Here is a 56,771-nt window from a genome sequence, read left to right on the forward strand (position 1 = left end):
AACGATCAACACACACCCACGACCGCATACGAATCAGGACACTAGCGGCTGGGGTGCACCGTGCGGAGGCGGTGCCATCGGGAGCAGGACAGGCGACGGCGGCCCCGCGGAGCGGAGCCGCCGTCACTCGGGGGCGGGGGTAATGACTCAGGCGGCCGGTTCCACCCAGATGTTGCGGTAGCGGACGTTGGCGCCGGCGTCGCCGTGGTCCTGGAGGCGGATCGGGCCCACGGCCGGGCCTTCCGCCGCGCCGCCGCCGGTGGAGCCGTTGATCTCGACGTTGTTGTGCACGACCACGCCGTTCCAGACCACCGTCACCCGCGCGTTCTCGGTCTTCGTGGTGCCGTTGTACCGGGCGGCGCGGAACGTGATGTCGTAGGTCTGCCAGGTCTCCGGCGCGGTGGCCCGGTTGCTGTCGGGCGCCCGCTTCTCGTAGAACGCACCGCACTCGTTCGTCGCCGTGGGCTTGCCGAACGAGTCCAGCACCTGCAGTTCGTACCGGTCCTGCAGGTACACGCCGCTGTTGCCGCGCGCCTGCCCGGTGACCTCCGGCGGCAGGTTCGGGATCCAGAACTCGATGTGCAGCGTGAAGTCGCCGAAGGACTGCTTCGACCGGATGTCACCGCCGAGCACCTCGGCCGAGCCACCCGACACCGGCCACGTCGCCGCGGCGCCGTTGGTGTGCTCCCACGCGTTCAGGTTGGTGCCGTCGAACAGCGTCACGCGCCCGCTGCCGCCGGTCCCCCACGCCTCGAACTCGTAGATGCGCGCGGCCGCGTCCCCGCCGGGGGCGGTGATGTTGAGCCGCACGTATCTCGCCGACACGGCGGTGAAGTCGTGCGTCGTGGTCGAGGCCGTGTTGCCGGTCACCGTCGCGACGGTGGTCCAACTGGACCCGTTGGAGCTGACCTGGAGGGTGAAGTCGCGCGTGTTCCATGCGGTGTTCTCGCCACCGGCACCGGCGTGCTTGACGACGAACCGCGAGATGGTGCGCGCGGCGCCGAGGTCGACCTGAAGCCACTTCGACGCGCCGGTCGAGCACCATTTGTCGGTGTTGCCGCCGGTCGTGCTGCCGTTGACCGCCTTCGCCGGTCCCTCGTTGGCGTTGCACGACGAGTCGGCGGTGGCTGTCGCGCCCAGCGCCAGGTTCGACAGCGCGGGACCGCTCGATCCGTACGCCTCGAGCTCGTAGATGCGCGCGGCCGCGTTGCCGTTGCTCGTCGGTGTCGTGACGTTCAGGCGGATGTATCTGGCCGAGACCGCCGTGAACGTGTGCGTGGTCGTCGAAGCCGTGTTCCCCGTGACCGTGGCGACCGTGGTCCACGCGGTCCCGTTGGAACTGACCTGGAGGGTGAAGTCGCGCGTATTCCAGGCGGCGTCCTCGCCGCCGGCACCGGCGTGCTTGACCACGAACCGGTTGAGCGTCTGCGCCGAGCCGAGGTCGACCTGGAGCCACTTGGTGGCGCCGAGCGAGCACCACTTGTCGGTGTTGCCCTGGCTGACGCTGCCGTTGACGGCCTTCGCCGGTCCCTCGGTGGTGCTGCACGACGAGTCGGCGGTGGCCGCCCTGCCCAGCGCGAGGTTGGTCTCGGCGACGGTGCCGGGGATCGCGTTGAGCGTGTACCACGCCTCGGTGCTCCACAGCGACTGACCGGTCGACGACGAGAACGGCTTCGGCGAACGGATGTGAACCACGCGGTCGGTCTGCAGCCCCGGGATCACGAGCGTCACCTTGCGGCCGTCGGCCGACAGCGACGCCGACGAGACCGACAGCGTCTGCTCGTTGAGCTTCGGGCCGCCGTAGTCGGCGGTCGGCTGGTACCGCCACTGCTTCACCGTGTACTTCGAGGCGAGCGCGGTGGCCGTCTCGGCCGACAGCGGCTGGGTGTACTCGATCTCGAACCCGTTCGGCGTCGCCCGCATCGCGAGCATGTCGAACACGGCGTTGCCGTTGGGCGTGATCTTCTGCAGGCCGAACTTCAGCTTGCCGGCCTGTCCCCAGTTGCCGTCGGCGCCGAGGCCGCCGGCGTAGATGGCGCCGTCGGGCCCCTGCGCCAGCTCGGTGACACCGGCCTCCAGGCCCTGCGTCATGCGGAACAGCGCGCCCTGGTACTCACCGTTGACCTTCTCCAGGAAGCCGCGCTGGATGCCGCCGTACGTCACGTCGGAGATCAGCATCTGTCCCGCGTACGGTCCGTTCTGGACCCACAGCGGCGTGCTCGGCGAGTTCGCGATCTCGTTCTGCGGCATCCACAGGACCGGCCTGGTCACCGGGTTGTTGTCGAACGGGCCGGCCGGGTTCATGTAGTGGTTGAAGAACCGGTTCTGCTTGACGTGCAGCAGCTTCGACGACGGCAGCCAGCCACCCTGGTTGTCGGTGACGAAGATGCCGCCCTCGGGTCCCCACCCGATCCCGTGCGGGGTCCGCAGGCCGCCGGCGATGTACTCCACCGCGCCGTTCGAGCGGTTGACGCGGATCGTGGTGCCCCGGTTGGGCGCCGGCTGCGGGTCGGTGGTGGCGCCGCCGTAGTTGATCGATACCGACAGGTTCAGGTAGAAGTAGCCGCTCTGGTAGAGCAGGCCGAACGCGAACTCGTGGAAGTTCTGGCCGAACGGCCACGTCGCGACCGTGCGGTAGACGTCGGTGACGCCGTCGCCGTTGGTGTCCTGGAGTTCGGTCAGGCGGTGCTTCTCCGAGACGTAGATGATCCCGTCGACGATCTTTATGCCCATCGGTTCCCGCAGACCCGTCGCGACGCGCGTGCGCGTCACGTTGTTCGGGTTGGTGTTCCCGGTGACGTTGCCGAGGATCCAGACCTCGCCGAGGGTGTTGAGGCTTCCGCCCCACGTGGTGATCGCGAGGCGCCCGTCGGCGAAGAAGTCCATGCCGGTCACCTGCGGCTCGAAGCCGCTGGCGCGCAGGTTGGTGAGCGTGTAGCCGGGGTGCAGGCCGGTGAGCGGCAGCCCGTCGCCGGGCGAGTCGCCGCTGGCCTCGCACTCCTTGCGACCGGGCGCGGTGACGCGCACGACGCCGGCGTCGGTGCTCAGCACCGAGTTCGGCACGGTGACGAACCCGCTGGCGCCCGGGGGCTGCCACTGCAGGGTGAGCTGCTGGCCGCCGCCGGCCTCGAAGTGGTCGACGCGCAGCGAGTGGTAGCCGGTGGTGAGGGTGACCGCGCCGTCCTTGGCCGTGACGCCGTGCAGCCCGTCGTGGTCGATCACCGTCGAGTTGTCGATGATCAGGCGGGACCCGTCGTCGCTGAGCAGCCGGAACGTGTAGTTCCCCGCCGTGGCGATGTTGATGTTCCCCAGGACCTGCGAGACGAAGTTGTCGGCGATGCCGAAGTCGGTGATGTCGACGGTCGGCACGAGCCGGTCGATGTTGGGTGTCTGTGCCGGTTTGAGGGTGCACAGCTTGCTGAGCGCCGTCTGCACGTCGAACACGCGCAGCGTGACACCGGGTTCCTGGGGTGGTGGGTCGGCGGCGAGGGCGGGCGGGGCCTGCGCCGTGACCGCGAGGAGGAAGGCAGCCGTTGCGAGCGCACGGCGATACCAGCGTCGGTGCATGGTGGCTCCTGGCGTCGTGATGGTGGGCGGTCCAACACAAACGCGACGTGCCGGGTGGGTCCCCCGAAGGTCCACACCGGCGACGACTTCGCCGATAAGCCGGTCGCTGCCGGTCAGCGTAGGGGCGCCGACACGGCGTGTCCAGGACTTCCATTGAAGTTCTACGAACTTTTGTCGATCTATATCGAAAGTTGGCCAAGCGTCACTCTTTCTTTTCCGGACGCCCCGGGATAGCGTTCGATCCCACCCACGGAAAGCACGGCAAGACACCCCATTCCTGTGTCCAGCCAGCGGAAAGGGGCGAGAAACATGCGAACGGGCATCTGGCTGATCGGGGCGCGGGGATCGGTGGCGGTCACTGCCACGGTCGGCGCGTTCGCGTTGCGCGCGCGGCTGGTCGAGCCGACCGGATGCGTCACCGAACTGCCCGAGTTCGGCCCGGCCGGGCTGGCCGGCTGGTCCGAGCTCGTGATCGGCGGACACGACGTCGTCACCACCCCGGTGCTGAAGAAGGCCGAGGCGCTCGGCGCCGCCGGCGTGGTGCCCGCCCGGCTGGTGGCCGCGCTCGCCGGCGAGCTGGCGGCGCACGAGGACGACCTGCGTCCGCTTCCCGCGGGTGGCACCCAGGCGGAGACCGCCGAGCTGATAGCGGCAGACCTCACCGCGTTCCGCGAGGTGCACGATCTCGCCACGGTCGTGGTCATCAACGTGTCGACCACCGAGCCGGCGCCGCAGCCGCACCCCGCGTTCGCCGACCTGGCCGCGTTGCGCGCGGCGCTGGCGTCCGGCGACGCCGTGCTCCCGCCGAGCGCGCTCGGCGCGTACGCCGCGTTCACGGCCGGCTGCGGCTACGTCGACTTCACGCCCTCCACCGGTGCCCGGCTCCCGGCGCTGCACGAGCTCGCGGTGGAAGCCGGCGTGCCGTACGGCGGCAACGACGGGAAGACCGGCGAGACGCTCGTCAAGTCGGTGCTGGCGCCCATGTTCGCGCTGCGGAACCTGCGCGTGAACACGTGGAGCGGCCTCAACCTGCTCGGGGGCGGCGACGGCGCGAACCTCGCCGACCCGGCGGCCAACGCCGCGAAGGTCGCCAGCAAGCAGCGCGTGCTCAGCGACGTGCTCGGCTACCAGCCGCAGGGCACCAGCCGCATCGACTACGTCGAGGACATCGGCGACTTCAAGACCGCCTGGGACCTCGTCACGTTCTCCGGTTTCCTCGGCACCGGCATGCGCGTCGAGTTCACCTGGCACGGCTGCGACTCCGCGCTCGCCGCGCCGCTCGTGCTCGACCTCGGCCGGCTCACCGCCGCCGCGCACCACGCCCGCCGCAGCGGCCCGCTGCCCGAGCTCGCCTTCTTCTTCAAGGACCCGCTGGGGTGCACCTCCGCCGGCCTCTCCGACCAGTGGGCAACGCTCGTCGCGTTCGCGTCCGGACTGTCCACATGAGACTGGGTGCGCTGGCGGAACTCGTCCGCGCCCCCGCCGCACTCTCCGTGCCCGGCGACGTGGTGGCCGGTGCCGGCGCGGCCGACGTGCTCGACCGCCGCACCGCCGGGCTCGCCTGCGCCTCCGTCTGCCTGTACTGGGCCGGGATGGCCGCCAACGACTGGGCCGACCGTGACCTCGACGCCGTCGAGCGTCCGCGGCGGCCGATCCCGTCGGGCCGCATCAGCGCGCCCGCCGCGCTCGGTGTCGCCGGCGCGTTGACCGCCGCCGGGCTCGCGCTCGCCGGTGCCGCCGGCGGACGGCGCGCGCTCGCGGTGGCCGGCCCGCTCGCCGCCGCGGTGTGGGCGTACGACCTGAAGGCCAAGAACACCGGCGCCGGGCCGTTCGCGATGGCCGCCTGCCGCGCGCTCGACGTGCTGCTCGGTGCGAGCACCGGCCGGGTCGCGCGCGCCCTGCCGGCGGCGCTGACGGTGGGCGTGCACACCTACACGGTCACGGCCCTGTCGCGCGGGGAGGTCGCCGGCACACGGCCGCGCGTCGCCGCCGCGACCCTCGCCACGACCGCCGCCGTCGCCCTCACCACGGCCTCCGGACCCGCGTCGACGGTGCTGGCGGCCGACTACGCCCGCCGGTACGCAACGGCACAGGCGCGCGTGCTCACCGACCCGGCCGCGCCCCGCGTCCGCGCCGCGGTGGGCGCCGGAATCATGGCGCTGCCGGCCCTGCAGGGCGCGCTCACCGCCCGCGCGGGGCGGCCGGTCGCCGGGATCCTGGTCGCCGCGGCGGCACCCCTGGGCCGGAGACTCGCCCGCTGGATCTCACCGACATGACCGGCCACGGGTCCGGCCTCAGGTTCGGCTACGGCACCAACGGGTTCGCCAACCACCGGCTGGCCGACGCGATCGCGGTCATCGCCGACCTCGGGTACGTCGGCGTCGCGCTGACCCTCGACCACGACCACCTCGACCCGTTCTCCCCCGGGCTGGCCCGGGAGGTGGCCCGCACGGCCGACCTCCTGCGCGACCGGGACCTCGGCGTCGTCGTCGAGACCGGCGCCCGCTACCTGCTCGACCCGTGGCGCAAGCACGCGCCCACGTTCCTCCACGACGACCGCGCGGTGCGCGTCGACTTCCTGCGCCGCGCCGTGGCGATCGGTGCCGACCTCGGTGCCGAGGCCGTCTCCTGCTGGGCCGGCGTGCGACCGTCCGATGTGGACGACGCGACCGCCTGGTGCCGGCTCGTCGCCGGCGTGGCCGACGTCGTCGCGGCCGCCGACGGGCGCGGGGTGCCGATCGGTTTCGAGCCCGAGCCGGGCATGCTGGTCGAGAACATCGCCGGGTGGAAGCGGCTGCGGGCGGCGCTCGGCGAACCCGCGGCGTTCGGGCTGACCCTCGACATCGGACACTGCCGGTGCCTCGAACCGGTGGGGGTGCCCGAGTGCGTCGCCGACGTGGCGGAGCACCTCGTGAACGTGCAGATCGACGACATGGTCCGCGGCGTGCACGAACACCTCGAGTTCGGCACCGGCGAGATCGACTTCCCGCCCGTGCTGCGCGCCCTGCGCGACGGCGGCTACCGCGGGCTGGTCGCGGTGGAGCTGCCCCGGCACTCCCACGCCGCACCCGACGTGGCGCGCCGGTCGCTCCACTTCCTCCAGGCCGCTTCCCAGGAGGTGACTCAATGACGCTCGACCAGCTGCGGACGGCGCTCACGGGCGTCCCCCAGCACGGCTGGCTCACCGGTGCGGAGGCGAGCGTCCGCGCGGACCCCGACACCGTCGGACGATTCTTCGCCCAGGCCGACCGCCGGCTCGGCCGCGACCCGTTACCCGACCATCCGGACCTCACCGGCGGCCAGGCGGGGCGGGCGCTGCTGCTCGCGGCGCTCCTCGACGCCCCCGACCCGGTCGAACGGATCGTCGCCGTGTACCAGCAGGGCGACGCCGCCGAGCGGCTGGCCGTGCTGAAGGCGTTGCCCCTGCTGCCGATCGGCGCCGCCGCCGCGCCACTGCTGCACGACGCCCTGCGCACCAATGACACCCGGCTGGTGGCCGCCGCCCTCGGCCCCTACGCATCGCACCTCGACGTCGCCACCTGGCGTCAGGGCGTCATCAAGTGCGTGTTCATGGGTGTCCCCCTGAAGAACGTCGACGCGCTCGACGAGCGCGCCGACGGTGACCTCGCGGCGATGCTCGCCGCGCTCGCGGAGGAGCGCCTCGCCGCCGGCCGCACCATGCCGGCCGACGCGGTGGCGCTGCTCGACCGGCTCTCGCTACGCAAGGAGCGCTAATGCGCGTCTTCGACCCCCACATCCACATGACCTCCCGCACCACCGACGACTACCGGCGGATGGCCGACGCCGGCGTCCGCGCGGTCGTGGAGCCGGCCTTCTGGCTCGGCCAGCCGCGCACCAACCCGGGTTCGTTCGTCGACTACTTCGACTCCCTGATCGGCTGGGAGCCGTACCGGGCCTCGCAGTTCGGCATCCGGCACCACGCGACGATCGCGCTGAACCCCAAGGAGGCCAACGACCCGCGGTGCCTCGGCGTGCTCGACCTGATGCCCCGGTACCTGGAGAAGGACGGCGTCGTCGCGGTCGGCGAGATCGGCTACGACTCGATGACCCCGGCCGAGGACCGGGCACTGGCCGCCCAGCTCGCGATGGCGCTGGGCTCGGAGCTGCCGGTGCTCGTGCACACGCCGCACCGCGACAAGGCCGCCGGCACGAAGCGGACGCTCGACGTGGTCGGAGAGTCCACGATGGACCCCGGCATGGTGCTGATCGACCACCTGAACGAGGTCACCGTGCCGCTGGTGCGCGACACCGGCTGCTGGATGGGCTTCTCCATCTACCCGGAGACCAAGATGTCGCCGCCGCGCATGGTCGGCATCCTCAAGGAGCACGGCCTGGAGCGGATGCTGGTGAACTCCGCGGCCGACTGGGGCCACTCCGACCCGCTGCTCACCGTCGAGACCGGCCGGGCCATGCTGGCGGCCGGCTTCAGCGACGACGACGTCGACCGCGTGCTCTGGCGCAACCCGGTGGAGTTCTACGGCCAGTCGGGCCGGCTGGACCTCTCCGACATCCCGGCTCCGGCCGCCACGTTCGCGGGGAGCTCGATCGCGCGCGGCGGCGGGTGATGCGCCTGCACCACCGCGACGGCACCGTGGTGCACCTGTCGTACTGCACCAACGTGCACGCCGCGGAGGACCTCGCCGGCATCGTCGCCCAGTTCGACACGTTCGCGCTGCCGATCCGGCTGCGGCTGGGCAGTTCCGTGCTCGGCCTCGGGCTGTGGCTCGCGGCACCGGTCGCGGCCGAGCTCGCCGCCGACCCGCGGGCCCGGCGCTGGCTCAAGGGCGCGCTCGACGAACGCGGCCTGGAGGTGGTGACCCTCAACGGCTTCCCGTACGCCGCGTTCCAGGACCCGGTGGTCAAGTACGCGGTCTACCGGCCCGACTGGACCGAGCCGCAGCGGCTGCGGTACACGGTGAACCTGGCGACGGTCCTGGCCGACCTGCTGCCCGACGACGCCGTCCGGGGCTCCATCTCGACGCTGCCGCTGGCCTGGCGCACCCCGTGGACGCCGGAGCGGTCCGACGCCTGCCGCCGCTCGCTGAACCTCCTCGCCCGTGAGCTGGCCGCGCTGGAGAGCCGCACCGGCCGGCTGATCCGCATCGCGGTGGAGCCCGAGCCCGGCTGCGTCGTCGAGAGCACGACGCAGGCCGCCACCGAACTGTCCGGTGTGGACACCCGGTACATCGGGGTGTGCCTGGACCTCGCCCACCTGGCGTGCGCGTGGGAGGAGCCGGCCGCCGCGCTGGGCCGGCTACGCGAGGCCGGCCTGCCGGTGGTGAAGACCCAGGTGTCGGCGGCGCTGGAGAGCACCGACCCGGCCCGCGACCGCGACGCGCTGGGCGGCTACGTCGAGCCGCGGTTCCTGCACCAGACCCGCGGCTGGGACGGGATGTCGGCCGACGACCTGCCCGAGGCGCTCGGCAGCACGTCGAGCTCGCCGTGGCGGGTGCACTACCACGTCCCGCTGCACGCCGACCCGGTGCCGCCGTTGCGCGCGACGACGGGTGTGCTCACCGAGTCGCTGGAGGTGCTGCTCGGCGGCTCCGAGGCCGGCTGCGACCACCTCGACGTCGAGACCTACACCTGGAACGTGCTGCCGCCGGGATCGCGCCCGGAGACGCCCACGCAACTGGCCGCCGGCATCGCCGCCGAGCTCGCGTGGGCCCGCGACCGCCTCACCGACCTCGACCTGAAGGAGCTGCCGTCGTGACGCAGCCTGTACTCGTTCTCGACGTCGTCGGGCTGACGCCCCGCCTCCTGGAGCACATGCCGCGCCTGCGGAAGCTGGCGTCCCAGGGCTGGCAGGCCCCACTGGGGACGGTGCTGCCGGCGGTGACGTGCTCGGTGCAGTCGACGTTCCTCACCGGCGCGCTGCCCGCCGAACACGGGATCGTGGGCAACGGCTGGTACTTCCGCGACCTCGGCGAGGTCTTCCTGTGGCGCCAGCACAACGGGCTCGTCGGCGGCGAGAAGCTGTGGCACGCGGCCCGCAAGCGGAAGCCGGAGCTCACCGTCGCCAACGTGTGCTGGTGGTACGCGATGGGCGCCGACGTCAACTGGACGGTCACCCCCCGGCCGGTGTACCACGCCGACGGCCGCAAGGACCCCGACTGCTACACGGACCCACCCGAGCTGCACGACGACCTGACCGACGCCCTGGGCACGTTCCCGTTGTTCAGCTACTGGGGTGCCGGCGCCGGCATCGCGTCGTCCGCCTGGATCGTGAAGGCGGCGCAACGCATCCGCGACCGGCACAACCCCGACCTGACCCTGGTGTACGTGCCGCACCTCGACTACGACCTGCAGCGGTTCGGCCCCGACTCCCCCATGGCCGCGAAGGCGGCCGCCGACCTCGACGAGACGATGACCCCGCTGCTCGACGCGGCGTCGGACGCGACGGTCGTGGTGCTGTCGGAGTACGGCATCACGCCCGTGTCGCGGCCGGTCGACATCAACCGGGCGCTGCGCGCCGAGGGCCTGCTGCACGTCTACACGCAGGCCGGCATGGAGTACCTCGACCCCTGGACGTCGCGGGCGTTCGCGGTGGCCGACCACCAGGTCGCGCACGTCTACGTGCGCGATCCGGCCGACGTGCCGGCCGTGGCCAAGCTGTGCGCGGGAGTCGCGGGCGTCGCCGAGGTGCTGGACCAGGACGGAAAGGCGGCACACGGCCTGAACCACGACCGCGCCGGCGATCTGGTGCTGGTGGCCGGGCCCGACTCCTGGTTCACCTACTACTACTGGCTCGACGACGCCCGCGCGCCCGACTTCGCGACGCTGGTGGAGATCCACCGCAAGCCCGGATACGACCCGGCCGAGCTCTTCTTCGACCCGGCCAACCCCGGCGCCGCCAAGGCCCGGGCGGCCAAGGCGCTGCTCCGCAAGAAGCTCGGCATGCGGTACCTGATGTCGGTGGTCGGTCTCGACGCCGGCGCGAAGGCCGTCCGCGGCTCGCACGGCCGGCTCCCCGACGACCCGCGCGACGCGCCGGTGATCCTCTGCTCCGACCCGTCGTCGGCGCGCACGGAGGTGGCCGCCACGGAGGTCAGGGACCTCCTTCTCGGAATGCTTCAGTAGATCTCGACGTTCGTCAGCTCCGCGGGTGACGGCAGCGCCGGCCGCAGGCCGTCATCCTCGTACACCTCGAGCTCGTCGATCACTCCCTGCAGCACGTGCACGACGATCTCGACGTCGCCGCCGTACCCGTGCACGCCGAAGTAGTCGTCGCGGCCGTACCTGCTGAACCTCGCCATGTCCACTGTGGACAGCCGCGGCCCGGTGACGCGCAGCCCGGCCGACGGGCACCCGCACGAACACGCCGACCAGACCACCGCCGTGCTGGCCTGCGCCCGCAGGTCGTCGTGGCCGGTACGGTCGACGAGCGCGTCGAGCAACGCGCGTTCGGCGGTGGAGAGCGGACGTGGCTCCGCCAGCGGGACCATGACGGGAGCGGTCTCGGACACACCCATACCGTAACGTGTGGACAAGCAGCCATCACCGAGCTACTCTCGGCGCAGTACCACCGGATGCCGGCGCACGATTCAGCGAATGACACAGCGCCCCCGGTTGGGTTTCTCCCGGTTTCGCACTCTTTCACCTGTGTATTTCCCCGGAAGACGAAACCGTTCTGAAACGCCACCGTGCGACCGTCGAGGTGCGCACGGCTGGTTCACCTTCCGCGCAACGGAGAACGCATGACAATCACCGAAGTTCCCCGGCGGCGCCGTACCCGCGCCGCCAGCACACCCGCCACCACCACGGACGCACCATCGGTCACCGGCATCGTGGCCGTCCACCGTGGCAAGGCGTCGCTGCGCCTCAACGGTCTTCTCCCCCACCGCGACGAGCCGCGGATCCCGCAGAACCTCCAGGACCGCTTCGACCTGCGTCCCGGAGACCTGGTCGACGCGACCGTCCACAATGGCGCGCTCACGGAGGTCCACTCGATAAACGGCCGTGCGCCCGGCGGACGCCGGCGCCCCGCCTTCGACGCCCTCTCGGCCACCCACCCCGACGAACGGATCCGGCTCGAGACCGAGCCGCACCTGATGACCACGCGGGTCATCGACCTCGTGATGCCGCTGGGCAAGGGGCAGCGCGCGCTGATCGTCGCTCCGCCCAAGGCGGGCAAGACCACCGTGCTGCGCGACATCGCCAACGCCGTGTCGCGCAACCATCCCGAGTGCCACCTGATCGTGCTGCTCGTCGACGAACGGCCGGAGGAGGTCACCGAGTGGCGGAGGACGGTGCGCGGCGAGGTCGTCGCGTCGACGTTCGACCGCTCGCCGGCCGACCACATCGCGGTCGCCGACCTCACGATCGAGCGCGCGAAGCGCATGGTGGAACTCGGCCGCGACGTCGTGGTCATCGTCGACTCCATCACGCGGCTCGGCCGCGCGCACAACAACGCCGCGCCCGGCGGCGGCCGCACGCTCACCGGCGGCATCGACTCGGCGGCGCTGCAGGCACCGAAACGGTTGCTGGGAGCCGCCCGCAACACCGAGTCGGCCGGTTCGCTCACGGTCGTCGCGAGCGCGCTCGTCGAGACCGGATCGGCCGGCGACAAGCTGCTCTTCGAGGAGTACAAGGGCACCGGCAACGCCGAACTGCGGCTCGACCGGCAGATCGCCGAGCGCCGCGTGTTCCCGGCCGTCGACGTCAACGCGTCCGGCACCCGCCGTGAAGACCTTCTTCTGGACCCGCGTGAGCTCACCGCCACACACGCGCTGCGCCGGGCACTCGCCCAGCTCCCCGCGCCCCAGGCCCTCGACCAGTTGCTCGACCGGCTGCGCCGCACGCAGTCGAACGCGGAGTTCCTGTACCGCCTCACCGCCCGCTGAGGTTTGACTTCGAGCGAACTCGAAGTCGTACGGTCCTCCCCATGGAAACGAGGACCTTCGGACGGCTCGGCAGTGTCAGCGCACTCACCCTCGGCGGTGGCGGCATCGGTCAGGTGTGGGGCAGCACCGACCGGGCGGAGGCGGTGGCCACCGTCCACGCGGCCATCGACGCCGGCATCACCCATCTCGACCTGGCGCCCAGCTACGGCGACGACTTCGAGTCCGAGCGCGTGGTCGGCGACGCGCGTCCACCGGCCGACATCCTGGTGACGACGAAGGTGCAGCTTCCCGAGCGCCGGATCGACGACCCGGTGGCCGAGATGCGGCGCAGCCTGCGGGCGAGCCTGTCACGCATCGGCCGCGACCACCTCGACCTGTACCTCCTGCACACCCAGCTCGACCCCGACGACCGGTCGGTGTCGGCGCCGGACAACGTGAGCTGGAGCCGCTACCGCGACGTCATCGTCCCCGAGTTCGAGCGGATGCGCGCGGCCGGGTCGATCCGGGCGTGGGGCATCACCGGTGTCGGCGTCCCGCGCCAGGTACTCGACGCGGTCACCACCGACCCGAAGCCCGACGCGGCCCAGGTGGTCGTCAACGCCCTCGACATGAGCGGCGACATGTGGCCCTACGGCGCCGCGGACGAGCCGCGCAACCCGGAGATCGTGTCGGCCGCCGCCGGCGCGGGGGTGTCGGTGATCGCCATCCGCGCGGTCGCGGCCGGTTCGCTGACCGCGTCGGTCGACCGTCCACTGGAGACGGCCCACCCGGCCGCCCGCGACTTCGCGCGGGCCGAGCCCTTCCGCAAGCTGGCCGCCGAGCTCGGCCAGCCGGCGGCGGTGCTCGCCCACCGGTACGCGCTGAGCGTTCCCGGTGTCACGACCGTGGTGCTGGGCGTCAAGAACCGCGCCGAGCTCGACGAGTGCGTCGCCGCCGCGGAGCGCGGACCGCTGTCGGCCGAGGAGCTGGCGGCGGTGGACGCCCTGCGCGGGTAACGGGTTCTCAGTCGGCGGTCAGGCCGGCGTCGTGGACGAGCAGCGCGATCTGGGTGCGGTTGTTGAGGCCGAGCTTGGTGAGGATCGACGACACGTGCGCCTTCACGGTGCCGATGCCCATGAACAGCTCCTCGCCGATCTCCGCGTTGGACCGCCCCCGGCCCACGGCCATGGCGACGTCGCGTTCCCGGTCACTCAGCCGGGCCAGCGTCTGCCGGGCGCGGCGGTACCGGTCGTTCACCCCGGTGACCCCGACGTGGGCGATCAGCCGCCGCGTGACCGCCGGGGACAGGATCGGCTCCCCTGCGGCCACGCGGTGGATCGCGCGCAGGATCTCCGCCGGCGGCGTGTCCTTCAACAGGAAGCCGCTGGCGCCCGCGCGCAGCGCCCGCAGCACGTACTCGTCGGCCTGGAAGGTGGTCAGCACGATCACCTCGGGCGGGTCGGGGCGCACGCGCAGCAGCTCGGTGGCGGTGAGACCGTCGAGCCGGGGCATCCGGATGTCCATCAGCACGACGTCGGGGCGGTGCTCGTCGACGGCCCGGGCCACCTCGGTGCCGTCGGCCGCCTCGCCGACGAGGGTGATGTCGGGCGTGGTGTCGAGGATCAGCGCGAGACCGGCCCGCACGAGCGGGTCGTCGTCGACGACCAGGACGCGCACAGCGTCGGTCACGGGGCCCACGGCAGCCAGGCCCGGAGCTCGAAGTCGCCGGCCGCCGTGCGGCCGTGCTCCAGCCGTCCGCCGGCGAGACCGGCCCGCTCGGCGAGCCCGACGATGCCGCTGCCCGCGCCGGGCACCGCGGTGGCGTGCGCCGCGTCGCCCGGGAACGGGTTGCGGACCGCGACGGTCAGCCCGTCGCCCCGGCGGCCGCTCACGCTGACCGACACGTCGGCGCCGTGGGCGTGCTTGCGCGCGTTGGTCAGCCCCTCCTGCACGATCCGGTAGGCACTGCGCCCGACCGCGACCGGCACCGTCGCGGCCTCGGCGACCCGGCAGTCCAGCTCGACGCGGGTACCGGCCCGCCGCGCCTCGGCGGCCAGCTCGGGCAGGTCGGCCAGCGTCGGCTGGGGCCGGTCCGGCTCGTCACCGGTCCAGTCGGCACCGGCCGGTTCGGCGCGGAGCACCCCGATCACCGTGCGCAGCTCCTCCAGGGCCTGGTGGGCACTGTCCCGGATGACGCCCGCGGCCCGGGCGACCTCCTCCGCCGGTCGGTCGGGACGCAGCTCCAGCGCGCCGGCGTGCAGGCTCACCAACGAGATCCGGTGGGCGAGCACGTCGTGCATCTCCCGCGCGATGCGCAACCGCTCCTGCCGGCGGGCCTGCTCGACCTGGTCGACCTCGGCCCGCCGGTCGCGTTCCCGCACCGACCGGGCGAGCTGGCGGCGGGCCCGGACATACATGCCCCACGCCACGACCGTCGAGAAGAACACCACGCTGAGCCCGGCCTGCCACAGGGCCGTCGACGTGTCGAGCCCGACCAGCACGCTGCCGACACAGGCGGCCACCGCACCGGCCGCGACCGCCGCGGCCACCGCGAACCGCCGGTGCACCGCCACGGTGAACAACGCGATGAACAGCGCGAAGGCGGCCGCACCCGACACCAGGGCACATACGACGCAGGTGACCGCGAAGCCGACCGGCCAGCGCCGGCGCAGCCACACGCCGAGGCTGCACAGCACCCCGACCGTGACGTCGAGCGCGAGCGGCACCGGGCCGAACCGTTGACCGTCGACCCCGGCGATCACCGCGAACGCGACGGCGAGCAGGAAGCAGGCGACGTCGACCGCCCAATCGCGCGGCGACCGGACCGGGTTCCTCATGGCGACACCGTACGGCGGCTGGCCGTCCGGCCGCATCCGACCAAAGTTCATCGCCGGAGCGGTCCAAAGTCGGCGGGTCCGGCCTTTGGACAGCAGCGGCGGACCCGCCGCCGGTCCGACGCTTACGGCGTGACGAACACACCCTTCTCCGCAGGCCGACGCGTGGCGTGGCTCGGCCTGATCCTGTGGGCGGTGGCCGCCGCGCTGCTGCTGCCGCTGGCCGGAAAGAGCGCCGATGCCGAGTCGACCGAGGCGGCGGGTGCCCTGCCGCGCGACGCCGAGACCGCCCGGGCGCTCGACCGGGCGCGGTCGGCCTTCCCCGGCTCCGACCTGCCGGTGGCGGTGGTGGTCTACGTGCGCGAGGCCGGGCTCACCGCGGACGACCGGGCGGCCGTGGAGGCGCACCGGAGCACGTTCGCCACCCTGGTCGCCGGAAGTTCCGTCGGCCGCGCCGTGGACAGCGACGACGGGAAGGCGGTCCTGGTGGCTGTTCCGGTTCCCGGCCGGGGCGCCGAGGTCGGTGCCACCGTCGAACGGATCCGGGAGGAGGCTTCCCGCGGCCCGGCCGGCCTGCGGGCGGCGGTCACCGGGTCGGCCGCGGTGGAGGCCGACGGTGACGCGGCCGGCAGCGGCGTCGAGACCACCCTCCTGGCCGTGACGGTCGCCGTGGTGGCCGTGCTGCTCCTGGTCACCTACCGGAGCCCGGTGCTGTGGCTCGTTCCGCTCGTCGTGGTCGGGCTGGCCAGCCAGGTCGCCGCCGGGGTGGCGTACCTCCTGTCCCGCCACGCGGGCGTGACGGTCACCGAGAGCGGCAGCACGGTCATGCTGATCCTCGTCTTCGGCGCGGGAACCGACTACGCCCTGCTGGTCATCGCGCGCTACCGCGAGGAGCTGCGCCGCCACCGCGACCGGTACGCCGCGATGGCCGTCGCGTGGCGCCGGTCCTTCCCGGCGATCCTGGCCTCCGCGGCCACCGTCGCGGTGGGGCTGCTGTGCCTGCTGCTCGCGCGGTCGAACGACGTGCGCGGCATCGGACCGGTCGCGGCGGCCGGCATCGCCGTCGCGTTCGTGGCGATGACCACGCTGCTGCCGGTCCTGCTGGTGCTGCTCGGCCGCTGGGTGTTCTGGCCGTTCGTGCCGCGGTACTCCGCTGACACCCCCGCCGACACCTCCGCCGACCCGGGGCGCGGGCGCCGGGCGTGGCGACGGCTGGCCGACGCGATCGGCCGTCGACCCCGCGTGGTCTGGACGGTCACCACGCTCGTGCTCGTCGGCCTGACGCTCGGCGTGTTCGGGCTGCGGCTCGGCCAGCCCGTCGACCGGATGTTCACCACCGAGGTCGAGTCGGTGACGGCGCTGCGGACCGTCGAGCGGCACTTCCCCGGCGGTGCCTCGGCCCCGGCCGAGGTCGTCGCGGCCGCGGCACGCGCCGACGACGTGGTCGCGACCGCCGCCGCGGTCGACGGGGTGGCCGAGGTCGTCCGGGTCGGCGTGTCGGCCGACGGCCGGTGGGTGCGCGTCGACGCCGTCCTGCGCCACCCGCCCGACTCCGCGGCCGCCAAGGCGACCGTCGAGCGCCTCCGCGCCGCGCTGCACGCGGTTCCCGGCGCGGACGCCCTCGTCGGTGGCGGAACCGCCGCCGCCCTCGACACCGAGCGCGGTGCCAGCCGCGACAACCGGCTCCTGATACCGCTCATCCTGCTGGTGGTGTTCGCCGTGCTGGTGCTGCTCCTGAGGGCGGTGGTGGCGCCGCTGCTGCTCGTCGCGAGCGTCGTGCTGTCCTACGCCGCGGCCATGGGACTGGTCGGCATCATCTGCCGGGCGATCGGCTACCCCTACGTCATGCCGTCGCTGCCCATCCTCGGGTTCGTCTTCCTCGTCACGCTCGGGGTCGACTACACGATCTTCCTCATGACCCGGGCCCGCGAGGAGGTCGCCCGGGTCGGCCACCGCGAGGGGGTCCTGTCGGCGCTCGTGGTCACCGGCGGCGTGATCACCAGCGCCGGCGTGGTCCTGGCGGCCACGTTCTCGGTGCTGCTGGTGGTGCCGTACGTCACCGCGCTGCACCTCGGGCTGGTGGTCGCCGTCGGCGTGCTCATCGACACGTTCCTGGTGCGGACGCTGCTGGTCCCGGCACTCGCGATCGACCTCGGCGAGCGGGTGTGGTGGCCCGCCCGCCCCGTCACCGCAGCTGGCCCGCCGACAGTCCGCTCTGCACCTGACGGTGGAAGGCCACGTATCCGATCAGCACCGGCACCATAGCGATCGTCATTCCCGCGAAGAGTCCGGAGAAGTCACCCCGGTACCCCTCGTTCACGGCGAGCGCCGTCAGGCCCTGGGCCAGCACCCACCGCCTGTCGGCGCCCTCGCCCTGCATCAGCACGATCGGCAGGACGTACTGGTTCCACTGGAACAGGAAGTTGAAGATGCCAACGCTCACCAGCCCGGGCCGGGCCATCGGCAGCATCACGCGGAAGAACAGTCCATAGTGGCCACACCCGTCGACCATCGCGGCCTCGGCCACCGACGTCGGCAGCGTGCGGAAGAACGCGGTCAGGAAGAACACCGTGAACGGCAACGAGTACGCGGCGTACACCAGCATCAGCCCGGGCAGCGTGCCGAGCAGCCCGAGGTTCTTCACCACGAAGAACAGCGGCACCAGCGCCAGGAACACCGGGAACATCATGCCGCCGACGAACGCGTAGTACACCACGCGCTGGCCCCGGAACCGGTAGCGCGCCAGCACGTAGGCCGCCATCGCGCCGAACAGCATCGTGAGGAACAGCGCGCCGGCCACCACGACCGCGCTGTTGAGGAAGTAGCGGCCGATGTGGGCCTCGTTCCAGGCGCGTCCCCAGTTCTCCCACCGGATCTCACCCGGCAGCCCCCACGGGTCGGTGAGGATCTCCGCGTCGCTCTTGAACGAGCTGAGCACCGCCCAGGCCAACGGCAGCGTGGTGAGCAGCGCCCACAGCACCAGGAACGCGTGGGAGAACAGGGGAAAGCCGTCGCGCGCCGGCTTCTCGGCGGGGGCGACGGGATCCGCGACGACGGGCTTCGTCAGAACGGCCATCTACAGCTCCACCCGGTCTCGGCGGGTGACCCGCAGGAACATGGCCGCCACCGTCAGCGTCAGGAAGAACATCGCCACCCCGATCGCCGACGCGTAGCCGAACTGGGCGTCCTTGAACGCGGTGTCGTACAGGCGCAGGCCCACCACGTCGGAGGAGAAGCCGGGACCGCCCTCGGTGATGATCTGTACCACGGCGAAGCCGTCGATCGCGAGGATCGCGAGGTACACCCAGGCCACCTGGATCGTGTCCCACAGCAGCGGAACGGTGACCCGTACCAGGGTGGTGACGCGGTTCGCGCCGTCGAGCAGCGCCGCCTCGTAGATGTCACGCGGGATCGACTGCATCGCGGCGCTGAACAGCACCACGTAGAAGCCCACGTTGCTCCACAGCAGCACCAACGCGACGCACCAGAACGCGAACCGCGGGTCACCCAACCAGGGCTGTGCCCACGAGTCCAGCCCCACCGCGCGCAGGGCCCCGTTGATGAGCCCGCTCTTCGGCGCGTACATCTCCTTCCACAGAACGCCGATGATGGCCACCGACAGCACCTGCGGGAAGAAGTACACGATGCGGTAGACGCCCGCACCGCGCACCCCGTGCACGCCCGCCCGGTCGCGCCGGCCGCCGACGCTGATCATCGACGCGAAGAACAGCCCGAGCACGATCGTCGCCACCGGCAGCAGCAGGAGCAGCAACCCGTTGTGCTTCAACGCGTTCCAGAAGTAGTTGTCACCGAGCAGCCGCTGGAAGTTGTCGAGCCCGACGAACTCGAAGTCCGGCGACAGCCCGCCCCAGTTCGTCCCCGCGATCTGGAACGCCTGCGCGTACGGCGACACCACGAAGATGCCGTACAGCAACAGGGGCGGTACGAGGAAGGAGACGATGAACAGCCTTTTGCCACGCCTGTCTTTCGAGAGCACTGTCAGGTCCGCTTGTACTTCTTGATCGAGCTGTCCTTCGCGATCTCGTCGGCGGCCTGCTGGCACCGGTCGACGAACTGGGCCGAGTTGATGCGCTTGCTGAACAGGTCGGCGCACGCGGCGTCGACGAGGGTGCGTTCGAGCTTGCGGTAGTACGAGTTGTAGAGCCAGTTGAACGTGTTCTTCCCGGCCGTGTCGATCAGCTTCGTCACCGACGTCAGGCCCGGCGACAGCTCGATGCCCTCGATCGGCCCGGCGACCACGGTGAGGCTGCTGACCTTGCGGGTGAAGTCGGAGGAGCCCTTCTTCGACAGCATCACCCGCAGGTACTCCAGCCCGCCGCGCAGGTTCTTCGCCTTGGCCGGCACCACGAACGGCTCGCTGCCGGTGCCCCGGAACGCCTCGAACGGCAGCTTGTCGCCCTTGGTCAGGCTGGGGGTCGGCGAGACGGCCATGGCGAAGCCGGGCGGGGTGACCGACTTCTGCTCGTTCTCCAGCCACGACCCGCACGAGATGAACACCGCGTTGCCGCGGCTCCACTCGGTCTGTGACTGGATGTGGTCCATGCCCTCCGCGCCCGGCTGGATGAACCCGTCGACGGCGAGCTGGTAGTACGCGTCGGCGGCCGCCCTGACGGCCTCGTGCTTCCACGCGTTGGGCTCGAGGTTGTCGATCGCCATGAGCACGTCGGTGCCGCCGAGCTTGGCCGCGGCGCTGAGGATCGGCCAGCTCATGTAGCGGGCGTGCTTGCCCTGGTACGTCCACGGGTTCATGCCGGCGGCCTTGATGGTGCGGCACAACGAGATCATCTCGTCCCACGTCTTCGGGTACTGCCAGCCCCTGTCGTCGAGCAGCTTCTTCGAATACCAGATGCCGTAGGCGGAGTAGGCGTAGTTCAGCGACAGGAACCTGCCGTCGTACGACCCGAGGTCGACGATGCCGGGCCGCAGCGTGTCCTTGACCGTCTTCTTCGGGTCGTCGAGGCTCGGCGCGGCGAGCAGCTCGCCGAGGTCGGCCAGCGCGCCCTGCGACACCAGGCCGTTGAAGTCGATCTGGTTGCCGCCGGAGTTGTTCAGCACGTCGGGCGGGTCGCCGGCGACGAACCGCGGCTGCAGGGTCTGCGAGATCTGCTGGGTGGCGGAGTGCTTGATCTCGGCCTTCGGCCAGCGCTCCTTGTACATGGCCTCGTGCGCCTTGGCGTACTCCTCGCCGAAGCCGCCGTTGAAGATGACCACCTCGAGGGGCGCGTCCTCCTTGACGCCCAACGGGTTCTGGGCGTTGGCGTCGGACTTCGCGCCCTCGGTGTCGTCGCCGCCGCCCATCGCGCAACCGGTCAGCGCGCTCGCGCCGGCCACGGCGCCGATCGTCGCGCCCGCCTGCAGTAGGCCGCGCCGACTGATCGTCTGTGACATGTCGTTGCTCCTGCCCTATGTGGTGGTTCCTGGGAGTCCGTTCTCAGGAGGTGGCCGGTGCCCACCCGTCGGCGACGAACTTTCCGGCGTCGGTGGTCTCGCCGGCGAACAGCACGCCGCCGGTGGTGCGCGGGTCGAGCACGAGGACGTGGTCGACGTAGACGCCGCGGCCCTGCTGCGCGGTGTCCGTCCGGTAGCTCCACCGCAGGTGCGTGGTGCCGGCCGGCATCGGTGCGGTGACGTGCCACCACTCGCGGCCGCCGTACCCGGTGAGGCTTCCGGTGGTCACGGCGAAGCGGCGGTGCAGCGTGCGCAGGGACAGCGTCGCCGGAAGCCAGTTCCGCCCGTCGGGTGAGGTCTCGACGAGCACGGTGTCGTAGCGGGGTTCGGTGTCGTACCAGAACAGGAACGAGGCGACCGCGGCGGCGCCGGCCGCGCTCCGCAGCGGCGCGGTGAGCGTCACGGTGGCGTTGTCGCGCCGTTCGGTGCGCCACGCGGTGCCGCCGAGGGCCGGCCGCACCGGGTGCGCGTCGGCGAACGACCGGGCGAGCGCGCGCCGCGCGACCGTGTTCGTGCCCCAGCCCCGGTCGGGGTGCACCCGGTTGCTCAGCAGGATGAGGAACGAGTGCGTGAGCGGGTCGATGACGACCGAGGTACCGGTGAACCCGGTGTGCCCGAACGTCACCGGCGACGCCAGCGCGTCCATGTACAGGTGCTTGCCCAGTTCGAAGCCGAGGCCGCGGTCGCTCTCCGGGTACCGCTCCTCGAGGTCCGCGTTGTAGTTGACCAGCGCCTGCCGCACGGTCGCCTCGCCCAGGATCCGCCGGCCCCGGTACGTGCCGCCGTTCAGCAGCATCTGGCACAGGATCGCGAGGTCGTCGGCGGTGGAGAACAGGCCGGCGTGTCCGGAGACGCCACCCAGGGCCCACGCGTTCTCGTCGTGCACCTCGCCCCACACCATCCCGCGTCCCACGTAGGGCTGGTACTCGGTGGCGGCGATCCGGTTCCGCTTGTCGGCGCCGGGGTTGTAGCCGGTGTCGCGCATGCCCAGCGGGGTGGTGACGCCGTCGCGGACAGCGGTGGCGAGGTCCTTTCCGGTGACCCGCCCGATCAGCTCGCCGAGCGCGATCAGCCCGATGTCGGAGTACACGTACTGGTTTCCGGGTGCGGTTCCCGCGGTGACCGGCGTCGTCAGCGCCGCCGCGAGCCGTGTCTCCGGCGTGGGGTGGGTGCTGTAGAACGGCAGGAACGCCGGCAGGCCCGACGTGTGCGTGAGCAGGTGCCGGACCGTCACCGCGGCCTTGCCGCCCTCGGCGAACTCCGGGACGTACCGCGCCACCGGCGCGTCGAGGTCGACGCGTCGGCGCTCGACCTGTTGCAGCAGCACGATCGTGGTGAACAGCTTGGAGATCGACGCCAGATCGTAGATGGTGTCGACGCGGGCCGGTATCCGCTCCGACTCCGGCAGTTCGGTGCCGATCCGCAGCGGCGGCGCGCCGACCGCGCTGTACCGCACGGCATCGCCGACCGCGAACCGCTGCACCACCACGCCGTCGTGTGCCGCGAGCACCACGGCGCCGGCGTACGCCGGCCAGTTCTGGTGGTCGGGCGTGGGTCGGAGGTACGACTCCGCGATGCCGCGCAGCGCGTCGACCTTCTCGGACAGCAGCCCGACGTCGCGGGCGGAGCCGGGGCGCAGGGTGTCGCGCCGGAACCGGATCTCGGTGGGGCTGACCGTGGGCGGCCCCTCCACGGGTGCCGCCGCCGTTTCAGGTTCCACCGGCGCGGCGGCGGCCGGGCCGGTGGAGGCCGGGCCGGCGACCGTGAACGCGGCCGTGACGCCGACAGTGAGGCAGGCGAGCACGCACAACGGTACCGACCATCGCCGCATCATCAACACCTCTCCACATGTCGATGGCTAGGATGAATGTTTCCTTCGTGACTTTCAAGTGGGTCGAAGGTTATTGCCATCGAACGGTGACCCTAGTACGTTCAGGCGCCATGTGGACGCGTACCGTCGCCGTTCCCACCCGCACCGGAGTTCCCACCGTGACGGGTGCGCCGGCTGTGACGGGTGCTGTGGCGGCTGCTGTGGCGACGGCTGTGCCCACCGCGTCCCCCGACCGCCCGGGCACCGCCGGCACGCTGACCGCTCGGGGGGTCAGCGCGACGGCACCGTCCACGGTGCTCAACCCGTTCGGCCACCGTCTCGAGTGGAGGGTCCAACATGACGTCGGGTCTGGATAGGCGGCGCCTGCTGCGGACGGGTGCCGCGATGGGTGTCGCGGGGGTGGCCGCCGGCGGCCTGGGTGGTGCCGCGCTGACAGCAGCTGATTTGTCGCCGAGAGAGGCGACGGCGGCCGCCCGGCCCGGGCTGATCCCCCGCATCCCGGTGCGCACCGGGCTCGACAAGCAGGCGGCCGCCAACTGGAGCCTGTTCCGCGGCAGGCGGATCGGCGTGCTGTCGAACCACACCGGCGTCGACCGCGAGTACCGGCACCTCGTCGACCGCATGCACGCCGACGGCGTGACCATCGGCGGGGTCTTCGGCCCGGAGCACGGGTTCCGCGGCTCGGCACAGGCGGGCGGCAGCGAGGGGACGGGCATCGACGCCCGCACCGGGCTCACCGTCTACGACGCGTACACGGCCACCCAGACCAAGTGGCAGCAGATGCTGACCGCGGCCGCCGTCGACACGGTGGTGTTCGACATCCAGGATGTCGGATGCCGCTTCTACACGTACATCTACGCGCTCTACGACTCGATGGTCGTGGCCGCGCGCATGGGGTTGCGCTACGTCGTGCTCGACCGCCCGAACCCCATCGGTGGACGCGCGTACGGCCCGATGATGACCGCGGGCTACACGTCCGGCGTGGGCCGCAAGGAGATCGTGCAGCAGCACGGCATGACGGTCGGCGAGCTCGCGAAGTTCTACAACGGCGAGTTCCTGCCGGCCGAGGCCGGCCGGTCGGTCGACCTCGAGGTGGTCACCTGCTCCGGCTGGTTCGGCCGCCTGCGGGCCGGCGACACCGACCTCCCCTGGGTGCTGCCGAGCCCCAACATGCCCACGCCCGACACGGCGGTGGTGTATCCGGGCACCGGCATGTTCGAGGGTGTGGCGTCGCTGTCGGAGGGGCGCGGCACCACCCGCCCGTTCGAGCTCATCGGCGGACCGGCCTGGGACTACCACTGGTGCGACGCGGTCAACGCGCAGAACCTGCCCGGCGTGGAGTTCCGCGAGGCCTACTTCACGCCGACGTTCAACAAGTTCGCCAACCAGCTCTGCGCCGGCGTCGAGGTGAAGGTCACCGACCAGAACGCGTTCGACCCGATCCGCACCGGGGTGGCGATGCTCGTCGAGGCCCGGAAGTTCGCCGCGTTCCAGTGGCGGGTCGACGGTGGCGCCCGGCCGTACTGGATCGACCTGCTCACGGGGTCCACCCGCATGCGCACGATGATCGACGCCGGCGCCGGCACCGACGAGGTCGTCGGCGCGTGGAAGGACGAACTGGCCGCCTTCGACGCCCGGCGGCGCAGGTACCTGCTCTACTCGCGGCTCGGGTCATGACCGCCCGGCGCGCGATGCCCGACCTGTTCGGGCTCAGCCTTCAACCCGGTCCCGTGGGCCGCGCCGGTGGGGTCAGCACCGGCGCGGCCCACACCTCCGGTTCAGCCTCCCGTGAGCCGCGCGTGCACGTCTGCCGCGACGGGCGCGCCGGTGACGCGGGCGATCGCCAGCGCCGCCGCGCCCGCGGCGCCGTCGACCGCCTCGCGGGGGTCGATGCCGAGCCCGGCCGCGATCCCGGCACGCACCTCGCGGGCCACCGGCCCGGGCGAGAGCAGCACCGAGCCGCCGAGCACCACCGGCGCGTGCGGGGGCGGTTCCACAGTGGACAGCGTGCGCAGCAGCCGGTCGGCGGCGGCGTGGCAGATCGCCTGCGCCACCCCGTCACCGGCGTCGGCGGCCGCGCTCACGTCGCGGGCGAACGCGCCGAGGTCGGCCGGCGGGCGCGCGAACGCGGCGGCCAGCAGGGCCTGGGCGAGCGCCTCGTCGTCGTCGGGACGCTCGACCCCCAGCGCCGCGCACGCGGGGTCGACGAGCGCGGTCCTACGGTCGCGGCCGTCGAGATCGGCCAGGACAGCGCGGAGACCGCGCACGCCGATCCACACCGCGGAGCCCTCGTCGCCGAGCAGCCAGCCGTACCCGTCGGCGCGGCGCACCGGCACCCCGCCCTCGAACCGGGCCGCGATCGCACCGGTGCCGGCGATCAGCAGCGTGCCCGTCGGTGCCGCGGTACCCGCGGCGTAGGCGACCTCCAGGTCGGTGACCGTGACCACCTCGCCCCCGAGCCCGGCGTCCGACCACGCCTCGTCGGCCGCGGCCCGGAAGACGGGCCCGCCCGCTCCCCCCGCGCCGGCGGCGCCCAGCACGCCGAGGGCCACCTGCTCCCGGTCCACTGTAGACAGAGCGGGACCGAGGGCGGCGCCGAGCGTCTCGGCGAGGCGCCCGCCGCTGCTATTTTTGTTCGCGCCACCGGCGCGACCCCGCGCCACGACAGTGCCGTCGAGCGTGGCCACCACGCACCGGGTCGACGTGCCACCGGCGTCGACCCCCACCACCAACGTTCGGCTCATAGTCCGCTGACCGTACCGGTTCCACCCGGTGACGGTGGCACCGATTGACCGTCTTCCCGAGGCAAAGGACAGTCTCCTACATGACAGGCCGGAAGCGTCCACCCGCAAGTGAACCGGCGGACCGCAGGGTCGCCGACCGCTCGCCCACGACGGTGCGGGCGCGCGGCCTGCTGCCCAGCCTGTCGCCGGCCGAACGCCGGGTGGCCCAGGTCGTCATCGACGAGGCCGCCACCGCCGCTCACCTGACGATCAGCGACCTCGCCGAACGCGCCGGCTCCTCGGAGACCACCGTGATCCGGTTCTGCCGCGCCATGGGCTTCGGCGGGTACTCGGAACTGCGACTCACGCTCGCCGCCGAGGCCGGCCGCGCCGCCGACTCGGCGGGTGCCGACGAGGCGATCGGCAGCGACATCAGCGAGACCGACGACCTCTCCCAGGTCGTCAAGAAGATCGCGTTCGCCGACGCGCGTGCCGTGGAGGACACGGCGATGCAGATCGACATCGCGGTGCTGGAACAGGTCGTCGACCTCGTCGCCGGCGCGCGCCGCGTCGACATCTACGGCGTGGGTGCCAGCGGCTTCGTGGCGCAGGACTTCCAGCAGAAGCTGCACCGCGTCGGGCGCATCGCCTACGCGTGGAGCGACCTGCACCTGGCGCTGACGAGTGCCGCCCTCCTCGACGAACGCGACGTCGCTTTCGGCATCTCGCACACCGGCACCACCGTCGACACCATCGAGGCGTTCACCGAGGCGGGCCGGCACGGCGCGCGCATGGTCGCGCTGACCAACTTCCCCAAGTCGCCGATCGCCCGCGTGGCCGACCACGTGCTCACGACCGCCGCGCGCGAGACCACGTTCCGGTCCGGTGCGATGTCCAGCCGGCTGGCCCAGCTCACCGTCATCGACTGCGTCTTCGTCGGGGTGGCCCAACGCACCTACTCGGAGACCCGGATGGCCCTCGACGTCACGCGTGAGGCGGTCAGCGGCCGGCGGGTGCCCACCGACCGGCGGCCGGCATGATCGGCGGCGTCGAGCCGGTGCCGTTGTCGCGCACGGAGCAGCGCAACCCGCGCAGCGGCTCCCTCGACCGCATGCCCGTTCCCGACCTGCTGCGGCTGATCAACGACGAGGACCACACGGTTCCCGCCGCCGTCGGCCTCGTCCTTCCGCTCATCGCGAGCGCGGTGGACCTGGCGGTGGAGGCGTTGGGCTCCGGCCACCGGGTGCACTACGTGGGCGCCGGAACGTCGGGGCGCATCGCGGTGCTCGACGCGGCCGAGCTGATCCCCACGTTCGGCCTGGAACCGGGCCGCGTCGTGGCGCACATCGCCGGTGGCTCGCACGCGCTGACGAACCCGTCGGAGAACGCGGAGGACGACGAGGCGGCGGGCGTCAGCGCCGTGGCCGCGGTCACCGCCGGCGATCTGGTCGTCGGGGTCAGTGCGAGTGGACGGACGCCGTACGTGCGCGCCGCTCTCGCGATGGCCCGGTCGCGCGGCGCCGCCACGGTGCTGGTCTCGGCCAACCCGCTCTCACCGATAGCGTCCGCTGTGGACATCCACATCGCGCCCGACACGGGACCCGAGGTGCTCACCGGGTCGACGCGGATGAAGGCCGGCACGGCGGCGAAGCTCGTCCTGAACACGTTCTCGACGGCGACGATGGTGCGCCTCGGCCGCACGTACTCGAACCTGATGACCGACATGCTCGCGTCGAACGACAAGCTGCGGGCCCGTCAGCTCCGCATCGTCGCCGAGGCGACCGGCGCCGACGTCGCGGCGTGCCGGGCCGCCCTCCGCTCCGCCGACGGCGACGCCAAGGTGGCGGTGCTGACGCTGGTGGCGGGTGCGAGCGTCGAGCGGGCGCGGGAGGTGCTGGCCGCGACCGAGGGGCACGTGCACCGGGCGATGCGCCTGTTGAACGGCTCCGCTATGTGAGGAAGATCCGGCGCATGTCGGCGCCGAGGTTGATGCCGCCCACCACCACGTTGTTCGCGTCGACGACGTTGGTGGTGCGGTTGCTGCGCATCGTCTCCCGAACGGGCGGCGGCAGCGGCGGCGGCTCGTCCATCGTGTCGATCACCTGCCGCGACACCGAGATGAGCCGGCTGGCCAGATGGGCGGCGTCGGTGCCGACCGGCACACTGCCGAACTCCCAGCCCGACGTCGTCAGGTCGAGGATCTCGAGCAGGTGGGCGAGGAGCGCGTTCGCGCCCGGCAGTTTCATCACGCGGGCCGGATGCACCCCGATGACGGCGACCGCGCCGGCCACGTGGATGTACGGGTGGAACCCGCACGGCAGGTTGAACAGCGGCGTACGCAGGTGCGGACCGAAGTGCCGCCACAGCGCCCGGTAGTTACGCCGGTCGACCGCATACTGGTGCCCACTCCGCCGACTGACGTCGCTGACCTGCGCATACACGTCGGCATAAGCCTCTTCGGCAACGTCCCGGACAATCCTGACGGCGACCGCCAACGCGTTGTCGTCGGTGCCCAGCATCGGCGCCAACGCGGCGGCCTGCTCGTCGAACCGCACCCGCGCCGACGGGCTGAACCGCTGCCGGATCTCCTGGACGAGCGCCTGCTGCCGCCCGGGATCGAGCATGATCTGGTTGTCGGCCGACCCCCGCCGGAACCACCGCATGCCGCCTCGCTTCACCAGTCGCCTCGGACCGCGTCATGCTAGCCCAGCAGACCAACGCCCCGTCGAGGCGAGGCGCCACCCCACCCTCCGTGCCCGGCTGCGCCGATCTTGCAGTTGTGGCCGCCGTTATTTCGTGCTATGTCTGGACTTGTCAGGGGCCACAACTGCAAGATCGCGGGGAGACCGGCAGCGCGGCCGGCGGCGGGCGGAGCGGCGGGCGGGCGGCGGCGACGCAGCGCGGGCGCACGATGGAACATCGATGTCGGTGAGCGGCCGGGCACTCAGGCACCTCATGCGACCCGGATGGGGTGCCTCAGCGCCCAGTCGCTGACGATCGTCGATGCGGGCCAGGCGTAGCAGTACCGAGACGCAGGGCGGAGCGAGCGGCCGGCGGAACGCTATGCGCGGACGGAAGCCGGGACCGGAGACACCGGACATTGACAACTTTCGACGAAAGCGCCACCCTGGGCAACCAGAGAGCGCTCTCCCTGCGCTCAAAGCCGCTGTCCGGCGATCGGCCGTCCCGCCCGGCGGCCGGTCGCCCCAGCACGATCGGCACACCCGCCCGCCAGCACCGCCCGCCAGCACCGCCCGCCAGCACCGCCCGCCAGCACCGCCCGCCAGCACCGCCCACCGGGCTCGCCCCGGACCCCTCGCACCCATGGGCCACCGGTCCGGCACGCGCCGACCCCCGAAGGAGTGCCGATGAGCCGCCGCCAGCCGCCGACCCGCCACCACCCGCGGCCGGCCCGGATCCTCGCGCACCGCCCACCTACGCCGGCCCTGCACCGACGAGCCCGACCGCCGGCACGCGACGCGATGCGGCGCCCGGCCGCCACCCACTGCCCGGCCGCCTTCGCCGCGGCCGTCCTGCTCGCCGTCGCCCACCTACCTCGCCGTCGCCGCAGCGCCGGCCACGGCCGCCGAGGCATTCCTCTCCCAGGGCATGCCGGCCACCGCGTCGCCCACGGAGAACGCCGCGTTCACCGCGGCCTCCGCCGCGCCACCACGCCGTTCCCGTCGCGCATGCTCGTCGACTACGTGCGGGTGTACAAGCAGGGCTTCCCCGCTCCGGACGGTGCCGCCGACGCCGCCCGGAGCGGGGATACTGGCGCGATGTACAGGTTCTTCGGAGTCGCCGCCGGATCGACCGACGACGCGCGCACCCTCGTCGCCACGGCCCGGAAAGCGGAGTCGGCCGGCTTCGCCGGCCTGGTGCTGCCCGACCATCTCATCGAACAGCACGCGCCGCTGCCGGTGCTGGCGACGGTCGCCGCGGTCACCGAGCGGCTGCGCGTCATGCCGTTCGTGCTCAACAGTGGGCTGCGGCACCCGGCCGTGCTGGCGCAGGATCTCGCCACCATCGACGTCCTCTCCGGCGGTCGCCTCGAGATCGGCATCGGCGCCGGCTGGAACAAGGCCGAGCACGACGCGGTCGGGCTGCCGTTCGACCCGCCCGCCGTGCGCACCGCGCGGCTGGAGGAGACCGTCGCCGTGCTGAAGGGCTGCTTCGCCGACCAGCCGTTCTCCTACCGCGGCGAATTCTTCACCATCGACGGGCACAACGGTTTCCCGAAGCCGGTCCAGAAGCCGCATCCACCGGTGTTCATCGGTGGTGGCGGCCGTCGCACGCTCACGCTCGCCGCCCGCGAGGCCGACATCGTGGGACTGGCGCCGCGCATCCGACCGGTCGCGAGCGGCATGCCGCCGCCCGACGCGCACAGCGTCACGATCGCCGCGGCCGAGGAGAAGGTCGCCTGGGTCCGCGAGGCGGCCGGCGAGCGGTTCGCGTCGCTGGAGCTGAACGTGTATCCGAGCGGCGGTCCGCTGGTCATCACCGACAACGCGAGGTCGGTCGCGCAGGACCGCGCCGACCGGCTCCGGCAGGCGACCGGCGTCGAGCTCAGCGCCACCGACATCCTCGAGTCGCCGCACGTGTTCATCGGCACGGTCGACGCGCTGGTCGCCAAGGTGCACGAGCTGCGCGAGCGGCTCGGGGTCACGTCGTTCATGCTCGGTGACGTCGACGAGGCGCTACCCGTGGTCGAGCGGCTCGCCGGATAGGCAGCGGTCGGGCGGCTCGCCGGACACGCCGCGGCCGAGCGCGGTGACGCGGTGCACGACCGCCTGCCCGTCGCGGACGCTGGTCACCAGGCCGGCCGCGCGCAACGCGGCCAGGTGCTCCGAGGCCGACGACAGGCTCACCCGCACGGCGCGGGCCAGCGCCGTGGTGGTGTGGTTCCCCGGTCGGCCCGCGGCACGCAGCACGGCCGCTCTCGTGCGTCCCATGAGCTCCGCGAGCGGATCGCCGGCGGACCGCACCAGCGCCGCGGCCGGCACCACGACGAGCACCGGCCGCCCGGGCTCGGCGAGCACGCGCGGCCGCGGGCCCGCGAACGGCGACGGGTACAGGAGCAGGCCGCGGCCGCCCGGACGCAGCTCGGCCGGCCGCCGACAGGTGTCGACCTCCAGTACCGGTGCCCGCCACCGGATCGCGGGATGCAGGCCGGCGAGCACACCGTCCACACCGGACAGTGCGTACCGGTGCCCGACCTCGGTGACGTCGCGCCGGTACGCGCGGAGCAGGAGCTGCCAGTCCGGCGCGAGGACGGCGTGGAAGAGATGGCGCAGCGCGCCGGCGACGGCGTCGAGCAGTTCGGGGTCGGCGTCGGCGAACCGCCGGCGCGGCAACGTCGGTCGCAAGTGGACGGACGCCGCGCCGACCTCCGACCGGATGCGGCGCGCCGACGTGGCCCGGAGCACCGAGAGGCCGTCCTCGATCGAGTCGGTGTCGGTGCGCGGCGTGAGGAAGTCCGGCAGCACACCGCGCGCCGGCAACAGGTGCAGCAGCGGACCGAGCTCCGGTGCCGCCAGCCGGAACCGCGCGGCGACCTCCGGAGCCGTCGCCGCGACCGCCGGATCGCGCAGCGCCTGGGTGGCGAGCACCGCCGTTCCGAGCGGGTGCGGCCCGGTGGCGATCCGCACGCGGCCCAGATCCGTTGGCGACAACCGGATGCGGAGCATGCCCGATCGTCGCACCCTTTCGCTCTGCGCCGAAGGGGTTGACCGGTCGCGGTCCGGCGTCGATCGTGCACACCGTGCGGATGTGTCTCGTCGCGGTGTGCGTGGTGATGTCGCTGGTGGCCGGCTGCGGATCCCCGCGGCCGTCCGGTTCGGCGCCCCCTGCGGCCGCGGCGTCGGCCGTGCCGTCAGTGTCGGCCGCGCCGGTGACGCCCGCACCGGGCACCCACACCGTGTCGTTGTCCATCAACGGGACGCGGCGCGCCGCCGTCGTGTACGCGCCGCCGTCGTACGTGCCCGGTACGCCGGTGCCGCTGGTGATCGGGCTGCACTGCCGCCCCTGCACCGGAACGTTCTTCCGCCAGCTGAGCGGCTTCGACGCGGTGGCCGACCGGCACGGTTTCCTGGTCGCGTACCCGGACGGCGTCAACGGCACGTTCAACGGAATGACCTGCTGCGGCTCGGCCGACGACGTGACGTTCCTGCGCGAGCTGGCCCGCGAGCTGGTCACCACGTGGGGCGCCGACGCCGACCGCGTCCACCTCGCCGGCATCTCGAACGGCGGCGACATGAGCTACCGGGCTGCCGTCGAGACCACCGGCGTCTTCGCCGCGATCGGCGTCGTCAGCGCCGGGTACGCCGGCGCCCGCGCGGCCGACGCCGCCTACGTTCCCCGCTCCCCGGTCTCCCTCATCACCGTCATCGGCACCGCCGACGGCGGCTACTCCTCGTACGACACCGGTGTGACCCGGTGGCAGGAGCGCCTGCGCTGCACCCCGGCCCCGGCGACGGCACCGGCCCCGGCGGTCGCCCGCACGGTGGCCGCGTGCGCCGACGGCAGCACCGTCGACGTGTACCGCGTGACCGGGATGGCCCACGTGTGGCCGGGCGCGGCCGGCGGAACGCTGGGCTGGCCCGAAGCACCCTTCTCGGCGACCGAGGTGCTGTGGCGGTTCTTCGCGGAGCACCCCCGCACACGGTGACCGGGCACGCACGAACATCATTTCCGAAGATGATGTTCATGCGTGCCCGGTCGTTGCTGGACCGTATACGCCGCCGGGTCAGCCCCGCGAGTCGCCGGTGGCGTCGGGTGGGCCGGCCGGGGTGTCCGGGGTGTCGACGGCGGGTGCGGGGGTCACCGGGGTCACGGGCGCGTCCGGCTCGGCGGTTGTCGCCGGCGTGATCGGCACGGCCGCGGCCTCCGGCCCGGTGTCCGGCGCGGGCGCGGTGTCGGCCATGCTTGCTGTCTCGGGCGCGGTGGCCAGGCCGGGCACCGCAGCGGGCTCCGGCTCGGCCACCGCCGCCATCCCCGGGACGGGCACCGTCTCCGGCGCCGCCACCGTCTCCGCCGCCGCGGCGACCGAGGCAGCTCCCGCCGCAGCCCCCGTGGCCACCTCCGTTGCGGCCGGCGCGGCAGTGCCCGCCGGCGCGGCTGCCAGTTCCGGCTTCGGCGGTGCCGGGGTCAGCTCCGCCGGGGCCGGGGACGACTCCGCGGCCGGCGGGGGCTGGACCCATTCGGCCAGGCGCGCGAAGTTGATGCTCCACCCCACACCGAAGGCGTGGGGGACGAAGACCTCCGGGTTGTCGGGGTCCCAGGCGGAGCGGCGGAGCTTGTCGGCGGTCGGACGACGGAAGTCGTACGGCACGCCGCCCACCTCGCCGTGCCAGCCGCGCTGGTCGGATGGCTTTTCCAGTTCCTTGGCGACGGCGGCACCGACCAGGGCGCCAGCTGCCGCGGCGATCAGTTTGCCCACGATAGCGACCATTGCTCCAGGCTACGGCGGGTCCACCAGCGGAGCCGACCGGTGCCGAAGAGACCAGGGAAAACTCAGGGAACCCATGGCGCTTCGCCGGTTCACAGGGTAGAAACATCGCATCCACCGTCACCTCTGACCTGTCCCTCACGGGCGTCGCGAGAGAGCGCTCTCACGACGAACGCCACCCCGAGAAAGGACCCCTTCGCATGACCCCCATTACCGAGGAGCAACCGGAGCGGCGCCGTAGCCAGCACAGCCGCAGCCGGGCCCTCGTGATCGGCCTTTCCGTGGCGACGGCGATCGCCGTGACCGGGCCGGCCGCCTCCGCCCACTCGAATCGGCCCAGCACGCCCAGCTTCGGCCCGAATGTCACTATTTTCGATCCCAGCATGCCGGTGAGCCAGATTCAAGCGAAGCTTGACGCCACCCACGCGCAGCAGGTCGACGACGAGATGGGGACGCGTCGCTACGCGTTCCTGTTCAAGCCGGGCACCTACGGCACCGCCGAGCAGCCGCTGCAGTTCAAGGTCGGCTACTACACCGAGGTCTCCGGCCTCGGCGCGGCTCCGACCGACGTCGTCATCAACGGCAAGGTCGAGGTCTACAACCGGTGCCTCACGGAGGGCGGCACCGCCAACTGCCTGGCGCTGGTGAACTTCTGGCGCACGATCTCCAACCTGTCGATCAACATCAACGCACAAGGACAGGACGGCTGCCGCGGAAGCGCGAACTTCTGGGCGGTGTCGCAGGCCGTGTCGATGCGGCGGCTGAACATCACCGGGGGCGGACTGTCCCTCATGGACTACTGCACCGCCGGACCGCAGTACGCCAGCGGCGGCTTCATCGCCGACTCGCGGCTGCCCGCCACCACCAACGGCTCGCAGCAGCAGTGGCTGACCCGCAACAGCGAGGTGGCCGGCTGGTCGAACGGCGTGTGGAACCAGGTGTTCGCCGGTGTGGTCGGCGCGCCCGACGACGCGGCGTTCCCGAACCCGCCCTACACCACGCTGGAGAACACCCCGGTCAGCCGCGAGAAGCCGTACCTGTACGTCGACTCGCGCGGCAAGTACAAGGTCCGCGTTCCGTCGGCCGGTCGCGACACGCGCGGCGTCACGTGGGCGAACGGAATGACACCGGGACGCTCGATCGACCTCGACGACTTCTACGTGGCGAAGCCGGGCGACTCGGTGCACACCATCAACAGCCAGCTCGCCCGCGGCAGGCACCTCCTGCTGACGCCGGGCCTGTACGACATCTCCCGCACCATCGAGGTGAAGAAGGCGAACACCGTCGTGCTGGGCATCGGGCACGCGACGCTCACCGCCGTGAACGGCGCGGTGCCGCTCGAGGTGGCCGACGTTCCCGGCGCGATCGTGGCCGGTGTGACGATCGACGCCGGGCTCCGCGAGTCCCCCGTTCTCCTGCGCGTGGGCAGCAAGCGTGGGCACGGACACAGCGACCGGCGCAACCCGACCACACTGTCCGATGTGTACTTCCGCGTCGGCGGCCCGCACGTCGGCAAGACGCACATCGCGCTTGAGGTCAACAGCGACAACGTGCTCATCGACCACACCTGGGTGTGGCGCGGCGACCACGGCGTCGAGGGCTTCACCGACACCCAGCGGTGGAACACCAACACCGGTCGGTACGGCGCGGTCATCAACGGTGACCACGTGACGGCCACCGGCCTGTTCGTCGAGCACTTCCAGCGCTACAACACGGTGTGGAACGGCGACCACGGCACGACGATCCTGTACCAGAACGAGCTGCCGTACGACCCGCCCACCCAGGCCGACTGGATGAACGGCGACGTCGAGGGCTACGCGGGCTACAAGGTCGGCGACAAGGTGCGCAACCACACCCTGTGGGGCGCCGGCGTGTACGTGTTCAACCAGAACAATCCGTCGATCCACACGGAGAACGGGTTCGAGGTGCCGAACCGTCCGGGTGTGAAGCTGCACCACATCATGACGGTCAACCTCAGCGCCGGGACCATCGACCACGTCGTCAACGGCGTGGGCGACCCGGCCGACACCACGCGGATCGGTGTGCCCGTGTACATCACGGAGTACCCGGCTCCGTAGCGGGAGTAGCAGGACCGGACCGCGGGGCGCCTACCCGGGCAGGAGGCGTCCCGCGGTCCCCCATAGACTCTGCTCTCAGCAGATTCCCTTGGTACGCAAAGCCTCCCGGCTCCATCGTGGGTGCATGACGACAACCACCGTGGCCGGGCTCAGCGGGTCGATCGACGACCAGGTGGCCGCCCGGCTGCTGCACCAACGCATCATCGTGCTCGGCGCGGAGGTCGACGACGGCATCGCCAACCGGCTGTGCGGCCAGTTGCTGCTGCTGTCGGCCGAGGACCCGCGCAGCGACATCAGCCTGTACATCAACTCGCCGGGCGGTTCGGTGAGCGCCGGGCTCGCCATCTACGACACGATGCGCCTGATTCCCAACGACGTCAGCACCCTCGCCATGGGCCTCGCCGGCAGCATGGGCCAGTTCCTGTTGTCGGCCGGCGCGCGCGGCAAGCGGTTCAGCCTGCCGCACGCGCAGATCCTGATGCACCAGGGCTCGGCGGGCTTCGGCGGCACCGCGGCCGACGTGGAGATCTACGCCGGCCAGCTCGAACGGATCGGCCGGACGCTCACCCGGCTCATCGCCGAGCACACCGGCCAGACCGTGGAGACCGTCGAGAAGGACAGCCGGCGCGACCGCTGGTTCACCGCCGAGGAGGCGAAGGACTACGGGTTCATCGACCACATCCTGGAGCGCGTCGACGACGTCCGTCCGACCATCGCGCGGCGGGCCGTGGGGGTGGGCTCATGAGCGAGCCTCGCGAGCGAATCATCAACTCAGTGCGTGGCGAATGCCTCGCGAAGCGAAGCGGAGCGAACGCATGAGCAACTACCTGATTCCCACGGTCGTGGAGAAGACGCCGTTGGGTGAGCGGGCCTTCGACATCTACTCGCGGTTGCTGTCCGAGCGGGTCATCTTCCTCGGCACCGCCATCGACGACGGCGTCGCCAACGTGACGATCGCCCAGCTGATCTACCTCGACTCGGTGAACGAGCAGGAGATCGGCATCTACATCAACTCCCCCGGCGGCTCGTTCAGCGCGTTGACCGCGATCTACGACACGATGAACTTCGTGCGCTCGCCGGTCGCCACGTTCTGCGTGGGACAGGCGGCCTCGGCGGCCGCCGCGCTGCTCGCGGCCGGCACCCCGGGCCGGCGCTCGGTGCTGCGGCACGCCAAGGTGACGCTGCACCAGCCGACCAGCCAGGCCCGCGGGACGCTGCCCGACCTCGCCGTGGAGGCGAAGGAGGTGGCCCGGGTGCGCGCCGAGATGGACGAGATCCTCAGCCGCCACACGGGGAACCCGACCGCGAAGATCCGCGCCGACACTGACCGCAGCATGACGCTGTCGGCGGACGAAGCGGTCGCCTACGGTCTGGCGGACCGCGTGATCAGCTCCCGCAAGCCGGAACCCCTGGCCCGCGTGGGCTGACGGCCGGTGCGCTACGCGGCGAGGAGCACCACGTCGGACGACCCGCGGGCGGGACGGCCGCGCCCGACCGGGCCGCGGCCGGGCACCGGCTCCGCCGCACGCCGCTGGAACGCCGCGACGCGCCCGGCGGCCGGGTCGCGCCGCCGCTGGTCGCCCGGCGCGGCCGGGTCGGCCGGCTCGGCCGCCAGGTCGTGCCACACCTCGGCCAGCAGGTCGGACAGGTCGATCCGCAGCGCGCCGCACACCGCGGCGAGCACCTCGGAACTGGCTTCCTTGCGCCCGCGCTCCACTTCGGACAGGTACGGCATCGAGACCCGCGCGGCCCGCGCCACGTCGGCGAGAGTGCGGCCCTGGCCCTGCCGGTGGCGGCGCAGCACGTCGCCGACGAGCGTGCGCAGCAGTACCGGCCGGGGCCGGCGCCGCGGGTCGAGGAACACCAGGTCCGCCATCGGCACACCATAACGTCGGCCGTACCCGCGCGGGCTCAGGTTTCACCGCCAGCGTAACCGGCGGTCTCCGGCAGCAGGACCCGGAACGTCGCGCCCTCACCCGGTGCCGTCCGCACGTCCACGCGCCCGCCGTGCGCGGCAACGAGCGACCGGACGATGGTCAGGCCCAGCCCGGCGCCGCTGCCGGCGGCCCGGCGGCGGGAGGTGTCCGCGCGGTAGAACCGGTCGAACACGCGCGCCGCGGCGGCGGCGTCGAGGCCGGGACCCTCGTCGGCGAGTTCGAGGACCGCCTCGCCGCCCACCGTGCCGACACCGATGCGCACCGGGGTGCCCGGCGGGGTGTGCGCGATCGCGTTGCCCACCAGGTTCGTCGCCACCTGGCGCAGCCGCGGCTCGTCGCCGAGCACGGCGGCCCGTCCGGGTGGACCCGTGCCGCCGGGACCGGTCACCGTCACCGGCCGCGACGGGTCCAGGGCGCGCAGGTCTCCGTGCATGTCGGCGGCGATCGTGCGCAGGTCCATCGGGGTCGGCGCCAGCACGTCGGGCCGTTCGTCCACTGTGGCCAGGAGGAGCAGGTCCTCGGCCAGCGAGGCGAGCCGCGTGGCCTCGCGTTCGATGTGGCTCATCGTGCGGTCGACGTCGTCGCGGGTGGGCAGGCCGCCCATCCGGTAGAGCTCGGTGAAGCCCTTGATGCCGAACAGCGGTGTGCGCAGCTCGTGGCTCACGTCGCCCAGCAGCGCCCGCATGCGGGCCTCCGAACGCGACCGCGCCGCGAACGCCCGCTCAAGCTGCGCGAGCATCCCGTTCAACGACGCGGCGAGCCGGCCCACCTCCGTGCCGGGACGCGCCACCTCCGGAACGCGGTGGGTCAGGTCACCGCCGGCGATCGCCGTGGCCGTCTCCTCCATGCGCCGCAACGGTCGCAGCCCCACCCGCATCGCGAACCAGCCGAGTGCCGCCAGGACCGCGAGCACCGCCAGGAACGTCAGCCCGCTGACCGTCCACATGCGACGGACGGTCGAGTCGACGGCCGTGAGCCGGGCCGCGACGACGACCACGTTCCCGCCCGCCGGCCGCTGCGCGACCATCACCCGCCACCCGGGCACGTCGAACGTCTCCCCCGCCCGCGCCGCCACCGACGCGGGAAGCCGCGGAACGGCGGCGGGGCCGGGGGTGCGGGCCGCGGCCACCACCGAGCCGTCGGGCGCGACCTCCGCCACGTACACGTCGCTGATCATGTCGAACGACGTGCGGAACTCGGCCGGCAGCTGGCCGGTCGCCTGGATCGGCACCCGTGACAGAACCGTTGCCAGCAAACGGATCTGGCTGTCGACCCGGTCGACGAGGTGCTGGCGCAGCATCGTGACGGCGACCGCGTCGGTCACCAGCACGCCGAGCGTCAGCAACGCCATGCACACCAGCAGGAGCCGCGACCGGAGACTCACGGTCGCGGCCTCTCCAGGACGTAGCCGACGCCGTGCACGGTGCGGACCAGCCGGGCGTCGAGCTTGCGCCGCAGATAGCTGATGTACGTGTCGACGATGCTCGCGTCGCCGCCGAAGTCGTAGTGCCACACGCGGTCCAGGATCTCGGCCTTGCCGACGACAGTGCCCGCGTTGCGCATCAGGAAGTGCAGCAGCCGGAACTCCGTCGGCGACAACCTGACCGGTCGCCCGGTGTAGGTCACCCGGCGACCCGCCGGATCGAGCGAGAGGTCGCCCACGACGATCGTGTCGACCGCCGATCCGCCCGTGCGGCGCAGGATCGCGCGGATGCGGGCGATCAGCTCCTCGAGGTCGAACGGCTTGGTGACGTAGTCGTCGCCGCCGAGCGTCAGCCCCTGCACCTTGTCGGCGGGCGCGTCGCGTGCGGTGAGGAACAGCACCGGTACGCGCGCGCCGCCGTCGCGCAGCCGCCGCACCACGTCGAACCCGTCCATGTCCGGCAGCATCACGTCGAGCAGCACGAGATCGGGCGGCTCGCGGCGCGCCGCGTCGACGGCCGCCGCGCCGGTGGCCGCCGATGTCACCGTGAAACCCGCGAACCGCAACGTCGCCGAGAGCAGTTCCCGCACGGTCGGCTCGTCATCGACGACGAGGAGGGACTCCATGCGTCCTCACTCTAAACGGCGACGGCACTCTGAACGGCCAGGGAACGAGGCCCGCGATCGTTCCGGCCACCGCGCCCACCAGAACCGCTACGAACACGGTGCCCCGCAACGCCATCTCCATCGCGGGCAGCCGCACCACGAACACGGTCGCGGTCGCCGTCGCGGTCGCGGCCGTCGCGACCGTCACCCCCGCGAACCCCGCGGCCACGGCCGCACCCAGCCGCGCCGCCGCCGGCCACCCCCGCTCCGTCGTGAGCACTCCCATCGAGAGGACGGCCACAGGTCCGACCACAGCGACCCCCCACCGCCCCCCGTGGTGCGGAAGCACCTCGCCGAAACGCTCGGCCAGTGGCCCGGCGAGCGGGCCCACGACGTCGGCACGCCACGGCACACCGAGCCCCCACGGCACCAGCGCGACCGCGTCGGCACCGGCGAGCAGCCCGACCCCGGCGGACCGCATGCCGCCCGCGACCGCGCCGACCACCGTTCCCACGACCGTCCCGAGGAGCGCCAGCCCCCCGAGTACCGCCGCGACCACCCCGAACGGCCGTCGCCACCACGGCGGCAGCAGACACGCCCCCAGCACGACCACGGCCAGCACCAGCGCACCCGACACCGCGGAACCCGCGTCCGCCCGGAACACCACCGCCGCCCGCCCGACGTCGACCGGCCCGCCCGTCCCGAAGCGGGCGCACGCCCCCGTGCCCGCGACGAACCCGACCAGCGCCCCGCCCGCGCCGGCCCACGACAGCCGCCGCCACCGGAACGCCAGCACCAGCACCGCCACCCCGGCCAGCGTCACCCCGAGCGGCCGGACGTCGACGGTGCCGTCGACCGTGACGGGCACCCCGCCCCGTACCGGCAACCGGTCGCTGCCGGGTACGGCGGTGCCGCTGACCGTCAGGTCCACGGGCGCGCCGACCGCGAGCGCCACCACCGCCGCACCCGCGCCCACCGTGCCCGCCTCCGGAGCGGCCATCCGGGCCCCGACCATCGCGACCGCGGCCATCGCGACGACCGCCGCGAGCCCGACCGCGACACCCTCCACAGTGGACCTCCAGGACGGCCGCATCACGCGTCCCGCAGCCGCAGCGACAGGTGGCCGAGCAGCAGCACGGCCGCGACGGCCGCGTACATCCAGGCGATGCCGGCGAACGGCGGCAGCGCGTCGGGGTCGCGGACGACCCGGAGGACCTGCTGGCCGGCGGTCGTCGGCCACCACCGCGCGAACCACTCCGGCAGGAGGCCGCTGACCAGCGGCACCAGCAGCGTGCTCGCCACCACGACGGTGAACGCGCCGGCCGTCGACCGCACCAGCATCCCGACGCCGACCCCCAGCAGCGCGACCGCCGTCAGCCACCACCCGGCGCCGAGCACCGCCCGGAGCACGTGCGGATCGTCCAGTGTGGACGAGGGTGCGTCCATTCCGGACAGTGTCGGCTGACCGCCGAGGTAGGCGGCGAACACCGCCACGTTGGCCGCGACGAACGCGGCCGCGCCGAGCACGACCGCCTTGGCCGCGAGCAGCCGGCCCCGCCGGGGCACCGCCGCCAGCGACGGCCGGATCGTGCCGGTGGCGTACTCGGAGGTGACGCTCAGCACCCCGAGCGCGCCGATCGCCAGCTGCGCGAACGTGAAACAGCCGATGAGGCTGACGTACGTGGGGTCGAACGCGGCCCGCTCGGCCGCCGTCAGCTCCGCGTACTGCCGTGCCTGGCCGGAGCTGATGAGCACACCGAATACCACCGCGAGCACGACCGTGAGACCGACGGTGACCAGCACCGACCGCAGGCTGCGGAACTTGGTCCACTCCGCGACCACCACCCCGGTCACCGCGCACCCGCCGGGGCCGCGGCGTACTCGACGCTGTCGGCGGTGAGGTCCATGAAGACCTCCTCCAGCGAGCCGCGTCGCGGGGTGAGCTCCGACAGCACGATCCCGTGCGCCGCGGCCACGCGGCCGACCGCCAGACCGTCCATCGAGGACACGACGAGGCCGTCGTCCGCGGACGACACCACCTGCCCGCCCGCGTCGGTCAGCAGCTTCCCCAGCCGCGCGGGCTCCTCGGCGCGCACCAGCACCTCGGGCCGCGTGTTGTTCCGGAGCACGTCGTCGAGCGGGGCGTCGGCGATCAGGCGTCCGCGGCCGATCACGAGGAGATGGTCGGCGGTCAGGGCCATCTCGCTCATCAGGTGGCTCGACACCAGCACGGTGCGGCCCTCGGCGGCGTAGCCGCGCATGAGGTCCCGGATCCAGCGGATGCCCTCCGGGTCGAGGCCGTTGACCGGCTCGTCGAACATGAGCACGGGCGGGTCGCCGAGGAGCGCGGCGGCCACCCCCAGCCGCTGGCTCATCCCGAGCGAGAACGCCCGGGTCCGCCGACGGGCCACACCGGACAGCCCGACCCGCTCGAGCACCTCGTCGACGCGGGTGCGCGGGATCCGGTTGCTCTGCGCCAGGGCGAGCAGGTGGTGGTAGCCCGTCCGGCCCGGATGCACGGCGCGCGCGTCGAGAAGGGCGCCGACGGTGTGCAGCGGCGTCGGCAGGTCGGCGTACCGGGTACCGGCGACGGTCACCGTGCCCGCCGTGGGCAGGTCGAGACCGAGGACCATCCGCATCGTGGTGGTCTTGCCGGCCCCGTTCGGGCCGAGGAACCCGGTGACCCGGCCCGGCTCGACGGTGAACGTCAGGTCGTCGACGGCGACGGTCGACCCGTACCGCTTCGTGAGGCCCCGCGCCTCGATCCGCACATTCATGGCGGTGACGCTCGCAGCCCCACCTGGCCGGTTCCGCAGAGCTTCTGTGAGAGTCCTGAACGCAAAGGGGGACATAGCACGGAAGACGCCCGCTCCCGCCGGCGAACTCTGCCGGTCCCCGGGTCGTCCCGACCCGTGCCGGGCACCGGCGCGGCGGCGCGCCCCTGCCTGCGCGCCGCCGCCCGGTTCTAGTGCCTGCGCCCCCGTCGCCGGTCGGCGGTGTTACCCGCCGCCCGCCGCAGCATGTGGGCGAACAAGCCGACGCGCTCGTCGGCCCGGCGCCGGGTACGGTCGTCCATGTTCTCCAGGCGCCACATCAGGTTCGCGGCGTGCATGTCGCTCATCGCGCATCCCATCCTCCGTCGTCCGTCGCCGGTCTCTCCGGCACGCTTCGTACCGTAGAAGCTGGAGTGCACTCCAACTCAAGCCCTTTTCCGCGTAGGTGTGACGGACGTCAACCGCTGCTACCGTCCGGGAATGGACAGCGAGGTGCGACCGTTCAGCATCGGCGTCTCCGACGACGACCTCGACGATCTGCGGCGGCGGCTGCGGCGTGCGCGGTGGCCGGAACCGGCGACGGTTCCCGACTGGAGCCAGGGTGTTCCCGTCGGTTGGCTGCGCGACCTGTGCGCGTACTGGGCCGACGGCTACGACTGGCGCGGGCTCGAGGCGCGGCTCGCGGGGCTGCCGCACCACGTCACCGCGATCGACGGCGTCGACGTGCACTTCATCCATCGACGCTCGCCGCATCCGCACGCCGTGCCGCTGATCCTCACGCACGGCTGGCCCGGCTCCGTGGTGGAGTTCCTGGACGTGATCGGTCCGCTGGCCGACGATCCCGACGACCCGTTCCATGTCGTATGTCCGTCGCTGCCGGGCTTCGGGTTCAGCGGAAAGCCGACCGGGCCGGGCTGGGGACCGGCGCGCATCGCGGCCGCGTGGGCCGAGCTGATGGGCCGCCTCGGGTACGACAGGTTCGGCGCGCAGGGCGGCGACTGGGGCTCGGCCGTCACCACCCAGCTCGGCAGCCAGGTTCCCGACCGCCTCATCGGTATCCACCTGAACTACGCGCCGGTCGCGCCGCCACCGTCCACATCGGACGATCCCGACGTGACCGACGAGGAGCGGGAGAGTCTCGCCGCCGTCGCCGAGCACCGCGAGTGGGGCATGGGCTACTCCACGCAGCAGGGCACGCGCCCGCAGACGCTCGGGTACGCGCTCGTCGACTCACCCGTCGGCCAGTGCGCCTGGATCGCCGAGAAGTACTGGGCGTGGACCGACCACGACGGCGACCCGCTCTCGGCCCTGACCCGCGACCAGATGCTCGACAACATCAGCCTCTACTGGCACACGGCCACCGCCGCGTCGTCGGCGCGGATCTACTGGGAGGACGGCTTCGCGCGGCCGTCGCGGCGCAACCAGGTGCGCCAGCAGGCGCCGCTGTCGGTCCCGACGGGGATCTCGGTGTTCCCACGCGAGATCGTGCGCCCCTCGCGTCGCTGGTGTGAGCGGTACTTCCTCGATCTGCGGTTCTACGAGAGGCCCGACCGCGGCGGGCACTTCGCCGCGTGGGAGCAGCCCGCGCTGTTCGTCGACCAGGTCCGGCGCGCCTTCCGGACGATGCGTACCGCGCGTTAGGCTTGCCCGGCCTCCCCGCGCGATCGGCCGAACGGTCGGCCACCGGTGCCGTGGCGACCGACACAAGCCGAACCATCGCCCGTGGGCGACCCCGCGGCCGAAGAACTAGCGTGGCCTCGCGTCGGGACGGCATACGGAGGCACGCTGCAGATGAATAGGCTCGTCGGTCACTATGCACCCTGGCTGCTCACCGCGGTGCTGGGTCTGCTCATCCTGATCACCGTGGTGCCACAGGTGACGGAGGTGCTGCGGTGGCGCGTGCTGATCCTGGTGCTGCTGCTGGTGTTCGCCGCCGCGGTGTACCTCGCCGTCACGCTGTTCGCCCACGGCCGGCGGCTGTGTGAACACTGCATCCGGGCGCTGCCGCTCGACGCGTCGACGGTCGCGCAGCGGTACCGCGTCCGCTTCCGCACCGCGCACCTGTTCGAGCGGCGGCCGTTGGCGTTCGGCTACCTGGGCGTGGTGATCGCGTCGTCGCTGCTCTACGACCACCCGGTGGGGCGGTACGTGTGGGCGGCCGCGCAGGCGACACTGGCGTACCTGCTGGTGGTGTACGTGACCCACCAGCGGCTGCAGCCGTGGTGCCCGCAGTGCCGCGCCGGCGGCGAGGAACTGACCGCGCCGTCGGCGCCGAACCCCGTGACGAGCCAGGTCTAGCCGTCGGGCCACAGGCGGGCGATGGCCGCCTGTGCCCGGGCCGAGTCGCGCCCGCCCAACCGCGCCGAGTGCGTGTAGGTGGCGTAGGCGTCGGACAGCCAGTGCCGTTGCTCGTAGATCCGCCCCAGGTGGTAGTACGCCGAGGCCTTCGTCTCACGGTCGCCGGACCGGCACGCGTCGCGGTACGCCTTCGCCGCCGAGGTGTGGTGGTGCTGCTGCTCGTAGCAGAGCCCGAGGTGGTAGCACGCGTCGGCGGCCACCCTCGGGTCGGAGGACTGGGCGGCCTGTTCGAACGCCCGGATCGCCGCCGACACCTTGTGTTGTCTTTCGCAGGACTCGCCCTCACGCATCCATTCGAGGGCCTGCGCTGAGCTCTTCATCTCGACCTCCATCACCCGACGGAGAGCCCTTCCATGGTAAGCCCGGCGTGGCTCCTCGCACACCGTCAGGCGGGGACCGGGCGTGGGTCAGGTCCGGGAGCGGGTCCCCAGCGGGGCGGCCTGCGCGCGGAGCACGGGAAGGTCGTGGTACAGGAGGCGGCCGTCGCGTTTGAGGACGACGCCGTCCACCAGGACCGTGCGGACGTGCGACGGGGTCAGGCTGCTCACCACGGCACCGGCCAGATCGCCGGCGGTGCCGGTCAGGTGCGACAGGCCGTCGAGGAGCACCAGGTCGGCCCGTTTGCCCACCTCGATCGAGCCGGTCCGGTCGGACAGGCCCGCGGCACGGGCCGAGTCGATGGTCGCCGCCCGGAGGATCGACGCCGCGGGCGGCCGGTCGGCCGACGACGACAGGCGCCGGGTGCGCAGGGTGTCACGCATGGGCTCGAACAGGTCGGGTGCGGAGTTGATGACCACGTCGACCCCCAGCGCCGGACGCGCGCCGGCGTCCTCCAGCCGGCCGTACGCCGACGGGCCGTGGCCCATCACGGCCTCCACCGTCGGGGTGACCACCGCCGGCGTGCCGGTGTCGGCCAGCAGCTTCGCGTCGTCGGGGGTGATGGCGTTCAGGTGGACCAGTTGCAGGTCCGGACCCAGCAGGCCGGCGTCGTGCAACGGTCGGACGACCGGGCCTCCCGCGTGCAGAGCGACCATGAGACCGAGGTCGCGGCCCCACCGGAGCTGCGCGACGAACTCGTCCCAGTCGCCGTACTCGCCACCCAGCACGGCCAGCGCACCGGTCACCCGCCCGTGTCGGGAGGCCAACCGGCGGGCGTCGTCGCCCGGGTCCGTGTGACCGACCACCGCGCGGACGCCCGCCGCCTCGAACGCGTCCAGGACGGCGTCGGTGTGGTCGGGGCCGCGGGTGGTGGCGTTGCTCCAGTCGAAGAGCGTGGTGACGCCCGCGTCCAGCGCCTCCACCGCGCCCAGCAGGGTGGCCAGCCGGGCCTCGGCCGGGGTGTACGAGTGCAGCGCCGCGCCCAGGATCTCCGCGAAGTACCGGGGCATCGCCATGTCCGCGCCGAGGCCGCGCAGCGGGGCCTGCCACACGTGGCGGTGGGCGTCGACGAAGCCCGGAGCCACCACCAGACCGGTCGCGTCGATCACGGGAACGGCGGCGTCCACCGGCGGACCCACCGAGACGATCATCCCGTCGCGGACGAGCACGTCGCCCCGGGGGATCTCGGGCAGGTCGGCGCCGGGCACCACGTGGCCGCCGCGGATCACGATCTCCATGTCCAACTCCTCACTAGAAAGCTTTTCGAAAAGCTATATGTAAAGCTTTCAAGGCGCAAGAGGGCGGGAGACCGTACGATCGACGCGTGCGAAAGGACGTCGTCGACGGCATCGCGGCGGTGTGGGCGCGGGAGCTGGCCGCCGTCAGCGGCCTGCAGTTCGAACTGTCGAAGCGGGCGGCACGGCTGTCGGCGCTGTTCTCCGAGCGGGTCAACGCCGAGCTCGCCAAGCTCGGGCTCACCAAGGCCGAGTACGAGATCCTCGCCGTGCTGCGGGCGGCCGGCGCGCCGTACCGGCTGCGGCCGTCGGACATCGGCGCCCGGCTGATGCTCTCCTCGGGCGGCACCAGCAACCTGCTGCGGCGCCTCGGCGAGGAACGGCTCGTCGAACGCGAGGCCGACGCGTCCGACGCCCGCAGTTCCTGGGTACGGCTGTCGGCCGAGGGCGTCGCGGTCGCCGAGAAGGCGGTGCTCGCGGCCAGCGCGGCCCAACAGGCCCTGCTCACGCGCGTCCCGGAAGAGCGGGCCGAAGCGGCGAACGCCGCGCTGCGCGATCTGCTGATCGCGCTCGGAGACGGCGCCTGACGCGTGACCCGCGGAGATGGGCTCTAGGCCGAGGTGGCGGCGACCCGGCCGGTGCGGACGGCGTCGACCAGGGCGGCGTGGTCGCGTTGGTTCTGGTCGGCGTAGCTCTCCGCGAACTGGGCCACGGCCTGATCGACGACGTCGCTGCCGCCGAGGTACTCGGCGATCGCGATGCGGTCGCCGGACCGTGCGTGCGCGCGGGCGAGCGTGTGGCCGCACAGCTCGCCGAAGCGCAGCATCCCCTCGGGGGTCATCTGTTCGGCGACGGCGATGCCCTTCCAGTCGTAGAGCTGGCGGACGTAGAAGTCCCGCGTTCCGCCGTCGATGCCCCGCACGGCCTGCCAGCCGAGGAAGATGTCGCCGGCCGCCTGCATCATCCGCTGCCCGGCGACCACCCGCTGGCCCTGGTGGTCGTAGCGGCTGGGGCCGACGTACTCGGCGAGCACCGAGGTCGACGCCTCCTTGACCTGCAGCAGCAGCGGGTCCCGTTCGTCGCGTCCGAGCATGAGGATGATCCAGCAGCGGGTGCCCACGCTGCCGACGCCGACCACCTTGCGGGCCATGTCGACGAACTCGAACTGCTCCACCAGCGCGCGCCGTTCCGACGGCAGGGACTCGGTGTAGCCGCGGATCAGCTCCCGGATGGCGGCTTCGAGCTCGGCGCGTTCGACGTCGGGCAGCAGGTCGCCGATCGGCTGGAGCAACGGCGGATCGGCGTTGATCCGCCGCTGTCCGTCGACGACGGAGGTGAGGCGGTCGAAGGCCATCAGGTTGTCCTTCGCGCGTGCCTTCGACGCGGCCCTGACCAGCCGCTCGCGCCCCGCCTTGTGCAGGTGGGTGGCGAAGAGGGTCCGCACGACGTCGGCGTCGACCTTCGCGTACCACACGTCGAGGTTGCGCATCGCCGCGAGGTTGCGCACCGTCTCCCGGTAGGAGCGGACCGTGGAGACGACGATGGAGCGCCGTTGCCGCGTGGTGAACCCGTTCTGCCGGCCGGCGATGACCAGGCTCGTGGCCAGGCGCTTGAGGTCCCACTCGAACGGGCCCGGCAGCGTCTCGTCGAAGTCGTTGATGTCGAACAGCAGGTTCCGCTCGGGCGAGGCGAGCAGGCGGAAGTTCAGCATGTGGGCGTCACCGCACAGCTGCGCGGTGATCCCGGCCCGCGGAGTGTCGGCCAGGTCCATGGCCATGATCGCGGCGGCGCCGCGGTAGAACCGGAACGGCGACTCGGTCATCCGCCCGTAGCGGATGGGGACGAGCTCGGGCACCCGGGTCGCCGACTGCGCCTCGATGACGTCGATCGGGTCGCGCCGCTTCGCGGTCGGCGCGTAGTCGGCGTGGCTGGCCCGGGGGGCCACCTTCCGTGCGGCCCGTCCGGCCGCGGCGCGGTCGCGTGCCGTCGCACGCCGGGTGACCATCGGGGCCTGGTCTGTCGTCATCGTCAACGTGTAGTTCGGCGGCCATGACCGGTGCATCATCCGGCGGGGATGAGTCACGGCCGCCGTGGTCGACGCCTGTGCAGCCCGAACAGGACGAGTCCGACGACGCCGACGAGCACCCCCGCGGCGACGGCGGTGGGTATGCCCCGGCAGCCCGCGGTCGGGCGGTCGAGGCGCAGCGCGCACACCATGAGCGACGCCTTCGCCGCCCCGTACCGGGCCCGCAGTTCGGCGCGGAGGTCACGCCACTGGCGGCGGGTCTCGGTGACCGCGCCCGCCACGGCCCGCGCGAAGTTGCGGCCGACCCGGCCGCGCGCGGTCGTCGGGTCCGTCGCCTCGCCGGTGCGCGGGTCGATCGTCCCGAGGTCCTTGTTGAGACCGGCGTGGGTGACCCGCCGCGCGCACTCCTCGACGCCGGGCACGCTGTCGTGGAGCACGAAGCACCCGGTCGACAGGCCGGGCGGAACGGTCGGTGTCCGGTCGCGGCGCAGGTCGAGAACCGGGCTCGGGGTCGGCAGGCCGAGGCCGGGCGGGTTGTCGGCGCCGGTCGGGCGGGTCGGGTCGGCCTCGTCGGTCCAGTTGCTGTGCGAGTAGAAGTCCTGGACGCCGTGCAGCGCCCGGCCGAAGCTCTCCAGTGCCCGGCACTTGGCCCGCTGCTCGCGGGGTGAGTCGAACTCGCAGTCGGTGCCGAGGTCGACGGCCGCGGGGACGATCGCACCCTCGGCGTCGAGCAGGTGCGCGGCGCGGTCCACGGCCTCCCGGAACCGCCCGCGCAGGTGGTCGACGCACGCGCGGAGGCTCGCGGTCGCCGCGTCGCGGGTGCGCGGGTAGTCACCGTCGAGGTAGTCGGCGCCGTCGCAGTGGGCGGTCGGGTCGAACGGCTCGGTGAGGTCGGGCGCCCCGACCGCGCCGAACCGCTTCCCCTGGCCGGCGAGCTGGTCGGCCGACCGTGGCTCGAAGCAGAAGCGGTCCGGGCCGGTGCAGGCCACCGCGGCGCGCGTGATCCGTTCGTGCTCCCGGTTCTGCCCCGCGGTGTCGATCGTGCCGAACGCCGTCGCCCGGCCCGCCGGCCCCATGATGGCGGCCGCGAGAACCAGGCTGGCGACAACCCTCCGCACCATCGAGGCCCCCTCACGGTCCGCCCGCGCCGATCGTCCCGGCCGCCGGGCGGGGGCCGCCTCATCCGCCGCGGATTCAGTCGCCGGTCACGCCGTCGAGCTGCTCGCGGAGGATGTCGGCGTGACCGGCGTGCCGGGCGTACTCGCGGATCAGGTGTACGAAGACCCAGCGCAGCGACACCCGTCCGAGCCGCTCGTGCGGCACGGTGTGGTCGAGGTCGAACCCCGCCGCGATCCGCCGGGACTCGGCGCAGGCCGCCTCGTGTGCGGCGAGCACGTTGACGGCCGTCTCGTTCCGCGGCAGCACCCAGCTGGCGTCGTCGCCGCGGGAGTTGCCGGCGATCTGCTCCCGCGGCCGCCCGGCCAGGATGTGCTGGAACCAGTTGCGCTCCACGGCGGCGACGTGGCGGAGCAGCCCGAGCAGCGTGGTCTCCGACCCCACCAGCTGGCGGCGGCCGTCGGCGTCGGGAAGGTCGCGCAGCTTGCCACGCAGCACGTACCGGTGGTGGTCGAGGAACCGCTCGAGGGTCTCGCGCTCACCGGCGGTGCTGACCAGGTCCTCGTCGACGGTGTCGGGTACCGGACCGGCGGGCCGGAACTCCCGCGCGCGACCGGGAGGGGCACCGTCGTCGAGATCGCCGAGCCCTTCGATGAGCCTGACGCGGGCGGCGTCGACGCGGGCCCCGTAGTCGGGCGCGAAGATTTCCGTCAACGTGGTCTCGAGCGTTCCGGTGATCCGGTACAGCGGAGCCAGGACGGCCCGGTCGCCGTCGACGAGCGCGCGGAAGTCGTCCTGATCGAGCATCCGGTCCAGCCAATCCGACAGCAGCAGCGCCTCGTCGGGCGTCAGCCTGATCGTGTACTCCCGGTCCGTCACCGGACGAGGATAGAGCGTCTCCCCTCGGAAACCGGGCGCACTTCCTGCGCCTGGCGGTCCACGTCACGGCGCTGGTCGGGGTCCGATCGTCGATCATGACCGCCCTGTCGGAGGTGGCGGAGGCCGCGCACGTGGGTCGGGCTGACGCCACAGGCTTTCCACAGAGTCGTCGGCTTCAGTGGCGGCCATGCGCAGAGCAGTGGCGGCCGGTGTGGCGCTCATGGTGGTGCTGACCGCGTGCGGCCGTGGCCGGGCCGACCCCGAACCCACCCCGCCGCCGGCGGCGACGCACGGGTACACGCTGACCGTCGACGGGCGCGAGCGGCACTACCGGGCCTACACGCCGGCCGGTGCGACGGCGGGCCGGCCGGTGGTCGTGTTCCTCCACGGCGGCGGCGGGAACGGCGAGCTGTTCGAGCGCGTGTCCCACATGAACACCGTCGCCGACGAGGGTGGCTTCGTCGTGGTCTACCCCGACGGCAGCGGCCGCCTCGGCGACCGGCTGCTCACCTGGAACGCCGGCGACTGCTGCGCCTACGCCAAGGACCGGAACATCGACGACGTCGCGTTCGTGCGCGCGCTGATCGACGACGTCACCACGCGGTTCGGGACGGGCGAAGTGTTCGTCACCGGGTTCTCCAACGGCGCGATGATGACCTACCGCCTCGGCTGCGAGCTGGCCGACCGGATCGCCGGCATCGCGGTCGTGTCCGGTGCGATGAACCTCGACACGTGCACGCCGTCGCGCCCGCTGCCGGTGCTCGTCATGCACGGCACCGCCGACACCGCCGTCCCCTACGACGGTGGACCGAGCAGCTCCGAGTTCCCCACGGCCGGCACGTGGACCAACCGCTCCGTCCGGTACGCCGTCGACTTCTGGACCGAGCACAACGGATGCGGGCCCGTTCCGGCCGAGACCCGCGACGGCGAGGTCACCACCCGGACCTACACGTGCGCCGAACCGGTGACCGTCCACACCATCGACGGCGGCGGCCACGGCTGGCCGGGCGGCGAGAAGGCCCGCGCCAACGCCGTCGAGGAGGCGCCGCCGCGTCCCGACGCGAGCCGCGTCGTCTGGGACTTCTTCGCGGCGTCAGGCTGACTCGCGGATCACGAGTTCGGTCGGCAGGATCACCGCCGACGGTGGCTCGCCGTCGATCTGGGCGAGCAGCAGGCGGACCATCTCGGCGCTGATCCGCTCCAGCGGGTGCCGGATCGTCGTGATCGCCGGCTGCGACGCGCCCGCGATCCCGGAGTCGTCGAAGCCGCCGAGAGCCACGTCCTGCGGGACGCGCCGGCCCGCCTGCCGCAGCGCGGCCAGCGCGCCCACGGCCATGAGGTCGGAGGCGGCGAACACCGCGTCGACGTCGGGTGCCTGGGCGAGCAGCGCGGCCATCGCGGCGGCGCCGGCGGCACGGGTGTAGTCGCCGTGGGCGACGAGCGACCCGTCGAAGGAGGAGCCGAGCACGTCGCGGTAGCCGGCCAGCCGGTCGACGCCACCGGACGTGTCGAGCGGGCCGGTGATGATGCCGATGCGCCGGCGTCCGATCGATCTGAGATAACCGACCATCTGGCGGGCGCCGTCGCGGTCGTCGGCCGCGACGTAGGCGATGTCGCGTTCGAACCCGAGCGGACGCCCGCACGCGACCAGCGGCAGCCCGCGCGCCCGGAGGTCGGCCAGCAGCGGGCTGCCCGAATGGGTCGACACCAGCAGCGCGCCGTCGACGTGTCCGGCGGCGAGGTACCGGCCGACCCGCTTGCGGTCGTCGTCGGTGCCGGCCAGGGCCAGCAGCAGCGTGATGTCGTGCTTCGCGAGGGCCCGCGCGCAGAAGTGCAGCAGCACGTTGAAGTTCGGGTCCTCGAAGAGGCGCTCCTGCGGCTCGGAGAGGATGAACGCCACCGACTGCGAGCGCTGCGTGCGCAGGCTGCGGGCGTGCTGGTTGGCGACGTAGCCGGTCTTGGCGACCGCGCGCCGCACCGCCTCCGCCGCCGACACGCTCACGTTGTGACCGCCGTTGAGCGCCCGCGACACGGTTCCGCGGGAGACCCCCGCGACCGCGGCGACGTCGTCGATCGTCGGGCGCGGGCGGCTGCTCCTCACGCCGTCATTGTCCACGATCCGCTAGCTTTTCACCGCGCCGGAGATCAGATCGACGCGCCAGTACCGCTGCAGCGCGAGGAACAGCGCCACCAGCGGCACGATCGACAGCAGCGCGCCGGCGATCACCTGCGAGTACAGCGCCGGCCGGTCTGCGCCCTGCGACAGCAGCGTGTGCAGCCCCACCGTGAGCGGGAACGTCGTGTCGTCGCTGAGCATCACGAACGGCAGCATGAAGTTGTTCCAGATCGCCACGAACTGGAACAGGAACACCGTCACCAGGCCCGGCCGCATGATGGGCAGTGCCACCGACCGGAACACCCGGAACTCGGTGGCGCCGTCGGTGCGGGCCGCCTCGACCAGGGAGTCGGGGACGGCCGCGTCGGCGTACACCCGCGCCAGGTAGATGCCGTACGGGCTGATGACGCTCGGCAGCAGCACCGACCAGTAGGTGCCGGCGAGCCCGAGCTTCGCGAGCAGCAGGTACTGCGGGATCGCGAGCACGATCGCCGGCACCAGCACGCCGGCCAGCAGCACGTTGAACAGCACCGTGCGGCCGGGGAACCGGAACTTCGACAGCGTGTACCCGCTCAGCCCGGAGACGAACGCCGACAGGGCCGCGCCGACGCCCGCGTACAGCGCGGTGTTGGCCATCCACCGCCAGAACAGCCCGTCGCGGTAGGACGAGAGGTCGCCGATGTTCTCCAGCAGCGACCATCCCGGCGCGAACGTCGACGTGTCGAACAGGTCGGCCTTGTCCTTCGAGGCGGCGACGAGCACCCAGGCGACCGGCACCAGGCAGTAGAGCGCGCCCAGCAGCAGTACCGCGGTCGGCACGAGCCCGATCCCGCCCGGCCCCGTGCTCCGCCGCGCGGCGCCGGTGGCCGGCCGGGTGTCCACAGGGGACAGCACGGCGGTCACGCGTCACCTCCGAACGCGCGCCGGCCGAACGACCGCAGGAACGCGAACGACAGCAGGAGCGTCGCGAGCGCGAGCACCAGCGAGGTGGCGGCGGCGCTGTAGTGGTCGCCGATCGCGAACGCGTCCCGGTGGACCTTCATCAACGGCGCCCAGGTCGACGGGATCGCGTTCGTCAACGGTTGCAGGATCATCGGTTCGGCGAACACCTGGATGGTCGCGATGATGGAGAAGAACCCGGTCATGACGAGCGCCGGCAGCACCATCGGCACCTTGATGCGCAGCGCCAGCCGCACCTCCGAGCACCCGTCGATGCGCGCCGACTCGTAGATCTCGGGCGGCACCGCGCGCAACGCCGTGTAGATGACCATCATGTTGAAGCCGGTGCCGCCCCAGACCGCCACGTTCGCGACCGCGAACAGCAGCAGGTCGCCGCCGAGCGGGTCGAGGTCGCCCAGCGGGAACGGGCTGACCGACGGCAGGTACAGGAACCCCCACAGCATCCCGCCGATGAGCGCCGGCACCGCGAACGGCAGGAAGATGGACACGCGCGCGAAGCGCCGCAGCCGGGCCGACGGGGTGTCGAGCAGCAGCGCGAACAGCAGCGCCAGCCCGAGCATCACCGGCACCACGACCGCGCCGTACCCGAGCACGCGCAGGAGGCTCGCGCCGAGTTCGGGGTCGCTCAGCGCGTCCCGGAAGTTCTGCCAACCGGCGAAGACCTCGCGCCGGGCGTCGGCGCCCAGCCCGAGCCCCTCGACCCGCACCCGGCGGAAGCTCAGGTACGCCGTGTACCCGATCGGTACGAGGATGAACGCGGTGAACAGGACGATCGCCGGGGACAGGAAGAGGTAGGGAGCGCGTTTCATGGCTCAGCCGGCCAGCTTGAAGCCGCTCTTGCGCATGTCGGCGACGGTCGCCTCCTGCATCGCGCCGACGGCGGCGCCGAACGGCGACTTCTGGCTGATCGCCTTGCCGAACGCGTCCTTGTACGTCGCGTAGGTGACGTTCACGTTGGGGCCCCACACGAACGGCGCCGCGGTGTCGGCGATCGCCTTGGCGTCGGCGTAGAACGTCGTCTGCTGCGGGAAGAACGCCGGCGGCTGCTGCAGCGCCGGGCCGTTCTGCGCGTCGCGCGCCGCCGGGTAGATGCCACTCTCCCGGACGAGCGTGGTGGTGGCCGCGGCGTCGGTGTTCATCCAGACGGCGAACTTCGTGGCCGCCTCCTTGTGCTTCGAGTCGCGCGTGACGCCGGTGGACGAGCCACCCCAGTTGCCGGTGCGGTTCTCGCCGGCCGTCCACTGTGGAAGCGGTGCCATCGACCACTTTCCCTTGGTGTCGGGCGCGTTGCCGGTCAGCACGCCCGGCGCCCAGATCGCGCTGGGCCAGGCGAGGAGGGTCCCGTCGTTGAGCGCCTTGTTCCACTCCGGGGTGTACATCGGCCGGTTGTCGATCGCGCCCCGACCGACCAGGTCTCCCCAGTAGTTCGCCACCTTCGTCGTGGCCGCGTCGTCGATGGTGACCGACCACGTGTCGCCGTCGATGCCCCACCACCTTCCGCCGGCCTGCTGCACGAGGCCGGTGAACCAGCCCGGGTCGTTGCTGGAGAACGTGGTGAGGTACTTCGACGGGTCCTTCGCGCGCAGCGCGGTCGCCGTGGCGGCGAACTCGTCCCAGGTCTCCGGCACGCTGAGGCCGTACCGCTGGAAGAGGTCGCCGCGGTAGTAGAGCATCATCGGACCGGAGTCCTGCGGCACGGCGTACACCTGGCTGCCGCCCAGTGTCACCTGGCCCCAGACGCCTTCGGCGAACCTGCTCTTCGCGTCGCCGACGTACCTCGAGATGTCGGCGAGAACGTTGTTGCTGACGAGCGTCGGCAGCACCTGGTACTCGGCCTGCACGAGGTCGGGTGCCTCACCGGCCTTGGCGGCGGTGAGCACCTTGGTGAGCAGGTCGTCGCCGCCGGCCTGCTTGCTGAAGGTCACCTTGGTGCCGGGGTTGGCGGCGTTCCACTGGTCGACGACCTTCTCGATGCTGGGCGTCCAGGACCAGAACGTGAGCTCGACCGGTCCGTCGGCGGTGTCGCCGTCGTCGCCGCAGGCGGCGGTACCGGCGAGGAGGGCAAGGCACAGGGTGGACGCGATCAGGCGCAGACGTGTCATCGGTGCACTCCGGAATGAGGGTGGCGGGGAGCGGAACCGGGAAAGGACTGTGAACGTTCCCAGTCTCGATTCACGTTCTTAGATATGTCAATACCTTGCGCCCGGCCGGCGGGCGACCGCATCATCGAGCCTGGAAATGGGAGCGCTCACAGCGGAGGTCGTCTATGGCTCGGGTGGCCTTCGGCGGGGACTACAACCCGGAACAGTGGCCGGAGCCGGTGTGGGCCGAGGACGTCGCGCTGATGCGGGAGGCCGGGGTCACCCTGGTGACCGTCGGCGTGTTCGCGTGGTCGCACCTCGAACCGCGTCCGGGTGAGTTCACGTTCGACTGGCTCGACCGGGTCCTGGACCTGTTGCACGACGGCGGGGTGAGCGTCGACCTCGGCACCCCGACGGCCGCGCCGCCACCGTGGTTCCTGCACCGCAACCCCGGGGCCCGCCCGGTGACGCGCACCGGCACCGTGCTCGGCGGCGGCGCCCGCCAGAGCTTCTGCCCGAGCTCACCCGCGTACGCGCAGGCCGTCACCCGGATCACCGGCGCGCTGGCCGACCGGTACGGCCACCATCCCGCGGTGGTGATGTGGCACGTCAACAACGAGTACGGCAACGGCGTCGACGCCTGCTACTGCGACGGGTGCGCCGCCGCGTTCCGCGGGTGGCTGCGTACCCGCTACGGAGACCTCGACGCGTTGAACACCGCGTGGGGCACGTCGTTCTGGAGCCAGCGGTACGACGCGTTCGACGAGATCACCCCGCCCCGCGCGAGCACCGCCGTCATCAACCCGGCACAGGAGCTCGACTTCGCGCGGTTCGCCAACGACCGGCACCTCGCCAACTACCGCCGCGAGCGGGAGATCCTCAAGCGCCGGGCCCCGGACACGCCGGTCACCACGAACTTCATGCTCGCGAACTGCAAGTCCATCGACTACTGGAAATGGGCGCGCGAGGTCGACGTCGTCGCCAACGACCACTACCTGCAGGCCGAGCGCGCCGACAACCACATCGAGCTCGCGATGTGCGCCGACCTGACCCGCGCGGTCGCCGACGGCGCGCCGTGGATCCTCATGGAGCACTCGACCGGCGCCGTCAACTGGCAGCCACGCAACATCGCCAAGCGGCCCGGCGAGCTGGCCCGCAACAGCCTCGCGCACCTCGCCCGGGGCGCCGACGGGCTGCTGTTCTTCCAGTGGCGGGCGTCGCGGTTCGGCGCCGAGAAGTTCCACTCGGCGATGGTCCCGCACCAGGGCACCGGCAGCCGGATCTGGCGCGAGGTGACGGCGCTCGGCGCCGACCTCGCGCGGCTGAAGGAGGTCGTCGGCAGCCGGGTGCTCGCGGACGTCGCCCTGGTCTGGGACTGGGAGTCGTGGTGGGCGTTGGAGCTCGACGCGCGGCCGTCGTCGGACCTGCGGTACCGCGACCGCGTGGAGGCGTACTACGAGCGGCTGTGGCGGGCGCACCAGACGACCGACTTCGTGCACCCGGAGGGCGACCTCGGCCGGTACCGGCTCGTGGTCGTGCCGAGCCTGTACCTCACCACACCGGCCGCGGCCAAGAACCTCACCGACTTCGTGCGCGGCGGCGGCACGCTCGTCGTCTCGTACTTCTCCGGGATCGTCGACGCGACCGACACGGTGCACGCCGGCGGTGCGCTGAGTGACGTGCTCGGCGTGCGCGTGCAGGAGTTCCTGCCGTTGCGCGCCGGCGAGTCCGTCGCGGTGGGCTCCTTCTCGGCCGACGTCTGGGCCGAGGACGTGGAACTGGCCGGCGCCGTGGCCGTGATGTCCTATGTGGACGGACCGGCGGCGGGCCGGCCTGCCGTCACCCGGCACCGGCACGGCTTCGGGCACGCCTGGTATGTGTCGACCCGGCTCGATGCCGCGGGCCTCGACGCCGTGCTCACCGGCGCGCTCGCCGACGCCGGCATCGCGCCCGTCACCGGGATCCCCGACGAGGTAGAGGTGGTGCGCCGCACCGGCGGGCAGGGCTCGTACCTCGTCGCGATCAACCACGGCTCCGCGCCGGCGCGCCTGTCGACGCCGCCCGGCCACGAGCTCTTCACCGACCTCCCCT

General features: G+C 72.4%; 51 protein-coding genes (1 of these 51 running past the window's edge). 23 read left to right on the forward strand and 28 right to left on the reverse strand.

From position 1 onward, the window contains the following. Positions 1–147: 147 nt before the first annotated feature. The gene (locus Voc01_RS12590; protein WP_203927556.1) at positions 148–3,567 is read right to left on the reverse strand and encodes a discoidin domain-containing protein; all 3,420 of its coding nucleotides are present in this window, start codon (positions 3,565–3,567) and stop codon (positions 148–150) included. Positions 3,568–3,876: 309 nt separating this feature from the next. On the opposite strand from Voc01_RS12590, the gene Voc01_RS12595 reads away from it, so the two are divergent. Genes Voc01_RS12595 through Voc01_RS12625 form a run of 7 tightly spaced genes read left to right on the forward strand, consistent with a single transcriptional unit; the run spans position 3,877 to position 10,668 of the window. After that, positions 3,877–5,013 carry an inositol-3-phosphate synthase gene (locus Voc01_RS12595; RefSeq protein WP_203927557.1) on the forward strand — a complete coding sequence of 379 codons (1,137 nt, stop codon included), beginning with the start codon at positions 3,877–3,879 and terminating at the stop codon, positions 5,011–5,013. Then, positions 5,010–5,843, forward strand: coding sequence for an SCO3242 family prenyltransferase (locus Voc01_RS12600; RefSeq protein WP_203927558.1), 834 nt, complete (start codon positions 5,010–5,012; stop codon positions 5,841–5,843). Before Voc01_RS12595 ends, Voc01_RS12600 begins: the two co-directional genes overlap by 4 nt. Continuing rightward, a complete protein-coding gene (locus Voc01_RS12605; RefSeq protein WP_203927559.1) occupies positions 5,840–6,697 on the forward strand; it encodes a sugar phosphate isomerase/epimerase family protein in 858 nt (285 codons plus the stop codon). Before Voc01_RS12600 ends, Voc01_RS12605 begins: the two co-directional genes overlap by 4 nt. After that, entirely contained in the window at positions 6,694–7,302 is a 609-nt protein-coding gene (locus Voc01_RS12610) for an EboA domain-containing protein (RefSeq protein WP_203927560.1), read from the forward strand. The genes Voc01_RS12605 and Voc01_RS12610 overlap by 4 nt, the downstream gene beginning before the upstream one ends. Then, positions 7,302–8,153, forward strand: coding sequence for a TatD family hydrolase (locus tag Voc01_RS12615; protein WP_203927561.1), 852 nt, complete (start codon positions 7,302–7,304; stop codon positions 8,151–8,153). Before Voc01_RS12610 ends, Voc01_RS12615 begins: the two co-directional genes overlap by 1 nt. Next, complete coding sequence (gene eboE, locus Voc01_RS12620) at positions 8,153–9,301, forward strand: metabolite traffic protein EboE (RefSeq protein ID WP_203927562.1); 1,149 nt, start codon at positions 8,153–8,155, stop codon at positions 9,299–9,301. The genes Voc01_RS12615 and eboE overlap by 1 nt, the downstream gene beginning before the upstream one ends. Beyond that, positions 9,298–10,668 (forward strand): alkaline phosphatase family protein, encoded by a 1,371-nt coding sequence (locus Voc01_RS12625; RefSeq protein WP_203927563.1) that lies wholly within the window; start codon positions 9,298–9,300, stop codon positions 10,666–10,668. Before eboE ends, Voc01_RS12625 begins: the two co-directional genes overlap by 4 nt. On the opposite strand, the gene Voc01_RS12630 is transcribed toward Voc01_RS12625, so the two are convergent. Next, positions 10,662–11,054 (reverse strand): hypothetical protein, encoded by a 393-nt coding sequence (locus Voc01_RS12630; protein WP_203927564.1) that lies wholly within the window; start codon positions 11,052–11,054, stop codon positions 10,662–10,664. The two genes, Voc01_RS12625 and Voc01_RS12630, sit on opposite strands and share 7 nt — an antisense overlap. A 231-nt stretch (positions 11,055–11,285) precedes the next feature. Between Voc01_RS12630 and rho the strand changes: the two genes are divergently transcribed. Both rho and Voc01_RS12640 read left to right on the forward strand, forming a co-directional pair. Continuing rightward, positions 11,286–12,431, forward strand: a complete 1,146-nt coding sequence (rho, locus tag Voc01_RS12635; RefSeq protein WP_203927565.1) for a transcription termination factor Rho — start codon at positions 11,286–11,288, stop codon at positions 12,429–12,431. A gap of 41 nt (positions 12,432–12,472) precedes the next feature. Beyond that, positions 12,473–13,426 (forward strand): aldo/keto reductase, encoded by a 954-nt coding sequence (locus Voc01_RS12640; RefSeq protein ID WP_203927566.1) that lies wholly within the window; start codon positions 12,473–12,475, stop codon positions 13,424–13,426. A 7-nt stretch (positions 13,427–13,433) separates the two neighbouring features. Here Voc01_RS12640 and Voc01_RS12645 read toward each other — a convergent pair whose 3' ends face one another. Both Voc01_RS12645 and Voc01_RS12650 read right to left on the reverse strand, forming a co-directional pair. Further along, positions 13,434–14,099 (reverse strand): response regulator, encoded by a 666-nt coding sequence (locus tag Voc01_RS12645; protein WP_203927567.1) that lies wholly within the window; start codon positions 14,097–14,099, stop codon positions 13,434–13,436. Further along, the gene (locus Voc01_RS12650) at positions 14,096–15,247 is read right to left on the reverse strand and encodes a sensor histidine kinase (protein WP_239160138.1); all 1,152 of its coding nucleotides are present in this window, start codon (positions 15,245–15,247) and stop codon (positions 14,096–14,098) included. Before Voc01_RS12650 ends, Voc01_RS12645 begins: the two co-directional genes overlap by 4 nt. Positions 15,248–15,376: 129 nt before the next feature. Here Voc01_RS12650 and Voc01_RS12655 point away from each other — a divergent pair, with 129 nt between their 5' ends. Then, positions 15,377–17,509, forward strand: coding sequence for an MMPL family transporter (locus Voc01_RS12655; protein WP_203927569.1), 2,133 nt, complete (start codon positions 15,377–15,379; stop codon positions 17,507–17,509). Here the strand turns inward: Voc01_RS12655 and Voc01_RS12660 are convergent. From Voc01_RS12660 to Voc01_RS12675, 4 genes are read right to left on the reverse strand one after another with little or no spacing between them, the layout of a single operon-like run. Then, positions 17,430–18,320 (reverse strand): carbohydrate ABC transporter permease, encoded by an 891-nt coding sequence (locus Voc01_RS12660; RefSeq protein WP_203927570.1) that lies wholly within the window; start codon positions 18,318–18,320, stop codon positions 17,430–17,432. The genes Voc01_RS12655 and Voc01_RS12660 overlap by 80 nt on opposite strands. Next, complete coding sequence (locus tag Voc01_RS12665) at positions 18,321–19,241, reverse strand: carbohydrate ABC transporter permease (RefSeq protein WP_203927571.1); 921 nt, start codon at positions 19,239–19,241, stop codon at positions 18,321–18,323. A gap of 2 nt (positions 19,242–19,243) precedes the next feature. After that, a complete protein-coding gene (gene ngcE / locus Voc01_RS12670; RefSeq protein ID WP_203927572.1) occupies positions 19,244–20,653 on the reverse strand; it encodes an N-acetylglucosamine/diacetylchitobiose ABC transporter substrate-binding protein in 1,410 nt (469 codons plus the stop codon). Between the two features lie 43 nt (positions 20,654–20,696). Then, positions 20,697–22,544, reverse strand: a complete 1,848-nt coding sequence (locus Voc01_RS12675) for a serine hydrolase (protein WP_203927573.1) — start codon at positions 22,542–22,544, stop codon at positions 20,697–20,699. Positions 22,545–22,880: 336 nt separating this feature from the next. Between Voc01_RS12675 and Voc01_RS12680 the strand changes: the two genes are divergently transcribed. After that, a complete protein-coding gene (locus tag Voc01_RS12680) occupies positions 22,881–24,221 on the forward strand; it encodes an exo-beta-N-acetylmuramidase NamZ family protein (RefSeq protein WP_203927574.1) in 1,341 nt (446 codons plus the stop codon). 101 nt (positions 24,222–24,322) lie between these two features. Here Voc01_RS12680 and Voc01_RS12685 read toward each other — a convergent pair whose 3' ends face one another. After that, positions 24,323–25,288, reverse strand: coding sequence for an N-acetylglucosamine kinase (locus Voc01_RS12685; protein WP_203927575.1), 966 nt, complete (start codon positions 25,286–25,288; stop codon positions 24,323–24,325). Positions 25,289–25,368: 80 nt separating this feature from the next. Between Voc01_RS12685 and Voc01_RS12690 the strand changes: the two genes are divergently transcribed. Beyond that, on the forward strand, positions 25,369–26,307 hold the full coding sequence (locus Voc01_RS12690) for a MurR/RpiR family transcriptional regulator (RefSeq protein ID WP_203927576.1): 939 nt from the start codon (positions 25,369–25,371) through the stop codon (positions 26,305–26,307). Continuing rightward, positions 26,304–27,224 carry an N-acetylmuramic acid 6-phosphate etherase gene (gene murQ, locus Voc01_RS12695; RefSeq protein WP_203927577.1) on the forward strand — a complete coding sequence of 307 codons (921 nt, stop codon included), beginning with the start codon at positions 26,304–26,306 and terminating at the stop codon, positions 27,222–27,224. Before Voc01_RS12690 ends, murQ begins: the two co-directional genes overlap by 4 nt. On the opposite strand, the gene Voc01_RS12700 is transcribed toward murQ, so the two are convergent. Then, entirely contained in the window at positions 27,217–27,930 is a 714-nt protein-coding gene (locus tag Voc01_RS12700) for a hypothetical protein (RefSeq protein WP_203927578.1), read from the reverse strand. The genes murQ and Voc01_RS12700 overlap by 8 nt on opposite strands. Before the next feature lie 705 nt (positions 27,931–28,635). Here Voc01_RS12700 and Voc01_RS12705 point away from each other — a divergent pair. Further along, positions 28,636–29,994 carry a TIGR03621 family F420-dependent LLM class oxidoreductase gene (locus tag Voc01_RS12705; protein WP_203927579.1) on the forward strand — a complete coding sequence of 453 codons (1,359 nt, stop codon included), beginning with the start codon at positions 28,636–28,638 and terminating at the stop codon, positions 29,992–29,994. Here Voc01_RS12705 and Voc01_RS12710 read toward each other — a convergent pair. Further along, complete coding sequence (locus Voc01_RS12710) at positions 29,965–30,915, reverse strand: ArsR/SmtB family transcription factor (protein ID WP_203927580.1); 951 nt, start codon at positions 30,913–30,915, stop codon at positions 29,965–29,967. The genes Voc01_RS12705 and Voc01_RS12710 overlap by 30 nt on opposite strands. Positions 30,916–31,034: 119 nt before the next feature. Here Voc01_RS12710 and Voc01_RS12715 point away from each other — a divergent pair, with 119 nt between their 5' ends. Further along, the gene (locus Voc01_RS12715; RefSeq protein ID WP_239160142.1) at positions 31,035–31,934 is read left to right on the forward strand and encodes a CE1 family esterase; all 900 of its coding nucleotides are present in this window, start codon (positions 31,035–31,037) and stop codon (positions 31,932–31,934) included. A 78-nt stretch (positions 31,935–32,012) separates the two neighbouring features. On the opposite strand, the gene Voc01_RS12720 is transcribed toward Voc01_RS12715, so the two are convergent. Beyond that, entirely contained in the window at positions 32,013–32,717 is a 705-nt protein-coding gene (locus tag Voc01_RS12720) for a DUF5808 domain-containing protein (protein ID WP_203927581.1), read from the reverse strand. Positions 32,718–32,914: 197 nt separating this feature from the next. Here Voc01_RS12720 and Voc01_RS12725 point away from each other — a divergent pair, with 197 nt between their 5' ends. From Voc01_RS12725 to Voc01_RS12735, 3 genes are all read left to right on the forward strand, one after another. Further along, positions 32,915–34,792: a pectate lyase-like domain-containing protein gene (locus Voc01_RS12725; protein ID WP_203927582.1), complete on the forward strand. Its 1,878-nt coding sequence runs from the start codon at positions 32,915–32,917 to the stop codon at positions 34,790–34,792. Between the two features lie 124 nt (positions 34,793–34,916). Then, the gene (locus Voc01_RS12730; RefSeq protein ID WP_203927583.1) at positions 34,917–35,537 is read left to right on the forward strand and encodes a ClpP family protease; all 621 of its coding nucleotides are present in this window, start codon (positions 34,917–34,919) and stop codon (positions 35,535–35,537) included. Between the two features lie 70 nt (positions 35,538–35,607). After that, positions 35,608–36,219, forward strand: coding sequence for a ClpP family protease (locus Voc01_RS12735; RefSeq protein WP_203927584.1), 612 nt, complete (start codon positions 35,608–35,610; stop codon positions 36,217–36,219). An 11-nt stretch (positions 36,220–36,230) separates the two neighbouring features. On the opposite strand, the gene Voc01_RS54620 is transcribed toward Voc01_RS12735, so the two are convergent. From Voc01_RS54620 to Voc01_RS12770, 7 genes are all read right to left on the reverse strand, one after another. Next, positions 36,231–36,668: a helix-turn-helix domain-containing protein gene (locus Voc01_RS54620; protein WP_203927585.1), complete on the reverse strand. Its 438-nt coding sequence runs from the start codon at positions 36,666–36,668 to the stop codon at positions 36,231–36,233. Between the two features lie 35 nt (positions 36,669–36,703). Continuing rightward, a complete protein-coding gene (locus Voc01_RS12745; RefSeq protein ID WP_203927586.1) occupies positions 36,704–38,113 on the reverse strand; it encodes a sensor histidine kinase in 1,410 nt (469 codons plus the stop codon). Beyond that, positions 38,110–38,778 carry a response regulator transcription factor gene (locus Voc01_RS12750; RefSeq protein WP_203927587.1) on the reverse strand — a complete coding sequence of 223 codons (669 nt, stop codon included), beginning with the start codon at positions 38,776–38,778 and terminating at the stop codon, positions 38,110–38,112. The genes Voc01_RS12745 and Voc01_RS12750 overlap by 4 nt, the downstream gene beginning before the upstream one ends. Then, a complete protein-coding gene (locus tag Voc01_RS12755) occupies positions 38,753–39,850 on the reverse strand; it encodes a hypothetical protein (RefSeq protein WP_203927588.1) in 1,098 nt (365 codons plus the stop codon). Before Voc01_RS12755 ends, Voc01_RS12750 begins: the two co-directional genes overlap by 26 nt. Further along, positions 39,850–40,611, reverse strand: coding sequence for an ABC transporter permease (locus tag Voc01_RS12760; RefSeq protein ID WP_203927589.1), 762 nt, complete (start codon positions 40,609–40,611; stop codon positions 39,850–39,852). Before Voc01_RS12760 ends, Voc01_RS12755 begins: the two co-directional genes overlap by 1 nt. Then, on the reverse strand, positions 40,608–41,534 hold the full coding sequence (locus Voc01_RS12765; protein WP_203927590.1) for an ABC transporter ATP-binding protein: 927 nt from the start codon (positions 41,532–41,534) through the stop codon (positions 40,608–40,610). Before Voc01_RS12765 ends, Voc01_RS12760 begins: the two co-directional genes overlap by 4 nt. A gap of 188 nt (positions 41,535–41,722) precedes the next feature. Then, complete coding sequence (locus tag Voc01_RS12770) at positions 41,723–41,878, reverse strand: hypothetical protein (RefSeq protein ID WP_203927591.1); 156 nt, start codon at positions 41,876–41,878, stop codon at positions 41,723–41,725. A 133-nt stretch (positions 41,879–42,011) separates the two neighbouring features. Here Voc01_RS12770 and Voc01_RS12775 point away from each other — a divergent pair, with 133 nt between their 5' ends. Both Voc01_RS12775 and Voc01_RS12780 read left to right on the forward strand, forming a co-directional pair. Beyond that, complete coding sequence (locus tag Voc01_RS12775) at positions 42,012–43,172, forward strand: epoxide hydrolase family protein (protein WP_203927592.1); 1,161 nt, start codon at positions 42,012–42,014, stop codon at positions 43,170–43,172. Between the two features lie 150 nt (positions 43,173–43,322). After that, positions 43,323–43,829 (forward strand): hypothetical protein, encoded by a 507-nt coding sequence (locus Voc01_RS12780; protein ID WP_203927593.1) that lies wholly within the window; start codon positions 43,323–43,325, stop codon positions 43,827–43,829. On the opposite strand, the gene Voc01_RS12785 is transcribed toward Voc01_RS12780, so the two are convergent. Beyond that, positions 43,826–44,209: a tetratricopeptide repeat protein gene (locus Voc01_RS12785; RefSeq protein WP_203927594.1), complete on the reverse strand. Its 384-nt coding sequence runs from the start codon at positions 44,207–44,209 to the stop codon at positions 43,826–43,828. The two genes, Voc01_RS12780 and Voc01_RS12785, sit on opposite strands and share 4 nt — an antisense overlap. An 87-nt stretch (positions 44,210–44,296) precedes the next feature. Further along, complete coding sequence (locus Voc01_RS12790) at positions 44,297–45,505, reverse strand: amidohydrolase family protein (RefSeq protein WP_203927595.1); 1,209 nt, start codon at positions 45,503–45,505, stop codon at positions 44,297–44,299. Positions 45,506–45,591: 86 nt separating this feature from the next. Between Voc01_RS12790 and Voc01_RS12795 the strand changes: the two genes are divergently transcribed. Next, complete coding sequence (locus tag Voc01_RS12795) at positions 45,592–46,089, forward strand: MarR family winged helix-turn-helix transcriptional regulator (protein ID WP_203927596.1); 498 nt, start codon at positions 45,592–45,594, stop codon at positions 46,087–46,089. A 23-nt stretch (positions 46,090–46,112) separates the two neighbouring features. Here Voc01_RS12795 and Voc01_RS12800 read toward each other — a convergent pair whose 3' ends face one another. The 3 genes from Voc01_RS12800 to Voc01_RS54625 all read right to left on the reverse strand — a co-directional run bounded on the left by Voc01_RS12800 (position 46,113) and on the right by Voc01_RS54625 (position 49,523). Continuing rightward, complete coding sequence (locus Voc01_RS12800) at positions 46,113–47,528, reverse strand: DUF2252 domain-containing protein (protein ID WP_203927597.1); 1,416 nt, start codon at positions 47,526–47,528, stop codon at positions 46,113–46,115. A gap of 53 nt (positions 47,529–47,581) precedes the next feature. Next, on the reverse strand, positions 47,582–48,649 hold the full coding sequence (locus Voc01_RS12805; protein ID WP_203927598.1) for a CinY protein: 1,068 nt from the start codon (positions 48,647–48,649) through the stop codon (positions 47,582–47,584). Positions 48,650–48,722: 73 nt separating this feature from the next. Beyond that, positions 48,723–49,523 carry a DinB family protein gene (locus tag Voc01_RS54625; RefSeq protein ID WP_373873809.1) on the reverse strand — a complete coding sequence of 267 codons (801 nt, stop codon included), beginning with the start codon at positions 49,521–49,523 and terminating at the stop codon, positions 48,723–48,725. A gap of 187 nt (positions 49,524–49,710) precedes the next feature. Here Voc01_RS54625 and Voc01_RS12815 point away from each other — a divergent pair, with 187 nt between their 5' ends. Continuing rightward, a complete protein-coding gene (locus Voc01_RS12815; protein ID WP_203927599.1) occupies positions 49,711–50,625 on the forward strand; it encodes an extracellular catalytic domain type 1 short-chain-length polyhydroxyalkanoate depolymerase in 915 nt (304 codons plus the stop codon). Here Voc01_RS12815 and Voc01_RS12820 read toward each other — a convergent pair. The 4 genes from Voc01_RS12820 to Voc01_RS12835 are packed head-to-tail and all read right to left on the reverse strand — an operon-like array spanning position 50,617 to position 54,701. Continuing rightward, entirely contained in the window at positions 50,617–51,624 is a 1,008-nt protein-coding gene (locus Voc01_RS12820; protein WP_239160139.1) for a LacI family DNA-binding transcriptional regulator, read from the reverse strand. The two genes, Voc01_RS12815 and Voc01_RS12820, sit on opposite strands and share 9 nt — an antisense overlap. A 21-nt stretch (positions 51,625–51,645) precedes the next feature. Continuing rightward, positions 51,646–52,542, reverse strand: a complete 897-nt coding sequence (locus tag Voc01_RS12825; RefSeq protein WP_239160140.1) for a carbohydrate ABC transporter permease — start codon at positions 52,540–52,542, stop codon at positions 51,646–51,648. Then, a complete protein-coding gene (locus tag Voc01_RS12830) occupies positions 52,539–53,408 on the reverse strand; it encodes a carbohydrate ABC transporter permease (protein WP_203927600.1) in 870 nt (289 codons plus the stop codon). The genes Voc01_RS12825 and Voc01_RS12830 overlap by 4 nt, the downstream gene beginning before the upstream one ends. A 3-nt stretch (positions 53,409–53,411) precedes the next feature. Next, positions 53,412–54,701 (reverse strand): ABC transporter substrate-binding protein, encoded by a 1,290-nt coding sequence (locus Voc01_RS12835; protein WP_203927601.1) that lies wholly within the window; start codon positions 54,699–54,701, stop codon positions 53,412–53,414. 164 nt (positions 54,702–54,865) lie between these two features. On the opposite strand from Voc01_RS12835, the gene Voc01_RS12840 reads away from it, so the two are divergent. Further along, positions 54,866–56,771, forward strand: partial view of a beta-galactosidase gene (locus Voc01_RS12840; RefSeq protein WP_203927602.1) — the 5' portion only. 56 nt of this gene lie beyond the right edge of the window; 1,906 of the gene's 1,962 nt are visible here — the first part of the coding sequence; its start codon is at positions 54,866–54,868; its stop codon lies off the right edge, out of view.

The organism is Virgisporangium ochraceum (assembly GCF_016863655.1).
GTDB classification, from domain to species: Bacteria; Actinomycetota; Actinomycetes; order Mycobacteriales; family Micromonosporaceae; genus Virgisporangium; species Virgisporangium ochraceum.

Bases quoted from the DNA above. Each gene is read 5' to 3' on its own strand.
- Voc01_RS12590 (WP_203927556.1), bottom strand. From the start codon at position 3,567: ATGCACCGACGCTGGTATCGCCGTGCGCTCGCAACGGCTGCCTTCCTC.
- Voc01_RS12595 (WP_203927557.1), top strand. From the start codon at position 3,877: ATGCGAACGGGCATCTGGCTGATCGGGGCGCGGGGATCGGTGGCGGTC.
- Voc01_RS12600 (WP_203927558.1), top strand. From the start codon at position 5,010: ATGAGACTGGGTGCGCTGGCGGAACTCGTCCGCGCCCCCGCCGCACTC.
- Voc01_RS12605 (WP_203927559.1), top strand. From the start codon at position 5,840: ATGACCGGCCACGGGTCCGGCCTCAGGTTCGGCTACGGCACCAACGGG.
- Voc01_RS12610 (WP_203927560.1), top strand. From the start codon at position 6,694: ATGACGCTCGACCAGCTGCGGACGGCGCTCACGGGCGTCCCCCAGCAC.
- Voc01_RS12615 (WP_203927561.1), top strand. From the start codon at position 7,302: ATGCGCGTCTTCGACCCCCACATCCACATGACCTCCCGCACCACCGAC.
- eboE (WP_203927562.1), top strand. From the start codon at position 8,153: ATGCGCCTGCACCACCGCGACGGCACCGTGGTGCACCTGTCGTACTGC.
- rho (WP_203927565.1), top strand. From the start codon at position 11,286: ATGACAATCACCGAAGTTCCCCGGCGGCGCCGTACCCGCGCCGCCAGC.
- Voc01_RS12640 (WP_203927566.1), top strand. From the start codon at position 12,473: ATGGAAACGAGGACCTTCGGACGGCTCGGCAGTGTCAGCGCACTCACC.
- Voc01_RS12650 (WP_239160138.1), bottom strand. From the start codon at position 15,247: ATGAGGAACCCGGTCCGGTCGCCGCGCGATTGGGCGGTCGACGTCGCC.
- Voc01_RS12660 (WP_203927570.1), bottom strand. From the start codon at position 18,320: ATGGCCGTTCTGACGAAGCCCGTCGTCGCGGATCCCGTCGCCCCCGCC.
- ngcE (WP_203927572.1), bottom strand. From the start codon at position 20,653: ATGTCACAGACGATCAGTCGGCGCGGCCTACTGCAGGCGGGCGCGACG.
- Voc01_RS12675 (WP_203927573.1), bottom strand. From the start codon at position 22,544: ATGCGGCGATGGTCGGTACCGTTGTGCGTGCTCGCCTGCCTCACTGTC.
- Voc01_RS12680 (WP_203927574.1), top strand. From the start codon at position 22,881: ATGACGTCGGGTCTGGATAGGCGGCGCCTGCTGCGGACGGGTGCCGCG.
- Voc01_RS12685 (WP_203927575.1), bottom strand. From the start codon at position 25,288: ATGAGCCGAACGTTGGTGGTGGGGGTCGACGCCGGTGGCACGTCGACC.
- Voc01_RS12690 (WP_203927576.1), top strand. From the start codon at position 25,369: ATGACAGGCCGGAAGCGTCCACCCGCAAGTGAACCGGCGGACCGCAGG.
- murQ (WP_203927577.1), top strand. From the start codon at position 26,304: ATGATCGGCGGCGTCGAGCCGGTGCCGTTGTCGCGCACGGAGCAGCGC.
- Voc01_RS12700 (WP_203927578.1), bottom strand. From the start codon at position 27,930: ATGCGGTGGTTCCGGCGGGGGTCGGCCGACAACCAGATCATGCTCGAT.
- Voc01_RS12705 (WP_203927579.1), top strand. From the start codon at position 28,636: ATGAGCCGCCGCCAGCCGCCGACCCGCCACCACCCGCGGCCGGCCCGG.
- Voc01_RS12715 (WP_239160142.1), top strand. From the start codon at position 31,035: ATGTGTCTCGTCGCGGTGTGCGTGGTGATGTCGCTGGTGGCCGGCTGC.
- Voc01_RS12720 (WP_203927581.1), bottom strand. From the start codon at position 32,717: ATGGTCGCTATCGTGGGCAAACTGATCGCCGCGGCAGCTGGCGCCCTG.
- Voc01_RS12725 (WP_203927582.1), top strand. From the start codon at position 32,915: ATGACCCCCATTACCGAGGAGCAACCGGAGCGGCGCCGTAGCCAGCAC.
- Voc01_RS12730 (WP_203927583.1), top strand. From the start codon at position 34,917: ATGACGACAACCACCGTGGCCGGGCTCAGCGGGTCGATCGACGACCAG.
- Voc01_RS12735 (WP_203927584.1), top strand. From the start codon at position 35,608: ATGAGCAACTACCTGATTCCCACGGTCGTGGAGAAGACGCCGTTGGGT.
- Voc01_RS54620 (WP_203927585.1), bottom strand. From the start codon at position 36,668: ATGGCGGACCTGGTGTTCCTCGACCCGCGGCGCCGGCCCCGGCCGGTA.
- Voc01_RS12750 (WP_203927587.1), bottom strand. From the start codon at position 38,778: ATGGAGTCCCTCCTCGTCGTCGATGACGAGCCGACCGTGCGGGAACTG.
- Voc01_RS12755 (WP_203927588.1), bottom strand. From the start codon at position 39,850: ATGCGGCCGTCCTGGAGGTCCACTGTGGAGGGTGTCGCGGTCGGGCTC.
- Voc01_RS12765 (WP_203927590.1), bottom strand. From the start codon at position 41,534: ATGAATGTGCGGATCGAGGCGCGGGGCCTCACGAAGCGGTACGGGTCG.
- Voc01_RS12770 (WP_203927591.1), bottom strand. From the start codon at position 41,878: ATGAGCGACATGCACGCCGCGAACCTGATGTGGCGCCTGGAGAACATG.
- Voc01_RS12775 (WP_203927592.1), top strand. From the start codon at position 42,012: ATGGACAGCGAGGTGCGACCGTTCAGCATCGGCGTCTCCGACGACGAC.
- Voc01_RS12780 (WP_203927593.1), top strand. From the start codon at position 43,323: ATGAATAGGCTCGTCGGTCACTATGCACCCTGGCTGCTCACCGCGGTG.
- Voc01_RS12785 (WP_203927594.1), bottom strand. From the start codon at position 44,209: ATGAAGAGCTCAGCGCAGGCCCTCGAATGGATGCGTGAGGGCGAGTCC.
- Voc01_RS12790 (WP_203927595.1), bottom strand. From the start codon at position 45,505: ATGGAGATCGTGATCCGCGGCGGCCACGTGGTGCCCGGCGCCGACCTG.
- Voc01_RS12800 (WP_203927597.1), bottom strand. From the start codon at position 47,528: ATGACGACAGACCAGGCCCCGATGGTCACCCGGCGTGCGACGGCACGC.
- Voc01_RS12805 (WP_203927598.1), bottom strand. From the start codon at position 48,649: ATGGTGCGGAGGGTTGTCGCCAGCCTGGTTCTCGCGGCCGCCATCATG.
- Voc01_RS12815 (WP_203927599.1), top strand. From the start codon at position 49,711: ATGCGCAGAGCAGTGGCGGCCGGTGTGGCGCTCATGGTGGTGCTGACC.
- Voc01_RS12830 (WP_203927600.1), bottom strand. From the start codon at position 53,408: ATGAAACGCGCTCCCTACCTCTTCCTGTCCCCGGCGATCGTCCTGTTC.
- Voc01_RS12835 (WP_203927601.1), bottom strand. From the start codon at position 54,701: ATGACACGTCTGCGCCTGATCGCGTCCACCCTGTGCCTTGCCCTCCTC.